Below are 47,557 nucleotides of genomic sequence, written 5' to 3' on the forward strand. Positions count from 1 at the left end.
CGATGGTCTTGTCGCCCGAGATGATCTCGGACCCGCCGTATAGGATCACGGCCATGAATCCGATCCCCGACATGATGTCGATCATGCCCGGAATGGCCGAGTTGCCAAAGGCGGCGCGCACTTCGGTGCGAATGTAAGTCTTTGTTATGTCGCGGTATTGCCTTGCCTGATAGCGTTCCAGCGCGTTCAGTTTGATCTGCACGATGCCATGGAACACCTCGTCCAGGCGCGTGGACAGATTCGCACCGATATCGCGCGCCTCGCGGGACCGCTGGCGCACGAAGCGTTGCGCAAGGGCTGCTGGCATCACCATCAAAGGCACACCGATACAGGCCAGCAGGGCCCAGACCGGATCAATCGAAATCGCAACGCCCAGCAGCACGATCAGCCCGATCAGATCGCGGCCTGTTCCGGTGATCACCGCCTGCCAGACCGCACCGATGGCGTTCACATCCGATTGCACCCGTTGGATCAAAAAACCCGGAGGATGGTTCTGGTGAAACGCACCGTCCTGAATCATCATCCGGTCCAGCAAATCAATGCGCATATCCGCCGCCGATTTCAGCGAGATGCGGGTCAAAAGCACTTTTTGCGTCACCCCGGCCACAGCGCGCAGCACGAAGATTCCAACCAGTATCAGCCCGACCCAGATCAGCGCGTTTTCCTTGCCCGCGACAAACACCTGGTCGAACATCGGCTGCATCAGCTTGGCCAGCGCGCCCATGGTCGCGCCCTCGATGGACATGAAGATGATGGCCACAACCAGCAATCCCATGTGCTTTTTCAAGTAGTCGTCCCAGAGCCATTTCAGCAATTCTTTGGAACTATAGGTCACTTCACTCATAGCGGGGGCCACAATCCTTTGGGCAAATGCCCCTTGGGTTTACGCAGGGCGGCGGCCTAGGGCAAGCGCGCCGGGGGTGATTGTCTGTCCGGTCCCGGTTTGATGCACGCCCGGTCCCTGTCAAATTACCACAAAATTCCCGCCTGATACCGGCCCGATCGCGATTGACGCCGCGCCGCGCGCGCGTAAGTTGGCGCGCACCGCAGTCCCAGAAAGGCACCGCTTTTTATGTCCAGTCCCTCCAAGTCATCGCATGTCAATCTGTCACACGGGCGGGGGTATCTTGCGATTCCGGGCCCGTCTGTCATGCCGGAAGCCGTTTTGAATGCGATGCACCGTGCGGCCCCTAATATCTATTCGGGCGCGTTGGTCGATATGATGCCGCCCCTGATGCAGGGGTTGCGCGATATTGCCCGCACCCGGCACCATGTGGCGATGTATATTGGCAACGGTCACGCCGCTTGGGAAGCATCGCTGAGCAATGTGATCGCACCCGGTGACAAGGTTCTGGTGCCCGCGACGGGCCGCTTCGGGCATGGCTGGGGCGACACGGCGACCGGATTGGGCGCTGATGTCGAGGTGATGGATTTCGGCAGGCAGTCCGCGATGGACCTGGACCAGATTGCTGACCGGCTCGAGGCCGATACCGCCCACGAGATCAAAGCGGTTCTGGCCGTGCATGTGGATACGTCGACATCCGTGCGCAATGACATCGCCGGGGTGCGCGCGGCGCTGGATGCTGTGGATCATCCGGCCTTGTTGATGGTCGATTGCATCGCCTCCCTCGGGTGTGACCAATTCGAAATGGACCGCTGGGGCGTCGACGTCATGGTCACCGGATGCCAGAAAGGCCTGATGGTGCCGCCCGGTGTCAGCTTCGTGTTTTTCAACGACCGCGCCGCCGAAGTGCGCGCCAAGATGCCACGGGTCAGCCGCTTCTGGGACTGGACCCCGCGCGCCAACCCGCAGGAATTCTACCAATACCATTGCGGCACGGCACCAACGCATCACATCTACGGCCTGCAGGTCGCGGTCGACATGATCCAGACCGAAGGGCTGGAGGCCGTCTGGGCACGCCACGAAATCCTTGCCCGCGCAGTTTGGGCCGCGTGTGACGCGTGGGGTGCCGACGGCAGCCTTGCCATGAACATCGCTGATCCGGAGTTGCGCAGCCACGCGGTGACGGCCCTGCGGCTCGAGGCCCCTCAGGCCACGCAACTGCGCGACTGGGTTCAGGAAAACATCGGGCTGACATTGGGCATCGGGCTTGGGATGGCCGCGCCGGGCAGTGCGGAAAGTCACGGGTTTTTCCGTCTGGGCCATATGGGGCATGTGAACGGACAGATGATCATGGCCATGCTTGGCGGGATGGAGGCAGGGATGTCTGCGCTTGGGATCAAGCGCGGTCCCGGCGCGCTGGACGCAGCCGCCAAGGTGATCGGGGGCAGCTGACCCTAACGCCTGCGCTGTGCGATCCGGTCGATGAACACCTTCACGGCCCAGCCGCACAGCGCCACGGCAAGCATACCCCAGGTGATCCAGATCACGATGAAGATCCACATTATGTTCACGCCGAACATCACGATGCAGGCGTGGGTGAAATCCGGGGCAGGGCGGTCGTTATTATCGCGCATCAGAGGCTCTTGCTTGGGCTCTTGATGTCTAAGTCGCGGACATTAATGCAATGTGAAAACGGGTGCGTTACCCGTTTTGCGCGTCCGCCAGAGCCTTTGGCAGAGCCATCGCAAAGGCGTCCAGGTTCTCTCGGGTGCCGCAACTGACGCGGATGCAACGGTTTTGCGGGGCCGCGAATGGCATGCGCACAAAAATGCCCTGCGCCACCAGCCCGTCCAGCACGGCCTTGGCGAAAACAACATCACGCCCGCAATCGATCGTCACGAAATTCGCCGCCGACGGTAAGGGCGTCAGCCCGTTGTCGCGTGCAATCTGGCCGATCCGGTCACGGGATATGTCTATTTGGGCCTGCACATGGGCCAGCCAATCCGCATCCTGCAAGGCGGCCAGCGCCCCGGCCTGGGCCGCGCGGTTCATGCCGAAGTGATTGCGGACCTTGCCGAAGGCGCTGATCAGATCGGGGGCTGCAATGGCATAGCCCACGCGCGCACCAGCTAGGCCGTGCGCCTTGGAAAACGTGCGCATGCGGATCAGGCGGGGATCATCGGCACCCAGATCGGGGGCAGTCCCTTGGGGGGCGCAATCGATATAGGCCTCGTCCAGCACCAGCAGGCAGCCATCGGGCAAACGCGCCATCGCGGCAACCAAATCCGCGCCACTGTGCCAACTGCCCATCGGGTTGTCGGGGTTGGCAAGATATACCAGCTTTGCGTCCACTTCGGCCGCTTTGGCGAACAAGGCCTGCGGGTCTTCATGATCGCCGCTGTAGGGTACTTTGTGCAGCACGCCGCCAAAGCCGGCGACATGATAATTGAATGTCGGATAAGCCCCGTCCGAGGTTACGACGGCGTCGCCTTGTCCGACCACCAAACGCACAAGATAGCCAAGCAAGCCGTCGATGCCTTCACCGACGACGATATGGTCCGGGGTGGTGCCGTGGTGCACGGCAAGGGCCTCTCGCAGATCAAAGCTTTCCGGATCGCCGTACATCCATTGTTCGGTTGCGGCCATCGCTTGGATCGCGCGCGGCGAAGGACCGAATACGTTTTCGTTCGCGCCCAGCCTTGCGGCAAACGGGCGTGCGGCGGCGCGTTCTTGCGTCTCGGGACCGACGAAGGGCACGGTCGAGGGTAGGGATTGTGCAAGCGGGGTCAGGCGGGCATGTGTCATCTGACTGACGTAGCGCAACGGTTGGGACAAGGGCAAGTATTGAAAGCGCGCTGCGCATGTTTAACCGGCGGCAATGGACGACTGCCGGGCCATCATGACGAAATATACAGGGTCGTGGGGCACCTCTTTGCGGCCTTCGGATAGCTTTGACGGTTCCGACTGTACCGGCAAGGCGCGACTGGCTGCGTATCTCATCCTTGGTCTAAGACACATGCCTTCGGCATGATGCAGCAGGTTGACGGCGGGGTGCCGTAGCGTTTCTCTAGGCAATACCGTGGACGAAGGTCCAGATGGTAAAAACCATTCGGAGGATAAGATGGCCCGCCTGTCAATTACATACGAAAACCACATCGCCCACGTCCGCCTGACACGGGCCGATAAAATGAATGCCGTGGATCAGGAAATGATCGACGCCGTGATCGCGGCAGGCAACGAGGTGGCAGCGTCAAATGCCCGCGTCGTCGTGCTGTCGGGCGAGGGCAGAGCCTTTTGTGCGGGCATCGACATCAGCGCGATGGGAGAGTTGGCCGGCGGAAACCCTGCGGACCGGATGATGCCCCGCACCCATGGCGATGGCACCACGAACCAATGGCAAGAGGTCGCGATGGTCTGGACCCGCGTCGGTGTGCCGGTGATCGCGGCACTGCATGGCAAGGTCTACGGCGCAGGGCTGCAACTCGCCCTTGGGGCCGACATACGTATCGCAGAGCCGGGCACCGAACTGGCCGTGATGGAAATGAAATGGGGCATTGTCCCCGATATGGGCGGGATGGTGCTGCTGCCCAAACTTGTGCGCGGCGATGTCCTGCGATTGCTGACCTATACGGCGAAACCGATTGATGCAGCCCAAGCCGAACGCTGGGGGCTGGTGACACAGCTTGCCGATGATCCGCTTTCCGCAGCGATGGAACTGGCCACCACGATTGCAGGCAAAAGTCCGAGTGCGATAAAGGCTGCCAAGCGCCTTGCAGCCTTCGCCGAAATCTCGGGGGCGGATGACGTGCTGATTGAGGAATCCCGCGAACAGGCCGAACTGCTGGGCCGCCCGCACCAGATGGAAGTCATCGCGGCCGAATTCGGCAAACGTCCCGCCGTTTTCAAGGATTGAAAAAAGTCAGCCCCGCCTACCGAGGTAGACGGGGCCTTCCAAATGGACGATCTTCGCTTCCCAGCTTGGACCGCAGATTCAGGATTACCGATCTTGGTTTCCAAATGGTAAAAAATCCTCGCCGAAGGCAGAAATCTCTTTTGGTGCTCCAGAAGAACTTAATGCCTTCGGCGAGGATGAAATTCCATTTGGAATGGGATGGCGTTCACCCCAACTCAGCCAACCGATCCAGAGCAGCCTGAAGTTGGTCCGCTTCTTCTTGTCGTGCATCCAGATTGCCTTGGGCTTCGGCAACGACTTCGGGCGGGGCGGAGGCGGCGAATTTGGGGTTGTTCAGCCGACCTTTAAGGCCACCGATTTCCTTGCCTAGTTTATCCAATGACTTTTGCAGACGGGCCTTTTCGGCGTCGATGTCGATCAGACCAGCCAGAGGCAGGCCAAATGTCGCGCCCGGTGTTCCGATGGACACCGTGCCCTTTGGGAAATCGTCGATCTTCTCAAGGCTTTCCACGCGGGACAGGCGTTTGATCATCGCCTCGTTGCCATCCCAGGCGGCCTGGGCGGCGGCGTCCATCGCGGTGCAAAGCATCGGCACCTTGAGGCCCGCAGGCACGTGCATTTGCTGGCGGGCCGAGCGGATCGATTCAATCAGACCGATGACCCAGTTCAATTCGCGGTCGGCATCTGTGTCCAGCATGTCAGCCACGCTGTAGGTAGGCCAATCGCCGTGGACCAGCATTTTCGTGCGCGTGCCGGTGGTTTGCCACAGCTCTTCGGTGATGAAGGGCATGATCGGGTGCAGCATCACAAGGCATTGGTCCAGGACCCACTTCAGGGTCTGGCGCGTCTCGGTTGCCTCGGGGGCATCGTCTTGCAGCAGGGGTTTGGACAGTTCCACGTACCAGTCGCAGACCTTGCCCCAGACGAATGCATAAAGCGCGTTGGCCGCATCGTTGAAGCGGTAGTGTTCAAGCGCGGCATCGACCTCTTCGCGCACGCGGGCGGTTTCGCCGATGATCCATTTGTTCAGCGTATGGTCGACCTGCGTGTGGCTGGTATAGGCGACGTTCACCACGTCCGCCTCGAACACGCCGTTCATTTCCGCAAAACGGTGCGCATTCCAGATCTTGGTGCCAAAGTTGCGGTAGCCCGCAATGCGCGCGGTATCAAGTTTGAGTGCGCCGCCCAGCGATGCCATCGCCGCGTTGGTAAAGCGCAGGGCATCGGCCCCGTATTCGTCGATGATTTCAAGTGGATCAATCACGTTGCCCACGGATTTCGACATCTTCTTGCCCTTGGCATCGCGCACGAGGCCATGAAGGTAGACGGTGTTGAAGGGGATCTGTTTGACTACGTCGAGCTGCATCATCATCATGCGCGCAACCCAGAAGAACAGGATATCCTGACCCGTGATCAGGTCCGAAGTGGGGAAGTATTTCTTGAGCTCCGGTGTGTCTTCGGGCCAGCCAAGCGTGCCGATAGGCCAAAGGCCAGACGAAAACCACGTGTCCAGCACGTCGGGGTCGCGCCAAAGCCGGACTGGCTGACCGTGGTCGTCAAACTTCTGGGCGATGGACTGTTCGGGCGATTGCGCCTCTTCGTTGACAAGATAGCCATGTGCGCCGCTGGGCTGGTAATAGTCGACAGCCAGCGCAAGCGCTTCGTCGAGTGTGGGGGCGCAGAAATGGACGGGGTTTTTGATGTCCCATTCGTCGGAAACCGTGCCGTCTTCGTTTTGGGTATGCGTGACGCTTGGCCCGTACCAGACCGGAATCTGGTGACCCCACCACAGCTGGCGCGAGATGCACCAAGGTTCGATATTGTCGAGCCAGTTGTAATACACTTTCTCGCCGCTTTCGGGCATGATCTTGACGTCGCCATTGCGCACGGCGTCCAGCGCGGGACCGACGATCTGATCGGTGTCGACGAACCACTGATCCGTCAGCATCGGTTCGATCACGACCTTTGACCGGTCGCCGAAGGGCTGCATGATTGGTTTGTTTTCGACGAATGGAACAGTTTCGGTCACGTCCGATTTATTGCCGTCTTCGTCCTTCACCGTGCGTGTCACCTCGTGCATCACGGCGAGGCCTTCAGCGGTGATCTCGGCTACAACTTTGTCGCGCGCCTCGAAACGGTCAAGGCCACGGTAGTCTTCGGGGACCAGGTTCATCGCGGCGATCATGGCCTCGTCGAACTCCAGCTCTCCGTTTGCGATTTTCTGGGCCGTTGCAGCTTCTTCGGCATAAGGCCGGCCATCGGCACGCATTGCGGCCTTTGTGTCCATCAGGTTGTACATCGGGATGCCGTTGCGCTTGGCAACCTGATAGTCGTTGAAATCATGCGCGCCGGTGATCTTGACCGCACCCGAGCCGAAATCCTTGTCGGGGTATTCATCGGTGATGATCGGGATCAGGCGGCGGGACTCTTTCGGGCCCACGGGAATTTCGCACAGTTTGCCGATGATTGGTGCATAGCGTTCATCAGAAGGATGCACGGCCACGGCACCATCGCCCAGCATGGTTTCGGGGCGGGTTGTCGCGATCGAGATATAGTCGCGGGTTTCGCGCAGAGTCTCGTTTCCGTCTTCGTCCTTTTCGACATATTCATAGGTGGCCCCCCCCGCGAGCGGGTATTTGAAATGCCACATATGGCCGGGCACTTCGGTGTTTTCGACCTCGAGATCAGAAATCGCGGTTTCAAAGCGCGGGTCCCAGTTGACCAGACGTTTGCCGCGGTAGATCTTGCCCTCGTTGTACATCTGCACAAAGACCTTGATCACGGCGTCATGGAAATTGGGCGAATTCTCGTGACCCACGCGGGTGTCACCGGGGGCACCGGACATGGTAAAGGCGTTGCGCGACCAGTCGCAGGACGACCCCAGCCGTTTCAGCTGGCCCACGATGGTGTCAGCGGTGCTTTCCTTGTAGGCCCATGCATGTTTCAGGAATTCATCGCGCGTCAGGTCGGTGCGTTTGATCCCGCTTTCGGCCAGCTTGTTTTCGACGGCCAGTTGCAGGGCGATCCCTGCGTGGTCCTGTCCGGGCTGCCAGAGCGTGTCAAAGCCGCGCATACGGTGCCAGCGCACCAGAATGTCCTGAAGCGTGTTGTTGAACGCATGGCCGACGTGCAGTGACCCGTTGACGTTGGGGGGCGGGATCATGACGCAATAGGTCTCGTCGCGGCTGGCGTTGGCCCCCGCTTTGAAGGCACCCGAGGCCTCCCATGCGGCATAGAGGCGGGCTTCGGCTTGGGCGGCGTCAAAATTCTTGTCGAGTGCCATGATCAGCGTCCTTCTTTAAACTTGACGATGATCTAGCGGAGCAAGGCGCAAAGGGGAAGTCTGGCGCGCTGAAAACTTGGTGTTACTGCAACGCGGGGTTTTGCGCCGGATTACTGGACATCGCGGGTATGCAGGCTAAGGTCAGCGGAAATACGAGATGAATTTCCAAAGGATGCGTGCAGATGGATAAGTTCGGGAAAAGCCAGCCGGTCAAACGGGTCGAAGATGTGCGGTTCTTGACCGGCGAGGGGCGGTATGTCGACGATATTTCGCCAGATCAGGCGCTGCATGCCTATTTCTTTCGGTCGTCCGTGGCGCATGGTGTGATTGCATCGCTTGACGTGTCCGGCGCGCGCGAGGCCGAGGGCGTACATGCAGTGCTGACCATCGACGACCTCGAGGCGGCTGGCATGGATATTTCCATGGTCAGTACGGTCTTGAAAAACCGCGATGGTAGCGACGGGGCCAAGCCGTTGCGCCCGATGCTGGCCAAGGGCAAGGTGCGTTTTGTCGGGGAACCGGTCGCGGTGGTTATCGCCGATACGCTGGTGCAGGCGCGTGATGCTGCCGAACTTATCGACCTTGAGATTGATGATCTGCCCGCGCATATGGACATGTCCCGCGGCGGCGAGGCACTGCACGACGAGGCACCGGAAAACCTTGCCTACGACTGGGGGCTCGGTGACGAAGACGCGACGCGAAAAGCGTTCGATACGGCGGCCAAGACGGTTTCGCTGGAAGTGGGCGACAACCGGATCATCGTGAATTCGCTAGAGCCGCGCGGCTGCTATGCGGAATGGCAGGATGGCAAGCTGCATGTTTCCAACAACGGGCAGGGGGTCTGGAACCACAAGGACAACCTCAAGCGGGTGTTCGGGCTGGATGACGATCATGTGCGGGTGACCAACCCCGATACCGGTGGCGGTTTCGGCATGAAAGGAATGACCTACCCCGAGTATTTTTCGGTCGCGCAGGCAGCGCGCGCTGTTGGCCGCCCGGTGCGCTGGATGTCCGACCGCACCGAAGCGATGCTGAGCGATAACGGCGGGCGCGATCTGACGTCGCTGGCCGAGCTGGCGTTTGACGAGAACAACAGGATCACCGCCTATCGCGTGTCCACCAAGTGCAACCTTGGTGCTTATAACAGCCAGTTCGGGCAGCCTATCCAGGCGACTTTGTTCAGCCGTGTGTTGATGGGGGTCTATGACGTGCAGACCACGTGGTTGCAGGTCGAAGGTTATTACACCAACACCGTTCAGGTCGATGCCTATCGTGGCGCGGGCCGCCCCGAAGCGATTTACGTGCTTGAGCGCGTCATGGACCGCGCCGCGCGCGAGCTGGGAATTGACCCGTGGGACCTGCGCCGCATCAACTTTATCAAGCCCGAGCAGTTTCCATACATGTCAGCCACGGGCGAGAATTACGACGTCGGTGAATTCGACCGCCTGCTGACGCGCGCGGCCCATGAGGCGGATCGGGCGGGGTTCGAGGCCCGCAAGGCAGCAGATGCCAAGAACGGTCTGCTGCGCGGTCAGGGCCTTTGCTATTATATTGAAAGCATCTTGGGCGATCCGTCCGAGGGGGCCAAGGTCGAGTTTAACGAAGACGGCACCGTGTTCATCTATGTCGGAACCCAGTCGAACGGGCAGGGGCACGAGACGGTTTATGCACAGTTTCTGTCCGACCAGACCGGCATTCCCGCAGAGTTGATCCATGTGATCCAGGGCGACAGTGATCTGATCAAGCAGGGCGGCGGCACCGGCGGGTCGCGTTCCGTCACCACCCAAAGCACCGCGACGCTGGCCACCGTCGCCAAGATGACCGAGGCATTTACCGCGTTTCTGGCCGATGAAATGGGCGTGCCTGCTTCAGAGATCAGCTTTGACGACGAACGGTTCCGCGCGGACGGGTCGAACATGACGCCGACCATGCTGGAGGTCGCCGATCTGGCCCGCGAAAAAGCCGTGACGATCTGCTGGTGCATCATGAACGCGCGACGCTGCCAGGGCGCAGCTATCCCAACGGGGCGCATGTGTCCGAGGTGGTGATCGACCCTGAAACGGGTGTCGTGACGGTTGACCGCTATACGGTCGTGGATGATTTTGGCAATCTGATCAACCCGATGCTGGCTGAAGGTCAGGTCCATGGTGGTGTCGCGCAGGGGATTGGTCAGGCCATTCAGGAGCACGTGGTCTATGATGAGGATGGCCAGCTTTTGACGGCGTCCTTCATGGATTACGCCATGCCCCGCGCGGCGGATGTACCCTTTATCACGTTCAATTCCGAACCTGTGCCATCCACGGCGAACCTGATGGGCATGAAAGGCTGCGGCGAGGCGGGAACCGTCGGTGCTTTGGCGGCGATTTCCAATGCGGTACAAGATGCGCTGTGGGATCAGGGGGTGCGTCAGGCGGATATGCCTTTCACGCCGCACAAGGTTTGGCAATTGTTGAACGCCCAGGCGATGGCCGCGGAATAGCGGCCGTCGTGGTCCGGGGGGGGCGTTGGAGAGGGCGCTGCCCCCACCCTTGCGGGCCCCCCGGGATATTTAAGAGCCAGAGAAGTTGAAGGGCTATTTGACGATCTGCATGATGATGCAAGTCGTTGAGCCGGTTGCGTAGAGCTTGCCATCTTCGACGCCGCGGATTTCGCCATGGGCGATACCTGTCGAGCGGCCCACGTGGTCGATTGTACCGATGCATTCGATCTGCATGCCCAACGGGATGCTGCGCAGGATGTTGATCTTGTATTCAAGCGTTGTGTAGATCGAACCGCGGGGCACTTTGGTTTGCACGGCACAGGCCATCGCGGAATCGAGCAGCGTGCCGTACCAGCCGCCGTGGACCGTGCCCAAGGGGTTTGTCACGTTGAATTCCGGTGCGCCGCGAAAGACGGCGCGGCCTTCGGAGACATCATGGATGACATAACCCATTGTCTGGCCGATGGGTGGCCCAGGGTTTGTGCCATCAAAGATTTTCTGCATGAATTCGAGGCCCGATAGCTTTAGCGCTTCGGCTTGGGGCAGCAGGTCTTGGGGGCCTCGGGCGACACGTGGCATAAAAAAATCTCCGGCAGTTGCGTGCCGGAGAAGCTTGTTGAATTGTGCCCCCAAGGGCAAGCGGTGATCGGTTTTACGCCACGTCCGCGAGGGACGTTTGTGCCGTGACGCCAAGGGCCCGGCAAACACTGCGGGTCATCTCGGGGCGGTTGAGCGTGTAGAAATGCAGGTTCTCGACACCCTCATCCACCAGTTTGCTGCACATTTCGGTGCACAGGGCAGTGGACAGAAGATCATGGCGGTCATCGCGGATCGCCGTTTCAAAGGCGTCATCCAGCCAAGTCGGAACCGAGGTGCCACAGCGCGATGCAAAGCCACGCGCGGATTTCCAGTTGGTGATCGGCATGATGCCCGGCGTGATGGTCTTGGTGATGCCAGCCGCCGCGCAATCATCGCGGAACCGCAGGAATGTATCTGCGTCAAAGAAAAACTGTGTGATCGCCTCGTCCGCGCCAGCGTCGAACTTGCGCTTGAGCCATTCGATATTTTGCGCCTGATCTGCGCTTTCGGGATGCGGTTCGGGGTAGGCCCCGATGCGCAGGGTGAATTTGCCGGTGGCGGCCAGCGCCTCGATCAGCTCGACGCTGTCGGCAAAGCCGTCGGGGTGCGGGGTGAAAACCTTGGCACCGTTTTCCGGATCACCGCGCAGGGCGACAATATCGGTCACGCCGATTTCGGCAAAACTGTTGGCGACGTCCATGGTTTCGGCCTTGCTGGCACCGACGCAGGTCAGGTGCGCCGCCACGGGCAGACCGGATGTGCGGCGCAGAACATGGGCCGAATCATGCGTCAGATCGCGGGTCGAACCGCCAGCGCCGTAGGTGACCGAGAAAAACCGCGGTGCCAGAGGGGCCAGCGCCTGCGCCGTGTCCCACAGACGGAAAGACGCGTCGACGGATTTTGGCGGGAACACTTCGAAGGATACGGCGGGCGATGTCATTTTTAAGGTCCTATTCTTGCTTTCATCTCTTGTCGCATGAATTGAGTTGTGAAACAAACTCATAACTCTCATCTTCAACATGAGGAACGCCTCATATGCATATTGAGTTCCGCCACCTGCGCACCATTCAGGCGATTCACGAAGCCGGTGGTTTGGCGCGTGCTGCCGAACAGATGAACATTACCCAATCGGCTCTCTCGCATCAGGTAAAGGGCCTTGAAGATCAGGCGGGGGTCGAGCTGTTCGTGCGACGCTCCAAGCCGTTGAAGCTGTCGCCTGCAGGATTGCGGTTGTTGAAACTGGCGCAGCAGGTGTTGCCGCAGCTCGAGGCCGCGCAGGCCGAATTCATGGGGCTGCGCGCCGGCAGTACCGGACGCATGCACATCGCGATTGAATGCCACGCCTGTTTTGAGTGGCTGTTTCCGGTGCTGGAGCAGTTTCGCAAGTCATGGCCGGACGTAGACGTGGATATTCGCCCCGGTCTGGCCTTTGATGCGTTGCCTGCGTTGCTGCGCGAGGAGGTGGATCTGGTGGTGTCGTCCGACCCCGAGGACTTGCCCGGTGTCGAATTTGTCGAGCTGTTTGATTATCAGGCCGTGTTCGTCGCTGCGAGCAATCACCCCCTGGCCAAGAAGGATTTTATCGAGGCCAAGGATTTCCGGACCGAAACGTTGATCACCTATCCGGTAGAACGGTCGCGGCTGGATGTGTTCAGCCAGCTGTTGATTCCGGCCAAGGTCGAGCCGCTGGCGATCCGGCAGGTCGAATTGACGGCCGTGATCTTGCTGCTGGTGGCATCCAACCGCGGGGTGGCGGTGTTGCCCGACTGGGTGGTGCGCGAAGTCAAATACAGCAATGATTACGTGACGCGGCCGCTGACCGAAAACGGCATCACGCGCAGGCTGTATGCAGCGGTCCGGCAGGATGATCTGGGCAAGCCGTATATGGACCAGTTGCTGAAGCTGGCGGGACAAGAGGCGCGCAAGCTTCAGCAGAGTTGATGGGGGCGGGAAGGGTCCCGCCCTGTAGCGTCAGCCGACCTTGACGATGGCCTTGCCGGTGTTGCCACCGGTAAGCAGGTCCATGAAAGCCTGCGGGGCGTTTTCAAGCCCTTCGGTGATGTCTTCCTGGACGGCGACGGAGCCATCGGCCACTTTTGGTGCGACTTCCTTGAGGAAGGTCGGGAAGTTACCCCAGTGGTTCGAGATGATGAAACCGTTCACGCTGAGGAAGTTCACCAGGATCGTGCGCCACAGTTTGGGGGCGGTCAGCGCCTGTTCGGCTGCGTTCGCACCCAGACCACCGGCATTGTACCATGCGATCATGCCGCAGATCGGGATGCGGCCATGGGGGTTCATCAGGGGAATCACCGCCTCGAGCACCTTGCCACCGACGTTTTCGAAATAGATGTCGATGCCTTTGGGGCAGGCTTCCTTCAACGCGGCGCTCAGGGATTTGGCGTCGGAATAGGCGCGGTGGTCAATGCATTCGTCAAAGCCGAAGTGGTCCTTGGCGGTCGCGCATTTTTCGGCACCGCCCGCGATGCCGACCACGCGCAAGCCGAGGGATTTGGCGATCTGCCCGACCATGGATCCGACCGGACCGGTGGCGGCGGCCACGACCAGCGTTTCACCTGATTTGGGGCGGCCATATTCCATCAGGCCTTGCCAGCCGGTAAAGCCGGGCATGCCCAGGACACCCAGCGATGTGGTGATCGGGGCCTGTGCAGGGTCGACCTTGCGCAACATCTTGGCAGGCTGCACGCCGTGGGTGGCCCAGCCAAACATGCCGAACGCGAAATCGCCCGGTTTGAAGTCGGGGCTGTTGGACGCGATGACCTCTCCGACCGATCCGCCTTCCATCGTGCCGCCGACGGGCACGGGGGCGGCGTAGGATTTCGCGTCATCCATGCGGCCGCGCATATAGGGGTCGAGCGACATGTAATGGACACGCACCAGTACTTCGCCGTCGCCAGGTGTTGGCACGGGTGCTTCTTCAAGGCGGAAATTATCGGCTGTGGGCGCGCCGTCCGGGCGCGATGCCAGAACGATGTGTTTCATTGTGTCGGTCATGTGGGGTTCCTCCGTTTATTTGTGATTTGTTGCTGTCACCGTATCTGGATCGCGGCCACACGCAAGGCGGGCCGGCTTCACACGTTGCGTCAGGTACGGGCAGCCCCTTGGCAATCTGGGTTTGTGCGCTTAAAGGGAGGGCTGATCCAATGAGAGGCCCGGAAAATGGTTGGCAGTGCAAATCTAAATATCATGATCAAGGCCGCACGGCGCGCAGGTCGCGGGCTGGTCAAGGATTTCCGTGAAGTCGAGAACCTTCAGGTATCCATGAAGGGCGCTGGCGACTTTGTCAGCCGTGCCGATCTTCAGGCGGAAAAGATCATCAAGGAAGAATTGATGGGCGCGCGCCCCACCTATGGCTGGTTAGCCGAGGAAGGCGGCGGCGAAGAGGGGCAGGACCCCACACGCCGTTGGATTGTTGATCCGCTGGACGGGACGACGAACTTTTTGCACGGTCTGCCGCATTGGGCGATTTCGATTGCTTTGGAACACAAGGGCCAGATCGTTGCCGGTGTGGTGTTTGACCCCGCCAAGGACGAAATGTTCTTTGCGGAAAAAGGTTCGGGTGCCTGGATGAACGACATGCGTTTGCGTGTGTCTGGGCGTCACCGGATGATCGAATCGATTTTCGCCACAGGTTTGCCTTTTGCCGGTCGGGCGGATTTGCCCGATACGCTGCGCGATCTGGGCCGCATTCTGCCGGTCTGTGCGGGTGTGCGTCGCTGGGGTGCCGCTGCGCTTGATCTGGCCTATGTGGCGGCAGGACGGTACGATGGCTATTGGGAACGCCGGTTGAATGCGTGGGATCTGGCGGCGGGATTGCTGATCGTGCGCGAAGCAGGCGGCATGGTAGAAGCGATGAACCCCGAAGGCGACATCTTGCAGGACGGCGAAATCATCTGCGCCAACGAGGCGCTGTTTTCCGGCTTTGCAAAGATCGCGCGCGGTTGATCTGAAAAACCCCGCGACGATGCTGAAATAAAAACGGCCTGTCCTTTGGGGCAGGCCGTTGTCGTTTTGGGTCAGGGGTGGCGCAGCCTTGGCTGCATCCTAAAAATGGGAGGACCGGAAACTGATCCTCCCGGCCGGGTCACTTTACAGCAGGCCCAGCAGCTTATGTGCCGCCTCTTCCGAGGACGCAGGGTTCTGACCTGTCACCAGCTTGCCGTCGATCACTACGAAAGACGCCCAATCGTCGCCCTTCTGGTAGTCGCCACCGTTGGCCTTCAGCATGTCTTCTACCAGGAACGGCACAACATCCGTGAGGCCCACGGCTTCTTCTTCGGTGTTGGTGAAACCGGTAACCGTCTTGCCGGAAACGATGGATTTGCCGTCGCTACCTTTGGGGTGTTTGAACACGGCAGGCGCGTGGCACACTGCCCCGACGGGACGGTCGCTGGCCATGAAGGTTTCGATCAGCGCCTTGCTGTCTGCGTCCTCTGCCAGGTCCCACAGGGGGCCGTGGCCGCCGGGGTAAAAGATCGCGTCATACCCGTCGGCTGAAATGTTGGAGAGGACAGCCGTGTTGGCCAGTTCCTTTTGGGCCGCGTCGTCAGATTTGAACCGTTTCGTGGCATCGGTCTGCGCATCCTCTGCATCGCTTGTCGGATCCAGCGGTGGCTGGCCGCCTTTAGGCGAGGCCAAGGTGATATCCGCACCTGCATCCTTGAACACATAGTAAGGTGCCGCGAATTCTTCGAGCCAGAAGCCGGTCTTGTTGCCGGTGTCGCCCAGTTTGTCGTGTGACGTCAAAACCATAAGTATTTTCATGTCGAAGCATCCTTTTGTCATTTGCAATGAACCGTTTGGCCTGCCGGCATCTGCACGGCACGCTTCACGTTCTGACAACCCAACGAACGCGGCTGGCCGCTGTTCCATGTCTTTGGTCGATTTAGCAAGAAATCTGGCGTTTCCTTGCGTCACCCTGCTGCTGAAACGCGTTGCAGACCCCGAACAGGTCGGGGCTACCTGTCAGACTCGTGGTTGATGCCGTCGGTGTAGGGCAGGGGTTCCATCGTCCAGGGTTCGGCCCCGTCGATACAGCCCAGATTGATGCCGCATTGGGTCGGGTCCGCACGGCGCTGGTGATGTGTGTAGATGCCGCAGGTCTTGCAGAAATAGTGCTTCGCCACGCCCGTGCCCCATGTGTAAAGCGTCAGGTTGTCTGCGCCTTGGATCACGTTGACCGAACTGGCGATGGCGGTGACTGCGGCCGCGCCGCGCCTGCGGCAAAAACTGCAGGTGCAGCGCCGGGCGGACGTCAGGCCTGAGGGCAATGTCGCCTCAAGCACAACGGCACCGCAGTGGCAGCTTGCCCGGTGGGTTTCGGGGGGTTGCTTCATTTGCGCCTTACCTTCGGGATGCGGCTGCGCACCATCGGATAGTCTGCATCCGGGTGGGGCGGGTGACCTTCGGTGCGGCTCCAGAACCTTGGGCCGCCCAGGCGCAACCAAAGCGGGACCGTCAGCGCCAGCCCGACAAAGAACCCGCCCGCATGCGCCCAATAGGCCACGCCGCCGACATCGGGGTCTGCACCGACTCCGCCGATGAATTGCATGCCCAGCCACAAGGCCAGCATGATCCAGGCCGGAATCGGAATAATCTTGAAGAAAAAGATGAAGATGATCAGGATATCGACCTTGGCCTTGGGATACAGCAGCAGGTACCCCCCCATGACGCCGGCAATCGCACCGGATGCGCCGACCATGGGCACGGGGGAATAGGGCGCTGAAAAAACATGCGCACCCGCAGACAGCAGCCCGCAGGCAAGGTAGAAGACCAGATAGCCGACATGCCCCATCTCGTCTTCGATATTGTCGCCGAAGATGTATAAAAACAGCATGTTGCCCGCCAGATGCATCCAGCCACCGTGCAGGAACATCGACGTGAAGATGCCCGTATAGCCTTGGCCGTCAGTCACGAGGGCAGGGATCAAAGCCCAATCGAAAAAGAAGCTGTTGATCGCGCGTTCATTCCCCATCATCCCGACATAGCTGAGGAAAACGGCGATATTCACGGCCATCAGCAGGTAGGTCACATAGGGCGTGCGCCCCGACGGGTTATGGTCGCGAATGGGAAACATGTCCGTGACCCTTAGCCATCCGTTCGGTAGGGTCAATAGGACCTGATCGCGTGGCGTCGTGCAGATGAGAGGAACCATGGTGAAGATCACTTGCCTGCATACGGCGCAGGTCCACGTGGACCGCTTTGACGGTTTGTTTGCGGCCCAGGGCTGGGACGGTGCGCTGGATCATATCGTGCGGCCCGATCTGCTGGCCCGCGCGCAAGCAGACGGGATCGAAGCCGTCGCCGAGGACCTGCACACGCTGCTGGAAGGAGCCGAGGGGGTAGATGCGGTGCTGTGCACCTGTTCGACCTTGGGGCCGCTGGTTGACCGGTTCGATCGCCCGACTGTGCTGCGGATCGACAGGCCGGCGATGACTGCGGCGGCGGCCTATCCAGACGTTCTGATCGCGGTTTGTCTGGAAAGCACCCGCAGTGCCAGCCTGGCGCTGTTTGAAGACTGCGCCAAAGGGACCGCCGCGCAGGCCCAAGTGGTGATCTGCCCCGCAGCATGGCCCCATTTCGAGGCAGGCGATATGAACGCGTTTTACCGCCAGATCGCACAATCGGTGGGGCAGGCGGTGATTGCGGCCCCGCAGACTGCTTGCATCGTGCTGGCGCAGGCGTCGATGCAGGGGGCTGCGATGTTGCTGTCGGACATGGGCGTGCCCGTCTTGGCAACGCCGGTCTTGGCGGTGCGGCAGGCAATCAGGATCGCCCGCCAAGCGCCTGCCTAACCTGCGGCGTCATGCCTTTGGGCACGCGAACCTGTTGTCCGGGCCCATGCAGATAAAACTGGCATATCCGGCAGGTTGCGGCGATAACATCTGACGGTATCTGTGTGGCTGGATAAATGATCCTTTTCTTGGGTGTTTCACATGACAAATGACGATGTGAAGATGGACCGCTTTGATGCGACGATTCTATCGGTTCTGGCCGAGGACGGGCGGATCAGCATTACCGATCTGGCCAAACGGATCGGTCTGTCTAAATCACCGACCCAGGCGCGGCTGCGACGTCTGGAAGACGCGGGGGTCATCCTTGGCTATCGTGCCTTGCTGAATCCGGTCCGGTTGGGTCTGGATCACGTGGCATTCGTCGAAGTCCGCCTGAACGACACACGCGAACCGGCCTTGAAGGCATTCAACGAAGCTGTGACCAAGGTGCCGGAAATCGAACAGGCCCATATGATTGCTGGAAATTTCGACTATCTGCTCAAGGTGCGCACTCGCGACATGGACGGTTACCGCAGGTTTCTTGGCGAAACGATCACGACGCTGCCCTTCGTGTCGAACACCTCGACCTATATGGTGATGGAAGCGGTCAAGGAAATCATGCTCGCAGATATCACCTGACTGGATCACCATTTTATCCAAAGCCGCTCTTTGGACCCGTCCAGAAAGACATCTGGCCATTTACACCGCCGCCGGTCCGGGTATTGTGCGCCTCGATGCGGGCGTGATGGAATGGTAGACATACCAGACTTAAAATCTGTTGGGCCTTGTGCCCGTGTGGGTTCGAGTCCCACCGCCCGCACCATTAAAACACATAAAATTTATTAAAATCAATATCTTGATCGGTTTGAATGAAATTCAATCCCCCTTTCAGACCCCCTTCTCTTCGTCGGCGATAGCATTCGCGATTGTCGTTGGCTGTCCTCAAGAATTTGATAGATTGCAGCGTAGGAGTTGCAATGAAAACAATTGAACACGTCACTGGCTACCTAGATAGCTTATCTCTATCGGTTAAGACGCTGCGCCTAGTCGCCTTGGTTGTTGGTGTGGGAATGAGTGCTGTCGGGTACTATTTTCGAGGTTCTGAGCATCCAATTCTTTCGGAAAACGCAGACACTATTTGGCTGGTCGGTCTGTCTATGTTGCTTTTGGCAAACCTTGTTTTGGTGTTTGTAGATAAGCAATCGGTTGAGCTTCTGAAAAGTCTTCATGCTAAAGAAACCGAGGTCGAAGCAACCGAGCAGACCGTCAGTGAGTTGTCTCATGACAACACAACACTGACTGCTTGGTTGGCTCTCACGAAGCTTCTGTCTGAGCTGACAGATCAAGCAATGGCCGCTGATACAGTCGATAGAGAAACCACTATCCGACTTTATAAAGCCGCTGTTGAGTTTATCGCGGAATACAAAGGGCGGCTTTTTGGTTTCAACGATGACTACGCCAATATCGCTATCTACGAGTTCGATCAATCGCGTGGGGAACTGGTTTGTGTAGCTTGCTATCGTACAAGACCCTCGGACGCCGAGGTTGAACATCGTTCTTGGAAGCCAGGTGAAGGTCACGTGGGGAAAGCTTATGAGCTTCAGACGGAACTGGTATGCTCTGACGCACGCGTCCCAGACGTCTCGGCGTGGATTTCAGCTCCGCCAGAGAAGTTTCGTGAAGAAGACACAAATCGTTATGTATCTCTGGCAGCAATACCTATCGCGCTTGAGGCTGAGAGGCCTCTCGGTGTTGTGATAATGACGAGTAGTGAGCCCTATAGGTTTGTTAACTTTCAACAAGTAGACGACGACCCACTAATGCAACGCGCTAAATATTCTGTTGCTGCACTACAAGATATTGCTGCCCAGATCGCGCAACTTATGTTTATACTAAGATCAAAGAGAAATAATCAGGAGGGTGAGACGGATGACAAGTAAAACGGTTAAAGTTGATGGTGTCTACAAGTCTACTGAAATTGGCAGCTTGAACCGGAATATCGAGCGAAGTATTTCAGGTGTGTTTCACGGGAAAGTTGGTTCCACAAGCAAGGCGATAGCTTACGCTAAAAAACGCGAGCTACTTCTGACATCGCGCGCACTGAACAAAAAAATTCCAGCCTAGAAGTGATTAGTTTGCCCAGCTCGTTGTCTGGCGACAATGATTTGGCTTTTAATTTTAATGTTCTGCGCGTTTGAGTACTAGCGTTGCCCGAAAAACATCTCACGTTCCTCCGCGCTGAGGAGGTGCGCAAATTTGCTGAGAAATAGTTGGTCTGCTTTGCTTTCGCACCACTCAATCTCAAACCGCTTTCTTTGATACGTCCGTTGCCACATGCCCTTGGGCTTGGGTGCTATCCAGTGCGCAGTTCCGGGTTCGCCGCCCAGCGCGGTACGCAGTTTGTTTGCTCGCCGCAACATGCGGTCATAGCGCGGCTCTGACTGGCTGGAATAGGCGACGTTGTAGCAATGGCGGCAAAGAAAGTATCGGCCCCCGGCGAACACCTTGCCGACGCGCCGGGTGCAATGGCGACGGCGCACAATACCGTTGCAGCGGAAATAGGGGCGGGTGCCGCCATAGTGGCAGTCTGCGTAGGTCAGGGGGATTGATTGCGTAATGGTTTCCCAATCGCCGCCATAGACGCGCACCTTGTAGTCCAGGACGAAATGGCGCTCGGTCGTATGATAGCCGACGCGTCCGGTTTCCGTACCATCCCTTGACCATATCCAATGTCCCCGCCTGCCGGGTCTTAGACAGCCTTCACGGTGCAGACGGTTCACGTCCAGCGACTTGATATGCTCTGCCTTCTGTTTGTAGCCCGTCCGTCCAGATCCATAGCCGCCCATGCGGTGCCTCCTGATATTTTACGAAATCATAAGCCGAGTTCATGTGCTATCGGTGCGATGAAATCGGATTGCCCAAATTGTGGATGCGCGTTTTGTGCAGCTTGGTCCGGTCCTGAAAGCATATGGTGCAGACAGTTGCTTGCCCCCCGCCTTTCCGTTCGGCCTATGGCTAGATGTATATATGTCCCGCTTTGGGTGACGCCGAGAATGGTTATTCTAGCCCTAGCGTCACATATTCAGGGCATGACCACGCCCGGCGCTGAACGATGCACAAGATTTGTGACAAGGTATGCACGGTATTTATGCGGGGTTTCTCCATTTCTTGAACGCGACCGATGCCTTGCGACCGTCCATTGTCGCGGTCTCTGCCAATGCCCATGTCGATGCGCGGCCAACGCCGGATGGGCCAAGATGCGGTGCGCGGGTCAGATGGATGAAACCGCGTTCCTCTAGCATCTTGAACCACGGCCCCACTGTGTTGCGATGGACGTGCAGGGCAATCGCCGCGTCACGATGGCTTAGGAATATCTCGCCATTGTTCGCGCCGTTGTAGCGGCGTTTGAGTTCGATGTAGAGGGCGCGGGGTCCAGGGGGCAGGGTGGCCCAGGCCTCCGTTGCCAGCACCCATTCGGGAAGCTGGACGAAACGTCCAGCCCCCCTTTTCTTGTGCTTGTAGGGTTTGCCGACCATTAACGCTTGCCTACTCTAAGGCAGGCCAGCCAGACGCGCACGGCGGTCAGTTGGGATGTGCAGCCCCCTATGGATATCCAAGCGGCCTCTGCGGCCCCCTCTGCCCCCTTTCGGGCCATGATGTGCCACTTGCCATTGTGACGGGTTAGGCGTGGGTGCAGGTCAGTCATGTTTGCCCCCATAGTGCAGCGCCGCGACAAGTCGGGCTTGGGTGATGGTGAGGCCATAGCGCTGGCATAAGCGGCGAATGAGTGTGGGAGTCATTGCGTTACCCCCAGATCTGCCAACGCGCGGGCGGATGGGGGAAAGCGCAGTTTGCTACGGTCGATGCCTGCTTTCAGGGAATAGTAAGCCACGTTTTGCGGCCCGCGATATTCTGCATGGATAGGCCAGCCATAGTGATGGCGCAGGCGGTGGATGATTGCGCCAAGACGCCAGCCGCGCACCTCTCTTATTTCGGTGCGGTGGCTGATTGTGCGTTTGTCCAACAGGGCTTTGCAGGTCCAGAACACCTGAGACTCGCTGGAATAGAAACGGTCGTGTGACATTGGGAAATCCTTACGGTTGATGCCGCAAGGCGCTGGGCGTAGAGTGCAGACATTCCTACCACGGAAAACGCTACATCCGCCGCCCATGCGCATTGCATGGCGGGGGATGTGGTTATTCAGCATTTGCTTGAAGGGTGGCGTCGATATCGGCTTCGTTCCAGTAAAGGCGGGAGCCAATTTTCATTGGTTTGGGTAGTCGGCCTAGATGTACGTCACGGTAGATCGTGGTGCGGCCACGTCCGCCAAGTTTGTCTTGAAGTTGTGAGAAGGAAAGGTAGTGCATCGGGGTACTCCGTTGGTTGCAGTACCTCCTTGGAGCATCGAACAGATGCCGGTGCCATTGTGAAAGAAATAGGCCGGAAAAATCACAAGCTCTTTTGGGTTAGCTTAGCTTGACGATAGGTGTCGCGGGCCGTGTGTTCATTTGAGCCGCCACGAAGAATTTCTGAACACTCTCTCCAAGTCGCGCCTTGATGACGCGCGTCTAGCGTGCGGATGTACTGTTCCCACTTACTAGGCTGAGGGCGTGTAATGTGCTTCGTCCGCCAGTAGCGTCTAGATTTCATGTATTCTTCGATACCCTCCAGCTGTGGTTTGATCGGTTGGTTTGGATCAAAAACCACTGCAAATTGCGATGGCTCCAAGACGTCGATTGGGTCCAGCTTCTGGTTCCAAAGCCTGTCCATAGTGAGTCCATTCAACAGCCTTTGCTCTAGTGTGGACGGCGCTTTCGGACCAAATTGCAATGCCAGAATGTTGGTTTCAATTCCTTGAAGGGGATTGCGAAGAATCCCGTATCCAAACCGAGCGGCCTTTGATGGGGTGAGATGAAACTTGGCGCTTTCAAACTCTGGCAAAGTCATTGCCATTGCAGGGATAGGCTCATCGGGATGGCGACTATGAAAATCTTTCATTGCCAAACTATTAAACTCCAGACGAAACTCGCTCGAACGGCGTTTGAATTCCCAGCGCCATTGCTCTGGCGTCCATTCTTTGCACTCTGCATAGGCTTCTGCACTCTGCCAGTTGGGGCAACCAACGGCTAAAAATTCATCAAACTGCACTTGCAAACGGAACCGCCTTTTTTTCAGTTTGATGCACATGCATTGCCCACCGCTCCATCAAAACCCGTCTTTGCTCCAGAAAATCCGTGCGCTTGTACGCTTGTACCGTCTTAGACCCGACCATATGGCTTATGCACATTTCGGCCACGTCATGAGGTGCGTTTGTCGCCTCTGCTAGCCACACGCGCAAAGATGTGCGGAACCCGTGGGGGCGCTCTTTCATGCCGCGCCGATCCATCAGGGCGGTCATGGTCATGTCAGAGATAACGCCACGCTTGACGCCGGGAAACAGCAAGCCATCACGGGCGAATTTGCGGGCCTCTGCGATGACGTGTTGCGCCTCTGCTGATAAGGGGATGCGAAAGTCTTTGGTGGCGTCCTTGCGGCCTTTCATGCCCTCTGCGGGAATGGTCCACACGTCACCGTCGATCTGATCCACATGGATATTGCGCAGCGGCCCGGACCGTGTTCCCGTCAGGATAAGCAAACGCAAGGCCAGTTCTGTGATGCTGCCCCCAAGCGACTGATAGAACGCTGGTACGTCCTGCCACGCCAGAGAAGGCACGTTTGTCACCGTGTGGCGTTGTTTGCCTAGCAGCGCCTTGGCTTTTTCGGTTGCTTGCAGATCCACCTCTAGGCCCAGCGCCGCCGCGTGGCGCAAGACGATGCTAAGACGGCTCATAGCCTTGTCAGCGGTCGCGGCTTTGGTGTGCCAGATTGGGGCCAAGGTGTCGCGGATATCCTTCTGGTCGATATCAGCCACAGGCACTTGGCCCAGCTTGGGCAAGATGTGCAATTCAAGAGGCGAAAACCAACGGCCTGCCTTGCCGTCACCTTTAAGTTCAGCCTTGCGGCTTTCAAACGCGTCCAGCGCGATATCAGTCAGCTGGTGGATATTTCGCGCCGCCTCACGTCGCTGGCGTTCGCGTTCCTTGATCGGGTCCAGACCTTGCCGCACCAACGCGCGCCATTGCTCTGCGGAGGCGCGCGCCTCTTTCAATGAAACATCGGGATATGCCCCAAGGCCCATTTCGCGGCGTCTGCCGTGCGGTGTGACGCGCAGCACCCATTGCGCGCCGCCATCGGCCCGCTTGACCAACCAAAGCCCGCCGCCGTCAGCATGTTTGCCAGCGGGTGCGTTCTTGATGGTCGATGCACTTAGTCGATTTGTTGCGCGGCTCATTTTTGATCCACCTCTCAATCCCCCTCAACATATGGTATGCTGTGGGGTGTTGTGAAGTACCATCAAACAGCTAAATCAATAAATACGCCTATTTTATTGGATGTGCGGCGTTCCGTGGTGCATCAAGATATAGGACTTGGATGCCCACCGCCCGCACCAGTATTTCAAAAGATAATATTAGATATCACGGCTTTGTTCTTTGAATTGAGATTTAGGTCACTACGGAATGAATTTGCATCCCTGCGATAGCCAGGCACCAACAGCACCGTCGAAACGCACGAATGTCAGCAATCGTTTGATTTCAGTTGCCGCGTTCAGCTTCGTCTGGAGTGTCGCAGAACAACGCAAGCTTGTTTCCGTGAGGATCGCGAAGATAGCCAACGTAGAAATGAGAGCCGTATGAAGCACGAAAGCCCGGCTGACCTTCGTCGGCTCCACCAGCAGCAAGGGCTGCCGCGTGAAGTTCGCGAACTTGTGCTTGACTGCTTGCCTCAAATGCCAACATGCAACCGTTACCAGCCGATGAAGGACCGCCGTCGAAATGGCGTTTTACATAGAAATCGGGCGAGGTCGATTTTTGACCTGGTTGTGCCGGTGGGATGTAACTCAAGTCGCCATTGTATTCTTCGAGGGCATAGCCGAGGGTGTGCAAAAAGGCAGAGTAGAACCGTTCTGCGCTTACCATGTCGTCCGCACCGACCGTGACATAGGCAATCATCCGACGTCTCCTCTATAAGGACTTTGAACCTCGGTTCGAGAATAGCTCCTGTTCGAACCATTGTCATCGACTGCCAATGCTGACCTTAGTGCACGCCCGGCGAAACGACGCTCCGGCCTGCACACCGGACCTTGGTCCATGCTGCGGATAGTGTCAGCTTTCCACTCTTTGATATCAGAGGCACACGAACGGCCCTTGGGACTCCTTCATCTAGGAACCCGCTATGCCGCGCAGATTGGCCGAAGCAGTCGGTGGCACACCACATCTGAAGAAGTCGAGCACCGTTGAGAAACTCAAACTGTTCATCCGTTTCCGAGGTATGTTTGGCAACGATCAGTTTATGGGTCTCATAATCGTGACGGCCCATGTCGGAAACAGAAAGCTCAACTTTATGAATGATGGCTTTTTGCGCCATGATCTGCCCTGCTTTCGAAGACTGGGATGCCTAATGCGTCTTGCGGCGTTGTGAATTCAGATCGTAGTGAATGCAGATAATGGACGGCACCTGACTATTTCGGTGGCAAATAAGTGATGCCACGTTGATTAAGCTACCGACGCAGTACAGTCGGCCTGTATAAACCGGGCGTTCATATCGGCGCGCCTGAACGGGCAAGCCGGACCAGCAGGCATGGCCTCGTTGCTTCCCATGATGTTGCACAACCCGCGCTGAGCCACAGCTAAAGCGCGCTATGTTGCGCGTCTTTCAAGCGGGCGCGACTAATCTATACCGTCGTTTAGCATCGGGAAGAGAAGTAGCGGCCACCAATGCGGAAATCTGATCTAATCAGGATTGGGTACGTTCAGATAATTCCCCTTCGGTATTTTCACGACACTTTTTAACCCTAGCTGAGATCTGCTTTGTTCGTCCAATTCGACGATCGCGCTTTGTATGGCATCGAAAATCAGATCCGCATCGTTGCCCAAGGCCGTGATAAGAGGCAGTCCGGGCGTGGGCTTGGTCCAATCCAGAACACGCAACCCGCTTGCAAATGGCTCGTACTTCTCGATGTTGCGCCATGTCACAGCATCAATGGACGCGATGTCGGCCCGCCCTGTTGCTACGGCCCGGGCTGCTTCAAGATGCTGTTCGACGTGCAGTCGGTGTTCAAACCAGAACCCTTCGGGCTTCAGATGCCAAAACGGGGCTGCGTACCCCGATTGCGAAAACGTCTGATTATACGCAAAGACCGCACCCTTGAACGCTGTTAACTCTGTTCGGGCATCATCGGCGCGGACAATAATGGCACTGCGATAATATCCCGCCGGACAGCCGGCCAACCCGAAATCCGGGGTGCCGACCAGCTGGACTTTGTCATGCAGCCACATGCGGTAGGGCATCCCGCATGTCTGGCTTAGGACCAGTTCGGGGTGGTTCCAGACATCAAATTCTGCGGCGTCTTGCGACAGCGCTTCGGGGCTATCCATCCCGGCGTCGCACAGGTGTTTGCGGATCAGGGTCCAATAGCGTTCATGCGCCTGAACCAGTTGCGGCCGCTGGTACATCATCAGGCTGGCAATCATCTAACGTCTTTCCTTTTAAAAGCCACCGCATGTCGGCAGCGCTATGGCAACGCGTTACAAATCGGGAAGAGCTCACGGGAGCCACATAATCTGAGTCATATTACATACTTTAGCATTTTGCTGGCTTAGAAACTTTCCCTTAAACCAAGGCTGCCAGGTTGCAGGGGAGGCGCTCAAGTCAAAAGCAGACGGTAATTCGCCTATTGAAAATTCTGCCGCGATCCAATGCGATGAAATTTACAGAACAAGTCGGCCGTCGCTACCTAAATAGGCTCCAGTTTTCCGCCCCTTATGTCCACGCCGCGATCAAAGTCACGAATGCCCCACTGCTGAAGCTCAATTCGTCTACCATGGCTGCAGTGCAGCCTTGTCAGAGCGGTCATTCATGTGATGCGCAGATTGGCCTCTTCGGATACTTTTAGGGGGCGATGCTTGCCATGGCCTGCCGGGGCAGGGGCCTGACACAAGCGGGGCGGCGCGCCGCTATAATCGGGGCGTTTCTGGTCGAGCGACCGAGAGGCTTGGTGGCGTGTCAAAAGAACGCGCGACTGTTCGGCTTCGCTAGGCGTCACCGCCCGATGAAGTCCGAGCGTCGTTCAAGCAAGCTCTCGTAGAGGAAATCGACGAAGAGCCTGACCCGTTGCACCCGGCGCAGGTCGCCGTGCATGAGCACCCAGGTCGATCGGCTCTGATCAAGCTCGGTGCCCCGCACCCTTTCCAATTCGGGAAAGACGCTTTGCACCCAAGTCGCCAGAAAGGTCATCCCGACGCCGGCCCGCGCAAGATGCATGTGCATCGCCGGATCGGCGATGGCATGGCGCACGGCCGCGCGCGGAAATGGCGAGGCGGCGATCATGGCCTGAAGTTCCGGCACTTCGCCGTAGCCGAGCCAGGTCAAGCCTTCGCCGCGCGGCCCCGCGTCGTGCAGATGCCTGTCAAGATAGTCTCGAGAGGCGAATACGCCCAGCGACAGCGGGAACAACTTGCGTCCTACGGCATCCCCGTCGATCTCCCGCACATGGCGGATCGATACGTCGGTCTCCAGCTTCTCGATCGAGTCGATGGCGTAGGACAGGTTCATGTCGATATGGATGTCGGGATAGAGTGTCAGGAACTCGCCCAAGACTGGGGCAAGCAGAAAGTGCGCGGTCATCGGATCGGCCGACAGGCGGATGCGACCCGCCGCCTCGCTGTCGAGCCCGCGCACCGCGTTGAAGCCTTGGCGCAACGCCGTTTCGGCCTCGAGCGCCTGCGGCAGCAGCTTGCGGCCCGCCGCCGACAGGTCCAGCCCCCCCGCGCTGCGCCGAAAGAGCTGGACACCCAGTTGCGCCTCGAGCCCTTCGACCTGCCGGCGCACGGTCGCGTGGGTGCCGTTTAACTGTTCGGCAGCCCCGCGCAGCGAGCCCGCGCGCGCAACGGCCAAAAATGCCGGGAGAGATTTCCAATCCACCATATGGAACGATTATGAACCACACCGGTCCGATTCTGGCAATATGCGGTGAGTATTCGGTCCGGTAAATCAGAATTAACCCAACCGGACGGAGAACGAAATGACTGCAACCCTATCTGCCTGGCGCATCGGACGTTACGGCGCACCCGAGGTCCTTCGCCCTGTGACGCGGCCCCTTCCGGCACCTGGTCCCGCCGAAATCCTGATCCGCATCCGCGCGTCTGCCGTCACCCGCGCAGATGGGATGATGCGGGCCGGCACGCCCCTTTTTGCGCGTCCCTTTCTTGGCCTGCGCCGCCCGCGCCAGAACCTGTCGGGCACGGGGCTGTCGGGCGAGGTGATCGCGGTGGGGGAGAAGGTCACCCGGTTTACGGTGGGCGATGCTGTCTTCGGCGAGGCGGGGCTCAGGTTCGGAGCGAATGCCAGCCACATTTGCCTGGATGCAGGCGGCGTCCTGTTGAAGAAGCTTGAGGCACTGTCGCACGAGGAGGCAGCCGTGATGTGTGACGGTCCGTTGACCTCGTATCATTTCCTGCACAAGATTGCGCAGTTGCAGTTCGGGCAGCATATTTTGATCCTTGGCGGTTCCGGCAGCCTTGGCTCTGCGGCGGTGCAGATCGCTGCTGCCGCCGGAGCCCATGTCACCGCCACCTGCAGCACGCGGAACGTGAACTTCGTCGCGGGGCTTGGGGCCGGACGGGTCATAGATTACACAAAAGAGGATTTCACCGCCCTGCCAGACCGCTACGACGTAATTTACGATACCGTGGGGGTCAGCTCATTCAAGATGGCCAGGGCGCGACTGACCGAGACCGGACGCTACATCTGCCCCGTGCTGACGCTGCCGCTTTTTGGTGCGATGCTGAAAAGCCGCATGACCGGGGGGCGCAGGGCCCGTTTCGCCGCTGCTGGCCTTCAGTCGCACGAGCTTTTGCGCACGCACCTGAAGTGTCTTCTGGCGATGGTCGAGGCGGGAACACTGTCCCCGGTACTTTCGCGGGTATATCCTTTGGCCGATCTGATCGAAGCCCACCGCCACATGGAAACGGGGCACAAGCGTGGGAACGTGGTCGTCGTCTGACAGCCGCATTACCCGGGTTTCGTCTGAAAGTTTTGAAGGGAAAGGAAGGTTGAATGGGACGTTTGAGTAAGAAAACATGCATTGTGACAGGCGCGGGCCGCGGGATTGGCGCGGCCATTGCGCGAGCCTTCGCTCGGGAAGGCGCAACCGTTGTCGTGACCGACATGGTGGCGAAGTCTGCTGCTTCGATCGCCGAAGAGATCGGCGCGCATCACCAGTGCCTTGACGTGGCATCCGAGGCCGATTGGGCCGCGCTCGCCCAGAGGTGGCCCGCCTGCGACGTGCTGGTGAACAATGCCGGGATCACCGGCTTTGAAGATGCCATGCGCCCCCATGACCCGGAGCACGCCACGCTGGCCGACTGGCGGGCGGTGCACAGGGTGAACCTGGATGGCACATTCCTGGGTTGCCGCTACGCGATCGGCGCGATGCGGGACAAGGGGGCCGGATCGATCATCAACATATCGTCTCGATCCGGGCTTGTGGGTATTCCTGCGGCAGCGGCCTATGCGTCGTCCAAGGCCGCCGTGCGGAACCACACCAAGTCCGTCGCGCTTTACTGCGCCGAGCAGGGGCTGAATATCCGGTGCAATTCGATCCATCCGGCCGCCATCCTCACGCCCATGTGGGAGCCGATGCTGGGCAACGGTGCGGACCGCGAGGCGCGCATGGCCGCATTCGTGGCGGACACACCGATGCGCCGGTTTGGCACAGTCGAAGAAGTAGCCTCCATCGCAGTGCTGCTTGCTTCAGATGAGGCGGCCTACATGACCGGGACGGAATTAACTGTCGACGGAGGGCTGCTCGCAGGCTCGGCCGCAGCACCAACGGCGGACTGAACACAGAACGACGGGCTTTGGGCCAACAGGGTGGCCAAAATGGCCTTCGCCGGTCGCGGGCGCTAGTCAGGGTCGCTGCGTACCATGCACGCCGTAGACGCGCGGCTTTTCATGATATTTCCGAGGGATTGTAATTTTGACCGACCACACCGTGAACCCCGACCTTGTGCACAAGATCCGCATTGCCGGGGTGCTCTACTTGGTCATCATCATCACGGGCCTTGGTGCCGAACTGGGCCTTCGCGGCCCCTTGATCGACTTCGGCGATCCAGATGGCACCGCCGCCGCGATCCTTGCAGCACCTGGCCAGTTCCGGCTGGCCCTTGCCGCCGACCTTGTGATGGCGCTCTGTGATGCGGGTCTGGCGATCCTGTTCTATCTAATCTTTCGCACCACAGCGCCGAATATGGCCTTGGCTGCGATGATCTTCCGGCTGATCCAGACCGTTCTGATTGCGGCAAACCTGCTGGCGATGCAGGCGGCATGGCTGCTTCTCTCCAGCACCGATAGTCAGACCGATGCCCCCGCGCTCGCGCTGGTGTTTCTCGACCTGCACGCCCACGGCTACGACCTTGGCCTTGTGTTCTTCGGCGTGAACAGCCTTTTGATGGGGGCACTGGTCTGGCGTTCGGGTCTCTTTGCGAAGGTTTTTGGTGCCGGTCTGGGGATAGCCGGATCTGTTTACCTTATCGGTAGCGTTTTACGGTTCTTCGCCCCTGAGGTCTCGGCGATGTTCGCACCGGCTTACGGGCTGACAATCCTGGCCGAGACCGCTTTCTGTCTCCGGCTGCTTCTTCAGCGGTCTTCGCGCTTGCCGGCGTCGGGAGTGTGACCGGTCGCGCCGGTCGAGCAAATCCATCCTCCCCACTCAAGGAGATTTTCGCCATGTCCTCCGAACATCCAACACTGCACATCCTCTGTGGAAAGATCACTTCCGGAAAGTCGACATTCGCCGCGCAGCTCGCGGCTGCGCCCGGAACGGTTCTTGTTGCAGAAGACACCTGGCTGGACGCGATCTTTGCAGAAGAACTGCATTCGCTGGTGGATTACGTGCGCTGCTCAACGAAGTTACGAAGCGCAATGGGTCGTCATGTGGCTGCGATGCTTGACGCAGGCGTTTCGGTCGTCCTCGACTTCCCGGCGAACACCGTCGCGCAACGCGGCTGGGTGGGGGGCATCCTTAGGGGCGTGGAAGTCGCCCACCAGCTTCATGTGTTGAATGTCCCCAACGAGGTCTGCCTTGCCAGGCTACGCGCGCGAAACGTGGCCGGGGATCACCCCTTCGCGGTGACGGAAGTCCAATCCCGCCAATTCGCAAGTCACTTCGCCGCGCCAACACCGGACGAAGGGTTCAATCTCGTGATCCACGACGATCCTCTCGATGCGGTGCCCGGGACTTTATGCAAATGACCGGGAAAGTGCATGACCTTTCGCCCTTAGGGCTACGGTTTCGCATGGTGAGGGCAGTGTGCACCGTGTTGCTGGTTCTTTGCCTTGGCCGGAACGCGACGCAGCCGCGTCATTAACAACGCCGGGCGTTTCATGCTATTCGTTCGAATGTGCGGTCTTTTGAGGATCGTTCGTCAACCGAACCGGGGGTCACCCAAGTGGACAAGCTTTCTGTCATGCACGCCTTCCGCCGCATCGTCGAACGCGGCAGTTTTGCGCGCGCGGCGGAGGATCTCGGTGTTTCGCCGGCACTGCTCAGCCGCGAGGTCAAATTGCTTGAGGAAAGCCTTGGCAGCACGCTGCTGACCCGTACGACGCGTTCCATGTCAGTGACCGATGCAGGGCGGCTTTATTTCGACGAGGCGATCGGGATCCTCGACGCCGTCACCAATATTGAGAACCGCATCAGGGACGGTGCAGGCGCGGTACGCGGCCATCTCAAGGTCAATGCGTCCAGCTCATTCGGGCAGACGGTCATCGCGCCGGTTCTACCGGGTTTTCTTGAGACCTATCCCGATATCCGGCTGACGCTATCCCTTGATGACCGCGTGGTCGACATGATTGAGGGCGGGTTCGATGTCTCGATCCGCATCCGGGCAGCGATGCCGAATTCGGCGCTGGTCGCGCGCAAGATAGGCACGATGCGGCAACGAATTTTTGCCTCCCCCTCTTATCTGGAACATGCTGGCGTGCCGCAGGACCCCGAGGATATTCGTCGGCACAGGGTGGTCGGATTCCTTTTGGCTGATCACCTGACGACCTGGGCTCTTACCGGACCGTCGGACACGTACGCGCTGGATCTTGACCCGAAGGTGCGCGTTGGCAACAGCCTTGTGCTGCGCGATCTTCTGATCGCGGGACAAGGGATCGGCACCTTGCCGGATTTCGTTTCTGATGGCCCCGAGAGGCGCGGAGAACTGGTGCGTGTGCTTCCAGGTTGGGAGCTGCCCTCACCGGAAATCTTTGCCGTGACGGCGTCCCGGCTTGGTATGGACACAAAGGTGACCGCCTTTCTCGATCATCTCCGGACGGCACTTCGGTCCTGACATTCTTCAACCAGCGTAAAGAATGAAGTGACAATGCGGCGGTTATTCCGGCGCGCCGCATGACCGATCTTCTCAGGCATCGAAACTTCAAACCTGAGTGGATCCCATGACCCGAATTCTTGTTCTTTACTACTCCAGCTATGGCCATGTTCGTGCGCTGGCCCAAGCTGAGGCCGAGGGCGCGCGCGCCGTGCCCGACACCCATGTCGATATCCGCCGCGTGCCGGAAACGGTCCCGGACGACATCCAGCAGAAGGCTGGGTTTGCCGCCGATGATACGCCTGTTGCAGTACCCGCCGATCTTGAATCCTACGACGCGATCATCTTCGGGACGCCGACCCGTTTCGGAATGATGGCCGGGCAGATGAAATCCTTTCTCGACCAGGCTGGCAGCCTCTGGGCGCGAAATGCGCTTGTCGGCAAGGTCGCGGCTGTCTTCGCTTCCACCGGATCGCAGCATGGCGGTCACGAGGCGACGTTGCTGTCCACCCAGATCCCGCTCCAGCATTTTGGCATGGTCATTGCGGGCATGCCGTACAGCTTCGCCGGTCAGACGACAGCAGAGGGCATTGTTGGCGGCGCACCCTATGGCGCGGGCACCATCGCTGGCGCGGACGGCTCGCGTACACCTTCCGAAATCGACCTTGCCGGAGCGCGGTTCCAGGGCGCGCATGTCACCCGTATCGCCGCGCGGCTTGCCGGGCTTAACCTGCAAGAGGAGGCAGCTTAATGGCTTCCCTCACCATCGATTTCTTTCACGACGTGGTCTGCTGCTGGTGCTTCAACATATCGTCTCGGATGCGTGACCTAGCAGCCGAGTTCGACCTTGATGTCCGGCACCGCACCTTTGTCCTGCAGGCGAGCCGCGACGAGATGGCGGCGCGCTGGGGCGGTCCCGAACAGGCCCGAGACACTATTCTTGGGCACTGGTCGGTTTGCCGGCAGGTCAGCGACCGGCCAGATCTCGTCAATATCGACGCAATGCGGGCAGCCCCGTTCGATTATCCTCACGGGATGACAGCGGCGCTCGCTTGCAAGGTGGCGGAACTTGCAGGCGGACAGTCCGCCCATTGGGACATGTTCGACCGGCTCCAGCGCGCGCACCTCACCGAGGCCCGGAACATCGCCGATCCCGAGACCATCCTGCAAGTCGCGCGTGACCTAGGCTTTGAGGCGGCAGCCTTCGCGGAGGCGTTCGACCAACCGGCCGCGGCGCGCGCAGTCGAGGCCGACCGACACTACGCCCGCACGCGCCAGGTTCGCTTGATCCCCGCGCTCATCGTCCGCGAGACCGGTACCCGGCTTGTGAACGGACCGCGCGAGGATCTGGCAGCGCAACTTCGCGCCGCGCTTCGCATCATCGCCTAAACTAAAACTCTCGCTCATTCGTCGTGACGACCGGCAACGCCACCCAATGGCTCTTCGTAACGTTCCGCCCACCTGTTGCGGGACATCGGCGTCGGACCTTGGCCAAAGCGCCCGCGTTTGTCCATTCACGCACTCTGGTGAGCCCCTCAAAAGGAGACAGACCATGTCCCGTAGCACCGACATCCTTCTCACTGCGCTCGCCCCTGCGATCTGGGGCAGCACCTATCTGGTCACAACTGAGGCGCTGCCCTCTGGATATCCTGTGACGCTCGCGGCGCTGCGTGCTTTGCCGGCAGGTCTGCTGTTACTCGCGTTGACACGCTGCGTGCCACCGCGCGCGTGGCTCGGCCGGACCTTTGTGCTTGGAGGCTTGAATTTCGCGCTCTTCTGGGTGCTGCTCTTTGTGGCTGCCTACCGTCTGCCCGGCGGGGTGGCGGCGACGCTCGGGGCGCTTCAGGCCATGATGGTTATCGTCATGGCGCGCGGTTGGCTCGGTACGCCGATCCGTGCGGGTGCCGTTGCCGCAGCGGCAGCTGGCGTTTTGGGCGTGGCACTTCTGCTTATCAGCCCGCAAGCCCGGCTCGATCCCATTGGGGTTGCTGCAGGTCTGGGGGGCGCTGCCTCCATGGCGGCGGGTACGGTGCTCAGCCGGAAATGGCAGCCGCCGGTCTCGGCGCTCAGCTTCACCGCATGGCAGTTGACGGCGGGCGGGCTGATCCTCTTGCCGCTCGCCCTGATCATGGAGCCACAGCTGCCGTCGCTTTCTGCCACGAACCTTGCCGGCCTCACCTGGCTTGGTCTTGTCGGGGCCGCCGCGACCTACGCCATCTGGTTCAGAGGCGTTGCCAGGCTCGATCCCGGGGCGGTCTCCATGCTCGGGATGATGAGCCCGGTGACTGCGGTGGCACTTGGCTGGCTCTGGCTTGACCAGTCCCTGTCGCCGCTGCAGTTTCTTGGCGCGGCAGTTGTCCTCGTATCGGTCTGGGCCGGTCAGCGCGCCAACCGCCCGCGTGCGGACGAGGCTTTTCGAACAGCCCCCACGCGCACCGGTAAATCTGTCGGGTCGACCCGCGCGGCAAGCCGTTCCAGCATGGTGCGATAGAGGTCAGCCGGGATCATCGCCTTCGGGTTCCATGGATCGTGAGGTTCAAGGCCGACCACCGCAAGCAGCTTTGATTCGTTGACGACTCCCCCGGCGGCGGCGACCTTAGCAAAACCATCCTGCAATCCCAGATCAGTTTTGACTGACATTCGAAAGGCAATCCGCTGATTGCCACGGACAGCAAGTTGACAGGCATTGGTTTGGTGGTCTAGTAATCAGACCAGTTGGCCAATCCGAGGCGTGAAATATCTTACTGGGAGGGGAGATATGGACGATTCAGCTTTTTTGACTGCGCAGACCTCTCCGCTCGAGAAGGTTGCCCATCGCTCTATCAAGGACGAGGTGGCAGAACGGTTTGCCACGCTTATCGCCTCTGGCGTGCTGAATGTGGGGGATGCCCTGCCAAGCGAGCGAGAGCTGGCGTCTACGATGGGCGTAAGTCGTGAAACCATCCGCGGTGCGCTGCTTATTCTATCGACAAAGGGTATTGTCGCGACTGTTCAGGGTGCGCGGACCAAGGTCGTATCGGTCGATGTGGGTGACATCGGGATGTCCGCTTTGTCTAACGGGCGGGTGACAGACTATGGGTTGGATGACGTGCACGAAGGCCGGCTGATGGTCGAGGAACGGCTTGCCGTTCTGGCGGCCCGGCGAATTGACGCGCCAACACTCCGCCACCTGAAAGAACTGATCAAAACACAAGAGGCCGCTACTGGTGATCCCGTCAGATTTCTGATTGCCGATCGGGCATTTCATACGGCCGTGTACCAGTCTTGCGGCAATGCGGTCCTGTCCGATCTGGCGGCCACGCTTTATTCTTACCAGCTGGATCACCGCCGCCGGGCGGTCAGTGTCGCTGGTGCGATTGAAAGAAGCATTGCAGACCACAGGGTGATTTTGGCGGCGCTGGAAGCACAGGACGCAGACGCATTGGTACAGGCGCTCGGCGCTCATGAGCGGCGGATTTACGACAGTACGCGTGCGCTTTTGGCGACATCAACAAAAAAGGCAACATCATGAGACTTACAATCATCGGCGCGGCAGGAATGATCGGCCGCAAACTGGTAGAGCGCGTTGCCGCATCCGGACAGATCAACGACCGTGCTGTGGACGCGATGACTTTGGTCGATGTGGTGACACCTGACAGCCCGGCAGGCTTCAAAGGGGCATGTGACGCCTATGCAGCCGATCTGACAGAAACCGGCACCGCCGCGCGCCTGATTGCGGATCGCCCTGATGTGATTGTGCATTTGGCGGCCATCGTCTCGGGCGAAGCCGAGGCGGATATGGAAAAGGGCTACCGTGTCAATCTGGACGGCACGCGGGCCTTGCTGGACGCGATTGCGGCGCATGACGACTATTGCCCGCGCGTGATCTATGCGTCATCGCTTGCGGTATTCGGTGCGCCGTTTCCGGTAAAAATCCCCGATGATTATCACCTGACCCCGCTCACCAGTTATGGCACGCAAAAGGCCATGGGCGAGATGATGCTGAACGACTATTCCCGCCGCGGCATTCTGGACGGTGTCGGTATCCGGTTCCCGACAATCTGTATCCGCCCTGGCAAGCCGAACAAGGCGGCATCGGGCTTTTTCTCGGGCATTCTGCGTGAACCGCTGAACGGGCAGGAGGCGATCCTGCCTGTAGAAGATGATGTGCGCCACTGGTTTGCCAGCCCGCGTGCTGCTGTCGGGTATATCGAACATGCAGCGACGATGGACACCGCCCCGCTTGGGGCGCAGCGCTGTATGACGATGCCGGGTGTAACCGCCACCGTAGCTGACCAGATCGAGGCATTGCGCGCTGTCGCAGGTGATTCCGCTGTCGCCCTGATCAAACGCGTGCCCGATCCGGCAGTTGCCAGTATCGTCGCCGGCTGGCCGCGCAACTTTGACACAGCTCGCGCGATCGCTGCGGGCTTTGTTGCCGAGACATCCTTTCAGGAAATCATCGCGGTTTATCTGGAAGACGAAATGGGCCAAACGGCCCAGGCAGGTACCTGAGAACAGGCACCCATCCTTCTGTGCTTCGGCACAGATTTAAACGACCAGAACTGAAAACCTTTGGGAGGAAACCAAATGAAACATACACTTTTCGCAGTTGCGAGCACCTTTGCCCTGATCGCAGGCACATCCGCCTTCGCCCAGCAGTCCATCGTTATCGGCCACGCCCTGTCGCCGACATCGCACTACGGCCTTGGTGCCGATGCCTTCATCGCCAAGCTCGAAGAGCTGTCGGGCGGCGAGTACACCGGCACGCAGGCACCCGCAGGCCAGTTGGGCGGCGAGCGTGACATGATTGAGGGCCTGCAGATCGGCTCGCTGGACGTGGTCATCACCTCCACCGGCCCACTGGGTAACTTTGTTCCTGAAGTCTACGCGCTGGATCTGCCATTCCTGTTCCGTGACTATGACCACGCACGTGCGGTATTGGACGGCGAAATCGGTCAGGAACTGCTGGCCAAAATCGACGAGAACAACCTGGTTGGTCTGGCATGGTCCGAAAACGGCTTCCGCCATGTGACCAACTCGCAGCGCCCCGTGCGCACGCCAGCGGATCTGGAAGGTCTCAAGCTGCGGACCATGGAAAACAAGGTCCACATGGAAGCCTTCTCCCAGATGGGTGCCGCACCAACGCCAATGGCATTCCCCGAACTGTTCACAGCGTTGCAGCAGGGTGTTGTTGACGGTCAGGAAAACCCTGTGACCGTGATCACCGCGTCGAAGTTCTGGGAAGTACAGGGCCACGTTTCGCTGACCGGCCACGTCTATTCGCCCGTTGCCGTGCTGGCCTCGCCCGTTCTGATTGACGGCCTGACCGACGAGCAGAAGGGCTGGTTCTACGAGGCAGCCAAAGCGTCTGCCGCGGCAACACGCGCCGAAGTGAACCGTCTGGAAGATTCCGGCGTTGCCCTGCTGCGCGAGAACGGCATGGAAGTCATCACCGACATCGACAAAGCACCATTTGCAGAGCTGGCGGCACCTGCCTACAAAATTTACACCGACCAGTATGGACCTGAGCTCGTCGAGCGTATCCAAGCGGTCGAGTAAGCCCGAACACGTCAGGCGCGGACCCGTTCCGCGCCTGACCCTTTTCCTCCGACGTCTTTCCTCTGACCCATTAAGGCCCCTGCCATGCGTTATTTCTTACGTCTCGAAGACTTCACCACCGGCTTGGCCTTACGGCTGTCGATCGCCTTTCTGGTTATCGCCGCCGGACTGGCGCTGTTTCAGGTGATCACCCGCTTTGCCTTTGGTGCGCCGTCAACCTGGTCCGAGGTGATCACGCGCTCCGCGATGATCTGGTCGGTGTTTCTGGGTGTGGCTGTCGCCTTCCGCCACGGTGCTATGATCTCTGTCGATGTAATACAGAACGTTCTGCCTCCCCGTCTGGGCTTGGGTCTGTTTTTGTTTGCCAATTTGGGGTCTCTTATCTTTTTTGCCGTCCTGATGTGGCAGGGCTATCTGATGACCCTGCGCGTCATGGCCCAGAGCCTTGCTGCCCTCGAAATTTCAATTGCATGGGTCTATGCGGCGCTGCCCGTCGGCTCGGCGTTTATCTTGATCGCCATCATCGCCTCCATGATCCGTGCAGTGCAGGGTGACTGGCTGGCCGCACGCGATGCGGAGGCAGCACTATGAACAGCGCACTTGGCCTTTCGCTCGCTATCCTTTTTGTTCTCGGTGTGCCCATTGCGGTGTCCATCGGTCTGGCCTCGATCATCGGGATTGAGGCGCAAGGCCGGCTGCCCCTGCTGCTGGTTGCCCAGCGTATGTTTACAGGCATTGACAGCTTTCCGCTGATGGCGATCCCGCTATTTATTCTGGCGGGCAATCTGATGTCTGCGGGCGGTATCTCGCAACGTCTGGTTGAACTGGCGAAGTCGTTGGTGGGTGGTGTGCAAGGCGGTCTGGCCTGCACCTGCGTTCTGACATGCATGCTGTTCGCATCTGTCTCCGGCTCTTCCGTGGCGACCACATTCGCCATCGGGGCCATTTTGATCCCCGCGATGGTCAAGCATAACTACCCCAAGCCACTGGCCGCTTCAATTCAGGCATCTTCCGCCGAATTGGGTGTGCTGATCCCGCCGTCCATCCCGCTGATTCTTTACGGTGTGTCCACCGATACCTCCGTCGGCAAGCTGTTTGTCGCAGGTCTCGGGCCCGGTCTCGTTGTTGCAGGCTCTCTTATGGCGCTGGTGCTGGTGATCTGCCGGATGCGCGGTATCGGCAAAGAAGATGGCGTAGGCCGCTCCAGCCCGGGCGTGGCGTTCAAGGCCGCGTTGCCTGCGCTGCTGGTGCCGGTGGTGATCCTTGGCGGTATCTATTCGGGCATTTTCACCCCGACCGAAGCAAGTGCTGCGGCTGTTTTTGCGGCATTGATCGTCGGTATGGGCCTGTACAAAGAGCTGAAGTTTGGCGACCTGCCGGAGATTTTGAAGAAGACCGTGATCGCGACCTCCGCGATTATGATCATCATCTCTGCGGCCTCGCTCTTTTCGTTCCTCATCACCCGCTCGGGGCTACCGAACGAGATTGCAGCATGGTTCAAGGACATCTTTGAAAGCCGTATCGCATTTCTGCTGGCCGTGAACATTCTGCTGCTGATTGTCGGCATGTTCATTGAGACGTCAGCAGCCATTCTGGTGCTCGCCCCGATCCTCACGCCCATCGCACTCAGCTATGGCGTTGATCCCGTCCACTTCGGTCTGATCATCGTGGTCAATCTGGCGTTGGGGATGATCACGCCACCGCTCGGGGTGAACCTGTTTGCGGCCTGTGCGGTCGCCAACCTGCGTGTCGAAAAGATCATTCCGCAGCTGGTCTGGTTTGTGCTTACGGTTTTTGCAGCGCTCATGATCATCACCTACGTGCCTGCGATTACATTGTGGCCTGTTGAATGGGTCTTTGGAGGATAACCGATGCTTGTTGATTTTTTAGGTTTGGGGTCGATGGGCCTCGGTATGGCGAAAAGCCTGCTGGAGGCCGGTCATCAAGTGCGCGGGTTTGACCCTGACGCGGCGCGTGTTGATCTTCTGTGTGCGCAAGGCGGCAGCGGTTTTGGTGAGGGTGTGCCACAGGCGGATGCCGTGGTCAGCGCGGTACTGAACGCCGATCAAACCCGTGCGGCGCTGTTTGGTGAGCATGGCGCTGCGGCACGGTTGCGCCCAGGCGGGGTGATCATTTCCTGTGCCACAGTCGCGCCCGCTTTTGCAGCTGAGATGGAGGCAGAGGCCACGGCGCGGGGATTTAGCTATCTTGATGCTCCGATTTCAGGCGGTGCGATCAAGGCCGCTGCGGGCCAGTTGTCAATCATGGCATCGGGCAGCGCAGACGCTTTTGCGGCTGCCGATCCCCTGCTGGATGCGATGGCGGAAACCGTTCACCGCCTTGGCGATCACGCGGGCGCAGGCTCTGCCATGAAGGCAGTGAACCAGTTGTTGGCGGGCGTGCATATCGCAGCCATGGGAGAGGCGCTTGCCTTTGGCGCGTCCCAGGGGCTGACCCCTGCGCAGGTGGTTGATGTTGTCTCTGTTTCTGCGGGCACATCATGGATGTTCGAGAACCGTGGTCCCCATGTGGTCGAAGGGGATTATACGCCCCGTTCAAAGGTGGATATCTGGCTTAAGGATCTTGGTATCGTGGGTGATATCGCCGCTACTTCCGGTCTGCCGGTGCCGATTTCGTCCAACGCGCTGGCACAGTTTCGTGCCGCGTCAGACGCAGGTCTGGGCGATGAAGATGATGCCGCCATTGCAAAATATTTCGCCCGTCAGGGCGGCGTAACCCTACCGGGAGATAGCTGATGTTGCTGGGCTGTATCGGGGATGATTTCACAGGATCAAGCGACCTGGCCAACACCTTGGCGAAAGCTGGCATGCGGACAGTCCAATACAGCGGCGTGCCGACAGGCGATGCGGCGACGGATGTGCAGGCCGGTGTTGTCGCGCTCAAGTCCCGCTCGATTGCGCCGGAGGCGGCGATAGAACAGTCGCTGGAGGCTTTGAAGTGGTTGCAAGCCCAAGGGTGCGAGCAGATATTCTTCAAATACTGCTCGACCTTCGACAGCACGGCACAGGGCAATATCGGGCCGGTTGCAGATGCGCTGGCCGCCGCGCTTGATGCGCATAAAGTCATCGTGTGCCCTGCGTTTCCGGGGGCCGGTCGGTCGGTCTATCAGGGCTATCTTTTTGTCAAAGATATGCTGCTGAACGAAAGCGGGATGGAGAACCATCCCCTGACCCCGATGAAAGACGCAAACCTGCGCCGCCTGATGGCCGCGCAAAGCGTGCATTCGGTCGGGCATGTGCCTGCGGACGCGGTTTTTGAAGGGGCCAACGCGATCACTGCCAAGTTGGAGGCCGAGCATGCGGCGGGTCACCGGATGATCGTTGTCGATGCTCTTCGCGATTGCGACCTGATGCAGATCGGTGCGGCGGCAAAAGGTCTGCCATTGATCACCGGAGGGTCTGGCGTGGCACTGGGTCTGCCGGCTAATTTCGGTATCTCGCCGGCGCAAGTGCCGTGGCAGGGGCAAAACGGTAAGGCGGCAATTTTGTCCGGCTCCTGTTCAACCGCGACCCGCGGCCAGATCGCGTACCACGTGGCGCGACATCCGAGCCTGAAAGTTGACCCCGCCGACGTGATCAGTGGCGCGCAAACGCCTGAAACTGTTGCGAAATGGCTTGCTGAAACTGATGGTCTGCCCCTTGTTTACAGTTCTGCCGATCCCGACGAAGTTGCAGCTGTCCAGGCGCGGTTCGGTGCAGATACTGCCGCAGAGCCGCTGGAACGTTTCTTTGGCAAAACGGCGTCTTGTCTGGTCGACCTGGGCGTTGCGCGCATCCTGACCGCAGGCGGAGAAACATCAGGCGCTGTCGTTGAAGCGCTCGACATCCGCACATTGCAAATCGGGCCCGAGATTGACCCCGGCGTGCCGTGCTTGCGGGCAGACGATACGTTGGTCATTGCGCTGAAATCCGGTAATTTCGGTACCGTCGATTATTTCGAAAAAGCAGCGAAAATGTTGGGGCAGGGGTGATGCGCGATACGGCCCTGCGCGAACAGATATGCCTGTTGGCGAAATCCATGTTTGATCGGGGGCTGACAGGCGGCAGCACGGGCAATATCTCGGCGCGTACGGATGATGGCGGGTTACTTGTATCACCCACCGGTACCAGTTTCGGGCGACTTGATCCCGGACGCCTGTCGCATTTCGACGCCAGCGGCACTCTGATCGGGGGCGATCAACCGACCAAGGAAATGCCTTTGCATCAGGCATTCTATGAAACGCGCAGCAGCGCTGGCGCGGTTGTGCATTTGCACAGCTGTCATTCGGTTGCCCTGTCGATGTTGCCGGATACCGACCCTGATAATTTCCTGCCGCCTTTGACACCCTACGGAATCATGAAGCTTGGCCGCGTCAAGCTGTTGCCCTTTTTCATGCCCGGTGATCCGGCGATGGGCGACGCGGTGCGCGGCCTTGCCGGTAAACGCAGCGCGGTCATGCTGGCCAATCACGGGCCGGTTGTTGCGGGCAAGGATATAGAAGCGGCCTGCAATGCCGTTGAAGAGCTTGAGGATACTGCAAGGCTGGCGATGATGCTGCGCGGCATGAATGCGCGCGGGCTGTCTGATGATCAGGTGCAGGCGCTTGTCACCAAATTCGATATAGAGTGGGATGATTGATGAAATTCTCGGCTAATTTGGGCTTTTTGTTCACTGATTTGTCGCTGCCTGATGCTATTCGTGCGGCCAAATCAGGGGGATTTGATGCGGTCGAATGTCACTTTCCCTATGATACCCCCCCGCCCGAGATGAAGGATGCCTTGGCGCAAACCGGTCTTCGGATGCTGGGCATGAACACATGGCCGGGGGACCGCGCCGCCGGGGATTTTGGCCTTGCGGCACTGCCGGACCGTGTGGACGAAGCGCGCGCCGAGATTGCCCGCGCAGTTGATTACGCCGCAGCGGCTGGCGTTGAGGCGGTGCATGTGATGGCGGGGCGCACGGATGGCGGGCCTGCCGCTGAGGAGTGTTTTCGCGCCAACCTGAATCATGCCTGTGATCTGGCCGCCGCGCATGGCCTTTCCGTCTTGATCGAACCGATAAACACCCGTGATGTGGCGGGTTATCATCTGTCTGGCACGGCCCATGCGGAACGCATTGTAAATGATCTGGCCCGTCCCGAACTGAAAATCATGTTCGACTGTTATCATATGCAAATCATGCAGGGTGATCTGGCAAATACGTTAGAACATCTGTTGCCCAAAATAGGCCATATCCAGATTGCCGCAGTGCCGGACCGTGGTGAACCCGACTGTGGCGAGGTTGATTACGGCTGGCTGTTGCCGCATCTTACAGCACTTGGATATCAAGGTCATATTGGCGCAGAATATCGCCCCCGAGCTGGAACCGAAGCGGGTCTGGGCTGGATGGCCCGGATGAGGCTTGCTCAGTAGGGGTGTGCCCTGCCAGAGGTGGTAAACCACTACGATAATGCCATGAATAATTCTGCTAGAGGTGGAGGAGTTGGTCATCTGTTTCGTCGCGTCATTCGAATGATCCGAATTGAGCGAGTTCCAGAAGCCAATCTCTGATTTGTGTGGCAGCTTTAAATGCGAAGCGCATGCTTAAAGGCCCCGGCCTTCTTGGATCATGGCACGGGTGACCGAAACGGGTCGTAAATGTGATCCTTGGCAGATGGCCGGACGCGCAACGGACCGCGTTTGCAGGCGACCAAGGGTCAAAACCGGGCCTGTCTATGCTGACAGCGCGGGACTTGGGTCAATGCGCCTCTGCTGCAAGCCCAAGAAAGGCTGGCCCCTAGAGGCGCTTTGCCTGTTACCTTCTGAAATTAAACAAGAAAATCGGCATTTGGAAGTCTGCTTGACCATCCGTACCGCGCCTTATAGCGTTTTTCGTTATATGTAATGGATCGGGACTGGTAAAATGAACAAACAAGCGATCGCCGATACAAAAATTGATAATAAATACCGCGCAAATGTGCGTGAAAGATACACTGCCGACGAGGCTGATGTGGTCGAAGCGCTGCAGGAACACATCAAGTTGAACGATGCGGACCGACAAAAGGTCGCTGCTGCGGGGGCGCTTTATGTCGACCGCGTGCGCAAGGAAACATCGCCTTCCATGATGGAGGCATTTTTGGCCGAATATGGCCTGTCGACCGAAGAGGGCGTGGGCCTGATGTGTCTGGCCGAGGCGTTGTTGCGCGTGCCGGATGCCGAGACGATCGACGATCTGATCGAAGACAAGATTGCCCCGTCGAACTGGGGCGCGCACCTTGGGCATTCGTCATCGTCGCTGGTGAACGCATCGACCTGGGCGCTGATGCTGACAGGCCGGGTTCTGGATGATGATCCCAAGGGCCCTGCGCGTATCTTGCGCAGCTTGGTGAAACGGATCGGCGAACCTGTTGTCCGGACAGCTGTCGCGCAGTCCATGAAAATTCTGGGGCGGCAGTTCGTGTTGGGCCAGACCATTCAGGAAGGCCTGAAAAACGCGCGCGACGAAGAAGCCGAAGGGTACACCTTTTCCTATGACATGCTCGGCGAAGCGGCCCGTACCGATGCGGATGCACGACGCTACCAGCAGGCCTATGCCGATGCGATCACGGCGATTGCAAAGGCCGCCAAAGGGGACGTGCGATCAAGCCCCGGTATTTCCGTCAAGCTGTCGGCGCTGCACCCGCGTTATGAATATACGCACAAATCCACGGTCATGGCTGAACTGGTGCCCCGTGCCTTGGAACTGGCCAAGCAGGCGGCAAAAGCCAACATCGGCTTTAACATCGACGCCGAGGAACAGGACCGGCTTGATCTGTCGCTCGACGTGATCGAGGCGATGCTGTCCGATCCCGACCTTGAAGGCTGGGAGGGTTTTGGTGTCGTCGTTCAGGCCTATGGCCGCCGCGCGGCCCCGGTGATCGAAACGCTCTACGACATGGCCGAACGCTATGACCGCAAGATCATGGTGCGGCTGGTCAAGGGGGCCTATTGGGATACCGAGATCAAGATCGCGCAGGAATTGGGTGTTGAACGCTTTCCGGTTTTCACGCGCAAGATCAACACCGATCTTAGCTATATGGCCTGTGCCCAAATGCTGATGGACCGGCGCGACCGGATTTATCCGCAATTTGCGACCCACAACGCGCATACCTGTGCGGCGGTTGTTGCGATGGCCGGCAATGACAAGAACAGCTTTGAATTCCAGCGTTTGCACGGCATGGGTGAATCCCTGCACGGGATCGTCAAAGCATCGGAAGGGACGCGGTGCCGGATCTACGCGCCCGTCGGTGCTCACCGCGATCTGCTGGCCTATCTGGTGCGGCGTCTGCTTGAAAACGGGGCGAATTCTTCCTTCGTGAACCAGATTGTCGATACGTCGATCCCCTCGGCTGCAATTTCGAAGGATCCGGTTGAGGCGGTCAAGGATTTGGGGACCCAGGTCGCGAACACGACGATCGCGCAACCGCATGATCTGTTCCGGCCTGCGCGCAAGAACTCCAAGGGGTTCCGCGTCAATGAACCCGCGTCGATCCTGCCATTGCTGGCGGCGCGCGAGGAGTTCGCAGAGGCGAAATGGAACGGCGGACCAATGGTCGTGGGGCGCGATGATGTGACACGCGTGGGACGCGATGCGCTGTCCCCCGCGGATGGCACGCGCGTCGTGGGGACCGTTTATGATGCAACCCCCGAAGACGTCGAGGCCGCTATCACTGCAGCGCAGGCCGGCTTTGAAAGCTGGTCGGAAACGCCGGTCGCCGACCGCGCCGAAATCTTGCGCAAGATCGCCGATCTTTACGAAGAGAACACGGCGGAACTGACAGCAATCACCACGCGTGAAGCTGGCAAGACCCTGCTGGACGGCATCGCGGAAGTCCGCGAAGCGGTCGATTTCCTGCGCTATTACGCCAACGAGGCCGAGCGTCTGGAAGAAGAGGAGCCGGGCCGCCCGCGCGGTGTTTTCGTCTGCATCAGCCCTTGGAACTTCCCCTTGGCGATCTTCTCGGGGCAGGTGGCGGCGGCATTGGCCGTCGGGAATGCGGTGCTTGCGAAACCGGCTGAACAAACGCCGATCATCGCTGCCCGCGCCGTCGAACTGATGCGTGCGGCTGGTTTGCCAGAGGCGGCGCTGCAATTGCTTCCGGGCGATGGCCCGACGGTCGGCGGCCCGCTGACCAGTGATCCGCGCATTGCCGGTGTCTGCTTTACCGGATCAACCGAGGTGGCGCAGATCATTCACAAGGCTTTGGCCAAGAACGCGGGGGCTGACGCGGTGCTGATCGCCGAAACCGGTGGTCTGAATGCGATGATCGTCGATTCAACCGCGCTGACCGAACAGGCCGTGCGTGATATTCTGTTATCGTCCTTCCAATCGGCGGGCCAACGGTGTTCGGCCTTGCGGATGCTGTATGTGCAGGAAGAGGCCAAGGACCGCCTGACAGAAATGCTGTATGGTGCGATGGATGCGCTGGTGATCGGTGACCCGTGGGCAACGGATGTGGATGTGTCACCGGTGATCGACGCCGAAGCACAGGCCGGCATCATGGACTATGTCGCCGAACATGAAAAAGCAGGTACCTTGCTCAAGCAGCTCGATGTCCCGACACAAGGCACGTATGCGACGCCAGCGGTTGTTCAGGTCAACGGCATTGCGGACATGGAACGCGAAATCTTCGGCCCGGTGCTGCATGTCGCGACCTTCAGGGCACGCAACATCGACAAGGTCGTGGACGAGATCAACGACCGCGGATATGGCCTGACCTTCGGTCTGCACACCCGTATCGATGACCGCGTGCAACAGATCGTGGACCGCATTCAGGTCGGCAACGCCTATGTGAACCGTAACCAGATCGGGGCCATCGTCGGCAGCCAGCCGTTTGGTGGCGAAGGGCTGTCAGGAACCGGACCCAAAGCAGGCGGGCCGCACTATCTGGCACGGTTCCGGCGGGTCGGAAAACCGGACGCCGCCGTTGCCCCGAAAGGCATTGATGTTGAACGCGACGCCGTCTCAGCAGCGTTGGAACAGATAGACGCGCGCAACTGGGCTGCGCGGCCTGACCGGGTGTCGGTGCTGCGGGCGGCCTTGACGGGCCGGACGGGGATCGTGCGCAAGGCGTTGGCCGAAACCGCCGCGTTTGATACCACACCGCAAACGTTGCCGGGTCCGACAGGGGAAAGCAACCGTTTGCGGATGTTCCCGCGAGGCACGGTCCTGTGTCTGGGGCCATCGCCCGAAGTTGCCGTCGCACAGGCCATTCAGGCGCTTGGTGCAGGCTGTGGCGCGGTCATCGTCGTGCCGGGGGCATCGACGTCAATGGCAAGCGCCTTAACGGCGGCAGGGGCCCCTGTGGTGGCGTTGGACGGCACACTTGATCCGGCGGTATTGGTTGACCTTGAAGGCTTTGCCGTGGTGTCCGCCGCTGGCGCATCCGACTGGACCCGCGATCTGCGCATTGCCCTGTCAGAACGCGACGGTGCCATTCTGCCGCTGGTGACCGAAGCAATCGCGCCCGAGCGTTATATTCTCGAGCGTCATTTGTGCATCGATACGACCGCTGCGGGCGGCAACGCCAGCTTGTTGGCGACAACCTCCTGATCCGGCGGCTTGTCATCACCCTTGACCTCCAAATTCTTGGCCACCGGCACAAGGATCTGAAAAACGGCCTTTCTGCCCAGCCCAAGCTGACCGCCTAGACCATCGCAAACCTTGCGACCAAATGGTCCTGGGGGATTGAAATG

General features: G+C 59.2%; 44 protein-coding genes, 1 tRNA gene and 2 pseudogenes (1 of these 47 only partly in view). 27 read left to right on the plus strand and 20 right to left on the minus strand.

Annotation, left to right across the window (positions count from 1 at the left end):
* Positions 1-844, minus strand: partial view of an ABC transporter ATP-binding protein gene (locus RGAI101_RS17435; protein WP_008225360.1) — the 5' end (the start) only. It extends 1,019 nt beyond the left edge of the window; 844 of the gene's 1,863 nt are visible here — the first part of the coding sequence; its start codon is at positions 842-844; the stop codon falls past the left edge of the window.
* A gap of 228 nt (positions 845-1,072) precedes the next feature.
* Between RGAI101_RS17435 and RGAI101_RS17440 the strand changes: the two genes are divergently transcribed.
* Complete coding sequence (locus tag RGAI101_RS17440; RefSeq protein WP_037228668.1) at positions 1,073-2,296, plus strand: pyridoxal-phosphate-dependent aminotransferase family protein; 1,224 nt, start codon at positions 1,073-1,075, stop codon at positions 2,294-2,296.
* A gap of 2 nt (positions 2,297-2,298) precedes the next feature.
* Here RGAI101_RS17440 and RGAI101_RS17445 read toward each other — a convergent pair whose 3' ends face one another.
* Both RGAI101_RS17445 and RGAI101_RS17450 read right to left on the minus strand, forming a co-directional pair.
* The gene (locus RGAI101_RS17445) at positions 2,299-2,478 is read right to left on the minus strand and encodes a hypothetical protein (protein ID WP_008225156.1); all 180 of its coding nucleotides are present in this window, start codon (positions 2,476-2,478) and stop codon (positions 2,299-2,301) included.
* A 67-nt stretch (positions 2,479-2,545) separates the two neighbouring features.
* Positions 2,546-3,649, minus strand: coding sequence for a pyridoxal phosphate-dependent aminotransferase (locus RGAI101_RS17450; RefSeq protein ID WP_037229793.1), 1,104 nt, complete (start codon positions 3,647-3,649; stop codon positions 2,546-2,548).
* A 316-nt stretch (positions 3,650-3,965) separates the two neighbouring features.
* Between RGAI101_RS17450 and RGAI101_RS17455 the strand changes: the two genes are divergently transcribed.
* Positions 3,966-4,757: a crotonase/enoyl-CoA hydratase family protein gene (locus RGAI101_RS17455; protein ID WP_008226477.1), complete on the plus strand. Its 792-nt coding sequence runs from the start codon at positions 3,966-3,968 to the stop codon at positions 4,755-4,757.
* 205 nt (positions 4,758-4,962) lie between these two features.
* Here the strand turns inward: RGAI101_RS17455 and RGAI101_RS17460 are convergent, their stop codons facing one another.
* On the minus strand, positions 4,963-8,040 hold the full coding sequence (locus RGAI101_RS17460; RefSeq protein ID WP_008226945.1) for a valine--tRNA ligase: 3,078 nt from the start codon (positions 8,038-8,040) through the stop codon (positions 4,963-4,965).
* Between the two features lie 182 nt (positions 8,041-8,222).
* Between RGAI101_RS17460 and RGAI101_RS17465 the strand changes: the two are divergent.
* Positions 8,223-10,519, plus strand: a pseudogene (locus RGAI101_RS17465) (xanthine dehydrogenase family protein molybdopterin-binding subunit).
* A gap of 93 nt (positions 10,520-10,612) precedes the next feature.
* On the opposite strand, the gene RGAI101_RS17470 reads toward RGAI101_RS17465, so the two are convergent.
* Together RGAI101_RS17470 and metF are read right to left on the minus strand one after the other, a co-directional pair.
* Positions 10,613-11,098, minus strand: a complete 486-nt coding sequence (locus RGAI101_RS17470; protein ID WP_008226463.1) for a PaaI family thioesterase — start codon at positions 11,096-11,098, stop codon at positions 10,613-10,615.
* 73 nt (positions 11,099-11,171) lie between these two features.
* The gene (gene metF / locus RGAI101_RS17475; protein WP_008229403.1) at positions 11,172-12,038 is read right to left on the minus strand and encodes a methylenetetrahydrofolate reductase [NAD(P)H]; all 867 of its coding nucleotides are present in this window, start codon (positions 12,036-12,038) and stop codon (positions 11,172-11,174) included.
* A gap of 95 nt (positions 12,039-12,133) precedes the next feature.
* Between metF and RGAI101_RS17480 the strand changes: the two genes are divergently transcribed.
* Complete coding sequence (locus RGAI101_RS17480; protein ID WP_008228150.1) at positions 12,134-13,039, plus strand: LysR family transcriptional regulator; 906 nt, start codon at positions 12,134-12,136, stop codon at positions 13,037-13,039.
* Positions 13,040-13,069: 30 nt separating this feature from the next.
* Here the strand turns inward: RGAI101_RS17480 and RGAI101_RS17485 are convergent, their stop codons facing one another.
* Positions 13,070-14,110, minus strand: coding sequence for an NADP-dependent oxidoreductase (locus tag RGAI101_RS17485; protein WP_008226022.1), 1,041 nt, complete (start codon positions 14,108-14,110; stop codon positions 13,070-13,072).
* Positions 14,111-14,275: 165 nt separating this feature from the next.
* Between RGAI101_RS17485 and RGAI101_RS17490 the strand changes: the two genes are divergently transcribed.
* Positions 14,276-15,061, plus strand: coding sequence for an inositol monophosphatase family protein (locus RGAI101_RS17490; RefSeq protein ID WP_008226943.1), 786 nt, complete (start codon positions 14,276-14,278; stop codon positions 15,059-15,061).
* A gap of 144 nt (positions 15,062-15,205) precedes the next feature.
* Here the strand turns inward: RGAI101_RS17490 and RGAI101_RS17495 are convergent, their stop codons facing one another.
* From RGAI101_RS17495 to RGAI101_RS17505, 3 genes are all read right to left on the minus strand, one after another.
* Entirely contained in the window at positions 15,206-15,880 is a 675-nt protein-coding gene (locus RGAI101_RS17495; RefSeq protein ID WP_008228676.1) for a type 1 glutamine amidotransferase domain-containing protein, read from the minus strand.
* 194 nt (positions 15,881-16,074) lie between these two features.
* A complete protein-coding gene (locus RGAI101_RS17500; RefSeq protein ID WP_008225882.1) occupies positions 16,075-16,452 on the minus strand; it encodes a GFA family protein in 378 nt (125 codons plus the stop codon).
* The gene (locus tag RGAI101_RS17505; RefSeq protein ID WP_008226892.1) at positions 16,449-17,192 is read right to left on the minus strand and encodes a rhomboid family intramembrane serine protease; all 744 of its coding nucleotides are present in this window, start codon (positions 17,190-17,192) and stop codon (positions 16,449-16,451) included. Before RGAI101_RS17505 ends, RGAI101_RS17500 begins: the two co-directional genes overlap by 4 nt.
* A gap of 76 nt (positions 17,193-17,268) precedes the next feature.
* Here RGAI101_RS17505 and RGAI101_RS17510 point away from each other — a divergent pair, with 76 nt between their 5' ends.
* The 4 genes from RGAI101_RS17510 (at position 17,269) to RGAI101_RS17525 (ending at position 19,829) form a co-directional block, all read left to right on the plus strand.
* Positions 17,269-17,910 carry a hypothetical protein gene (locus RGAI101_RS17510; RefSeq protein WP_008226338.1) on the plus strand — a complete coding sequence of 214 codons (642 nt, stop codon included), beginning with the start codon at positions 17,269-17,271 and terminating at the stop codon, positions 17,908-17,910.
* Between the two features lie 141 nt (positions 17,911-18,051).
* Entirely contained in the window at positions 18,052-18,528 is a 477-nt protein-coding gene (locus RGAI101_RS17515; RefSeq protein ID WP_037228670.1) for an Lrp/AsnC family transcriptional regulator, read from the plus strand.
* Positions 18,529-18,625: 97 nt separating this feature from the next.
* Positions 18,626-18,712: transfer RNA gene (locus RGAI101_RS17520), tRNA-Leu, on the plus strand.
* 154 nt (positions 18,713-18,866) lie between these two features.
* Entirely contained in the window at positions 18,867-19,829 is a 963-nt protein-coding gene (locus RGAI101_RS17525) for a GAF domain-containing protein (protein WP_008228668.1), read from the plus strand.
* Positions 19,830-20,090: 261 nt separating this feature from the next.
* Here the strand turns inward: RGAI101_RS17525 and RGAI101_RS17530 are convergent, their stop codons facing one another.
* From RGAI101_RS17530 to RGAI101_RS17570, 10 genes and pseudogenes are all read right to left on the minus strand, one after another.
* Entirely contained in the window at positions 20,091-20,735 is a 645-nt protein-coding gene (locus RGAI101_RS17530) for a hypothetical protein (protein ID WP_008227652.1), read from the minus strand.
* A 300-nt stretch (positions 20,736-21,035) separates the two neighbouring features.
* A complete protein-coding gene (locus tag RGAI101_RS17535; protein WP_008226320.1) occupies positions 21,036-21,425 on the minus strand; it encodes a hypothetical protein in 390 nt (129 codons plus the stop codon).
* Positions 21,426-21,685: 260 nt separating this feature from the next.
* A complete protein-coding gene (locus RGAI101_RS17540; RefSeq protein WP_008228421.1) occupies positions 21,686-21,973 on the minus strand; it encodes a hypothetical protein in 288 nt (95 codons plus the stop codon).
* 112 nt (positions 21,974-22,085) lie between these two features.
* Complete coding sequence (locus RGAI101_RS21660; RefSeq protein WP_083792065.1) at positions 22,086-22,256, minus strand: helix-turn-helix transcriptional regulator; 171 nt, start codon at positions 22,254-22,256, stop codon at positions 22,086-22,088.
* An 82-nt stretch (positions 22,257-22,338) separates the two neighbouring features.
* The gene (locus RGAI101_RS17545; protein WP_157044692.1) at positions 22,339-23,076 is read right to left on the minus strand and encodes a hypothetical protein; all 738 of its coding nucleotides are present in this window, start codon (positions 23,074-23,076) and stop codon (positions 22,339-22,341) included.
* Positions 23,027-24,220 (minus strand): tyrosine-type recombinase/integrase, encoded by a 1,194-nt coding sequence (locus tag RGAI101_RS17550; RefSeq protein WP_008225429.1) that lies wholly within the window; start codon positions 24,218-24,220, stop codon positions 23,027-23,029. Before RGAI101_RS17550 ends, RGAI101_RS17545 begins: the two co-directional genes overlap by 50 nt.
* Before the next feature lie 301 nt (positions 24,221-24,521).
* A complete protein-coding gene (locus RGAI101_RS17555) occupies positions 24,522-24,938 on the minus strand; it encodes a VOC family protein (RefSeq protein WP_008225958.1) in 417 nt (138 codons plus the stop codon).
* Positions 24,939-25,236: 298 nt separating this feature from the next.
* Positions 25,237-25,353 (minus strand): annotated as a pseudogene (locus RGAI101_RS21665) (YaeQ family protein); the annotation flags it as partial.
* Positions 25,354-25,718: 365 nt separating this feature from the next.
* Positions 25,719-26,459: a phosphate/phosphite/phosphonate ABC transporter substrate-binding protein gene (locus RGAI101_RS17565; protein ID WP_008225820.1), complete on the minus strand. Its 741-nt coding sequence runs from the start codon at positions 26,457-26,459 to the stop codon at positions 25,719-25,721.
* 568 nt (positions 26,460-27,027) lie between these two features.
* The gene (locus RGAI101_RS17570; protein WP_008224934.1) at positions 27,028-27,912 is read right to left on the minus strand and encodes a LysR family transcriptional regulator; all 885 of its coding nucleotides are present in this window, start codon (positions 27,910-27,912) and stop codon (positions 27,028-27,030) included.
* Between the two features lie 97 nt (positions 27,913-28,009).
* Between RGAI101_RS17570 and RGAI101_RS17575 the strand changes: the two genes are divergently transcribed.
* The 18 genes from RGAI101_RS17575 (at position 28,010) to putA (ending at position 47,414) form a co-directional block, all read left to right on the plus strand.
* Entirely contained in the window at positions 28,010-28,990 is a 981-nt protein-coding gene (locus RGAI101_RS17575) for an NAD(P)-dependent alcohol dehydrogenase (RefSeq protein WP_008226173.1), read from the plus strand.
* Between the two features lie 53 nt (positions 28,991-29,043).
* Positions 29,044-29,829 carry an SDR family oxidoreductase gene (locus tag RGAI101_RS17580; protein ID WP_008228142.1) on the plus strand — a complete coding sequence of 262 codons (786 nt, stop codon included), beginning with the start codon at positions 29,044-29,046 and terminating at the stop codon, positions 29,827-29,829.
* Between the two features lie 136 nt (positions 29,830-29,965).
* Complete coding sequence (locus RGAI101_RS17585) at positions 29,966-30,661, plus strand: DUF4386 domain-containing protein (RefSeq protein ID WP_008225280.1); 696 nt, start codon at positions 29,966-29,968, stop codon at positions 30,659-30,661.
* Between the two features lie 53 nt (positions 30,662-30,714).
* The gene (locus RGAI101_RS17590; RefSeq protein WP_037228679.1) at positions 30,715-31,239 is read left to right on the plus strand and encodes an AAA family ATPase; all 525 of its coding nucleotides are present in this window, start codon (positions 30,715-30,717) and stop codon (positions 31,237-31,239) included.
* A gap of 197 nt (positions 31,240-31,436) precedes the next feature.
* The gene (locus RGAI101_RS17595; protein WP_008228262.1) at positions 31,437-32,324 is read left to right on the plus strand and encodes a LysR family transcriptional regulator; all 888 of its coding nucleotides are present in this window, start codon (positions 31,437-31,439) and stop codon (positions 32,322-32,324) included.
* A gap of 106 nt (positions 32,325-32,430) precedes the next feature.
* Entirely contained in the window at positions 32,431-33,054 is a 624-nt protein-coding gene (wrbA, locus tag RGAI101_RS17600; RefSeq protein ID WP_008227178.1) for an NAD(P)H:quinone oxidoreductase, read from the plus strand.
* Positions 33,054-33,692, plus strand: a complete 639-nt coding sequence (locus RGAI101_RS17605; protein WP_008228189.1) for a DsbA family oxidoreductase — start codon at positions 33,054-33,056, stop codon at positions 33,690-33,692. The genes wrbA and RGAI101_RS17605 overlap by 1 nt, the downstream gene beginning before the upstream one ends.
* A 163-nt stretch (positions 33,693-33,855) precedes the next feature.
* Positions 33,856-34,794: an EamA family transporter gene (locus RGAI101_RS17610; protein WP_008229233.1), complete on the plus strand. Its 939-nt coding sequence runs from the start codon at positions 33,856-33,858 to the stop codon at positions 34,792-34,794.
* A gap of 267 nt (positions 34,795-35,061) precedes the next feature.
* The gene (locus RGAI101_RS17615; protein WP_008228416.1) at positions 35,062-35,814 is read left to right on the plus strand and encodes a FadR/GntR family transcriptional regulator; all 753 of its coding nucleotides are present in this window, start codon (positions 35,062-35,064) and stop codon (positions 35,812-35,814) included.
* Entirely contained in the window at positions 35,811-36,797 is a 987-nt protein-coding gene (denD, locus tag RGAI101_RS17620) for a D-erythronate dehydrogenase (protein ID WP_008226334.1), read from the plus strand. The genes RGAI101_RS17615 and denD overlap by 4 nt, the downstream gene beginning before the upstream one ends.
* Before the next feature lie 75 nt (positions 36,798-36,872).
* Entirely contained in the window at positions 36,873-37,844 is a 972-nt protein-coding gene (locus tag RGAI101_RS17625; RefSeq protein WP_008228878.1) for a TRAP transporter substrate-binding protein, read from the plus strand.
* A gap of 84 nt (positions 37,845-37,928) precedes the next feature.
* Positions 37,929-38,435 carry a TRAP transporter small permease gene (locus tag RGAI101_RS17630; RefSeq protein WP_008228607.1) on the plus strand — a complete coding sequence of 169 codons (507 nt, stop codon included), beginning with the start codon at positions 37,929-37,931 and terminating at the stop codon, positions 38,433-38,435.
* On the plus strand, positions 38,432-39,712 hold the full coding sequence (locus RGAI101_RS17635) for a TRAP transporter large permease (protein WP_008228985.1): 1,281 nt from the start codon (positions 38,432-38,434) through the stop codon (positions 39,710-39,712). The genes RGAI101_RS17630 and RGAI101_RS17635 overlap by 4 nt, the downstream gene beginning before the upstream one ends.
* 3 nt (positions 39,713-39,715) lie before the next feature.
* Entirely contained in the window at positions 39,716-40,600 is an 885-nt protein-coding gene (gene ltnD, locus RGAI101_RS17640; RefSeq protein ID WP_008227305.1) for an L-threonate dehydrogenase, read from the plus strand.
* On the plus strand, positions 40,600-41,835 hold the full coding sequence (gene otnK, locus RGAI101_RS17645) for a 3-oxo-tetronate kinase (RefSeq protein ID WP_008226237.1): 1,236 nt from the start codon (positions 40,600-40,602) through the stop codon (positions 41,833-41,835). Before ltnD ends, otnK begins: the two co-directional genes overlap by 1 nt.
* Entirely contained in the window at positions 41,835-42,482 is a 648-nt protein-coding gene (otnC, locus tag RGAI101_RS17650) for a 3-oxo-tetronate 4-phosphate decarboxylase (RefSeq protein WP_008225731.1), read from the plus strand. Before otnK ends, otnC begins: the two co-directional genes overlap by 1 nt.
* On the plus strand, positions 42,482-43,255 hold the full coding sequence (locus tag RGAI101_RS17655) for a hydroxypyruvate isomerase family protein (RefSeq protein WP_008225786.1): 774 nt from the start codon (positions 42,482-42,484) through the stop codon (positions 43,253-43,255). Before otnC ends, RGAI101_RS17655 begins: the two co-directional genes overlap by 1 nt.
* A 490-nt stretch (positions 43,256-43,745) precedes the next feature.
* Positions 43,746-47,414, plus strand: coding sequence for a bifunctional proline dehydrogenase/L-glutamate gamma-semialdehyde dehydrogenase PutA (gene putA, locus RGAI101_RS17660; RefSeq protein WP_008225794.1), 3,669 nt, complete (start codon positions 43,746-43,748; stop codon positions 47,412-47,414).
* The last annotated feature ends 143 nt before the right edge of the window (positions 47,415-47,557 follow it).

The organism is Roseobacter sp. GAI101 (assembly GCF_000156335.1).
Lineage (GTDB): Bacteria > Pseudomonadota > Alphaproteobacteria > Rhodobacterales > Rhodobacteraceae > Sulfitobacter.

Coding starts and splice junctions, on each gene's coding strand:
- RGAI101_RS17515 (WP_037228670.1), top strand. CDS start 18,052: ATGACAAATGACGATGTGAAGATGGACCGCTTTGATGCGACGATTCTA.
- ltnD (WP_008227305.1), top strand. CDS start 39,716: ATGCTTGTTGATTTTTTAGGTTTGGGGTCGATGGGCCTCGGTATGGCG.
- RGAI101_RS17470 (WP_008226463.1), bottom strand. CDS start 11,098: ATGCCACGTGTCGCCCGAGGCCCCCAAGACCTGCTGCCCCAAGCCGAA.
- RGAI101_RS17500 (WP_008225882.1), bottom strand. CDS start 16,452: ATGAAGCAACCCCCCGAAACCCACCGGGCAAGCTGCCACTGCGGTGCC.
- RGAI101_RS17540 (WP_008228421.1), bottom strand. CDS start 21,973: ATGTCACACGACCGTTTCTATTCCAGCGAGTCTCAGGTGTTCTGGACC.
- RGAI101_RS17605 (WP_008228189.1), top strand. CDS start 33,054: ATGGCTTCCCTCACCATCGATTTCTTTCACGACGTGGTCTGCTGCTGG.
- RGAI101_RS17625 (WP_008228878.1), top strand. CDS start 36,873: ATGAAACATACACTTTTCGCAGTTGCGAGCACCTTTGCCCTGATCGCA.
- RGAI101_RS17545 (WP_157044692.1), bottom strand. CDS start 23,076: ATGTGCATCAAACTGAAAAAAAGGCGGTTCCGTTTGCAAGTGCAGTTT.
- RGAI101_RS17480 (WP_008228150.1), top strand. CDS start 12,134: ATGCATATTGAGTTCCGCCACCTGCGCACCATTCAGGCGATTCACGAA.
- otnC (WP_008225731.1), top strand. CDS start 41,835: ATGCGCGATACGGCCCTGCGCGAACAGATATGCCTGTTGGCGAAATCC.
- RGAI101_RS17510 (WP_008226338.1), top strand. CDS start 17,269: ATGGTGAAGATCACTTGCCTGCATACGGCGCAGGTCCACGTGGACCGC.
- RGAI101_RS17570 (WP_008224934.1), bottom strand. CDS start 27,912: ATGGTGGATTGGAAATCTCTCCCGGCATTTTTGGCCGTTGCGCGCGCG.
- denD (WP_008226334.1), top strand. CDS start 35,811: ATGAGACTTACAATCATCGGCGCGGCAGGAATGATCGGCCGCAAACTG.
- RGAI101_RS17450 (WP_037229793.1), bottom strand. CDS start 3,649: ATGACACATGCCCGCCTGACCCCGCTTGCACAATCCCTACCCTCGACC.
- RGAI101_RS17505 (WP_008226892.1), bottom strand. CDS start 17,192: ATGTTTCCCATTCGCGACCATAACCCGTCGGGGCGCACGCCCTATGTG.
- RGAI101_RS17580 (WP_008228142.1), top strand. CDS start 29,044: ATGGGACGTTTGAGTAAGAAAACATGCATTGTGACAGGCGCGGGCCGC.
- RGAI101_RS17630 (WP_008228607.1), top strand. CDS start 37,929: ATGCGTTATTTCTTACGTCTCGAAGACTTCACCACCGGCTTGGCCTTA.
- RGAI101_RS17490 (WP_008226943.1), top strand. CDS start 14,276: ATGGTTGGCAGTGCAAATCTAAATATCATGATCAAGGCCGCACGGCGC.
- RGAI101_RS17575 (WP_008226173.1), top strand. CDS start 28,010: ATGACTGCAACCCTATCTGCCTGGCGCATCGGACGTTACGGCGCACCC.
- putA (WP_008225794.1), top strand. CDS start 43,746: ATGAACAAACAAGCGATCGCCGATACAAAAATTGATAATAAATACCGC.
- RGAI101_RS17590 (WP_037228679.1), top strand. CDS start 30,715: ATGTCCTCCGAACATCCAACACTGCACATCCTCTGTGGAAAGATCACT.
- RGAI101_RS17460 (WP_008226945.1), bottom strand. CDS start 8,040: ATGGCACTCGACAAGAATTTTGACGCCGCCCAAGCCGAAGCCCGCCTC.
- RGAI101_RS17440 (WP_037228668.1), top strand. CDS start 1,073: ATGTCCAGTCCCTCCAAGTCATCGCATGTCAATCTGTCACACGGGCGG.
- RGAI101_RS17525 (WP_008228668.1), top strand. CDS start 18,867: ATGAAAACAATTGAACACGTCACTGGCTACCTAGATAGCTTATCTCTA.
- RGAI101_RS17550 (WP_008225429.1), bottom strand. CDS start 24,220: ATGAGCCGCGCAACAAATCGACTAAGTGCATCGACCATCAAGAACGCA.
- RGAI101_RS17530 (WP_008227652.1), bottom strand. CDS start 20,735: ATGGGCGGCTATGGATCTGGACGGACGGGCTACAAACAGAAGGCAGAG.
- metF (WP_008229403.1), bottom strand. CDS start 12,038: ATGACATCGCCCGCCGTATCCTTCGAAGTGTTCCCGCCAAAATCCGTC.
- RGAI101_RS17495 (WP_008228676.1), bottom strand. CDS start 15,880: ATGAAAATACTTATGGTTTTGACGTCACACGACAAACTGGGCGACACC.
- RGAI101_RS17615 (WP_008228416.1), top strand. CDS start 35,062: ATGGACGATTCAGCTTTTTTGACTGCGCAGACCTCTCCGCTCGAGAAG.
- RGAI101_RS17610 (WP_008229233.1), top strand. CDS start 33,856: ATGTCCCGTAGCACCGACATCCTTCTCACTGCGCTCGCCCCTGCGATC.
- wrbA (WP_008227178.1), top strand. CDS start 32,431: ATGACCCGAATTCTTGTTCTTTACTACTCCAGCTATGGCCATGTTCGT.
- RGAI101_RS17655 (WP_008225786.1), top strand. CDS start 42,482: ATGAAATTCTCGGCTAATTTGGGCTTTTTGTTCACTGATTTGTCGCTG.
- otnK (WP_008226237.1), top strand. CDS start 40,600: ATGTTGCTGGGCTGTATCGGGGATGATTTCACAGGATCAAGCGACCTG.
- RGAI101_RS17555 (WP_008225958.1), bottom strand. CDS start 24,938: ATGATTGCCTATGTCACGGTCGGTGCGGACGACATGGTAAGCGCAGAA.
- RGAI101_RS17445 (WP_008225156.1), bottom strand. CDS start 2,478: ATGCGCGATAATAACGACCGCCCTGCCCCGGATTTCACCCACGCCTGC.
- RGAI101_RS21660 (WP_083792065.1), bottom strand. CDS start 22,256: ATGCACTACCTTTCCTTCTCACAACTTCAAGACAAACTTGGCGGACGT.
- RGAI101_RS17565 (WP_008225820.1), bottom strand. CDS start 26,459: ATGATTGCCAGCCTGATGATGTACCAGCGGCCGCAACTGGTTCAGGCG.
- RGAI101_RS17485 (WP_008226022.1), bottom strand. CDS start 14,110: ATGACCGACACAATGAAACACATCGTTCTGGCATCGCGCCCGGACGGC.
- RGAI101_RS17535 (WP_008226320.1), bottom strand. CDS start 21,425: ATGGTCGGCAAACCCTACAAGCACAAGAAAAGGGGGGCTGGACGTTTC.
- RGAI101_RS17635 (WP_008228985.1), top strand. CDS start 38,432: ATGAACAGCGCACTTGGCCTTTCGCTCGCTATCCTTTTTGTTCTCGGT.
- RGAI101_RS17455 (WP_008226477.1), top strand. CDS start 3,966: ATGGCCCGCCTGTCAATTACATACGAAAACCACATCGCCCACGTCCGC.